18 protein-coding genes are annotated in these 40,941 nt (G+C 67.6%); 3 read left to right on the top strand and 15 right to left on the bottom strand.

The annotated features are described in order from the left end of the window. The 6 genes from ACK5F2_RS12215 to ACK5F2_RS12190 form a co-directional block, all read right to left on the bottom strand. Positions 1 to 978 (bottom strand): DEAD/DEAH box helicase (locus ACK5F2_RS12215; RefSeq protein WP_409864960.1); only part of this gene is annotated, 978 nt, incomplete at its 3' end. A gap of 1 nt (position 979) precedes the next feature. Further along, positions 980 to 3,136 (bottom strand): PqqD family peptide modification chaperone, encoded by a 2,157-nt coding sequence (locus tag ACK5F2_RS12210; RefSeq protein ID WP_409864958.1) that lies wholly within the window; start codon positions 3,134 to 3,136, stop codon positions 980 to 982. Positions 3,137 to 3,146: 10 nt separating this feature from the next. Next, a complete protein-coding gene (locus ACK5F2_RS12205) occupies positions 3,147 to 5,021 on the bottom strand; it encodes an efflux RND transporter periplasmic adaptor subunit (RefSeq protein WP_409864956.1) in 1,875 nt (624 codons plus the stop codon). 22 nt (positions 5,022 to 5,043) lie between these two features. Then, positions 5,044 to 5,343: a DUF3467 domain-containing protein gene (locus ACK5F2_RS12200; RefSeq protein ID WP_409864953.1), complete on the bottom strand. Its 300-nt coding sequence runs from the start codon at positions 5,341 to 5,343 to the stop codon at positions 5,044 to 5,046. Positions 5,344 to 5,384: 41 nt separating this feature from the next. After that, positions 5,385 to 24,923 carry a VCBS domain-containing protein gene (locus ACK5F2_RS12195; protein ID WP_409864951.1) on the bottom strand — a complete coding sequence of 6,513 codons (19,539 nt, stop codon included), beginning with the start codon at positions 24,921 to 24,923 and terminating at the stop codon, positions 5,385 to 5,387. 107 nt (positions 24,924 to 25,030) lie between these two features. After that, on the bottom strand, positions 25,031 to 27,625 hold the full coding sequence (locus ACK5F2_RS12190) for a TolC family outer membrane protein (RefSeq protein WP_409864949.1): 2,595 nt from the start codon (positions 27,623 to 27,625) through the stop codon (positions 25,031 to 25,033). A 340-nt stretch (positions 27,626 to 27,965) separates the two neighbouring features. On the opposite strand from ACK5F2_RS12190, the gene ACK5F2_RS12185 reads away from it, so the two are divergent. Continuing rightward, on the top strand, positions 27,966 to 28,328 hold the full coding sequence (locus ACK5F2_RS12185) for a helix-turn-helix domain-containing protein (protein WP_409864947.1): 363 nt from the start codon (positions 27,966 to 27,968) through the stop codon (positions 28,326 to 28,328). Between the two features lie 247 nt (positions 28,329 to 28,575). Here ACK5F2_RS12185 and ACK5F2_RS12180 read toward each other — a convergent pair whose 3' ends face one another. The 8 genes from ACK5F2_RS12180 to ACK5F2_RS12145 all read right to left on the bottom strand — a co-directional run bounded on the left by ACK5F2_RS12180 (position 28,576) and on the right by ACK5F2_RS12145 (position 36,878). Beyond that, positions 28,576 to 29,634 carry a zonular occludens toxin domain-containing protein gene (locus ACK5F2_RS12180; RefSeq protein WP_409864946.1) on the bottom strand — a complete coding sequence of 353 codons (1,059 nt, stop codon included), beginning with the start codon at positions 29,632 to 29,634 and terminating at the stop codon, positions 28,576 to 28,578. Then, positions 29,631 to 29,903 (bottom strand): DUF2523 family protein, encoded by a 273-nt coding sequence (locus ACK5F2_RS12175; protein ID WP_409864944.1) that lies wholly within the window; start codon positions 29,901 to 29,903, stop codon positions 29,631 to 29,633. The genes ACK5F2_RS12180 and ACK5F2_RS12175 overlap by 4 nt, the downstream gene beginning before the upstream one ends. After that, positions 29,900 to 31,300, bottom strand: coding sequence for a hypothetical protein (locus ACK5F2_RS12170; protein WP_409864941.1), 1,401 nt, complete (start codon positions 31,298 to 31,300; stop codon positions 29,900 to 29,902). The genes ACK5F2_RS12175 and ACK5F2_RS12170 overlap by 4 nt, the downstream gene beginning before the upstream one ends. Positions 31,301 to 31,667: 367 nt before the next feature. Next, entirely contained in the window at positions 31,668 to 31,862 is a 195-nt protein-coding gene (locus tag ACK5F2_RS12165) for a major capsid protein (RefSeq protein WP_409864940.1), read from the bottom strand. A 64-nt stretch (positions 31,863 to 31,926) separates the two neighbouring features. Continuing rightward, complete coding sequence (locus ACK5F2_RS12160; RefSeq protein WP_409864937.1) at positions 31,927 to 32,250, bottom strand: hypothetical protein; 324 nt, start codon at positions 32,248 to 32,250, stop codon at positions 31,927 to 31,929. A gap of 9 nt (positions 32,251 to 32,259) precedes the next feature. Then, the gene (locus tag ACK5F2_RS12155) at positions 32,260 to 33,237 is read right to left on the bottom strand and encodes a phage/plasmid replication protein (RefSeq protein WP_409864935.1); all 978 of its coding nucleotides are present in this window, start codon (positions 33,235 to 33,237) and stop codon (positions 32,260 to 32,262) included. A gap of 991 nt (positions 33,238 to 34,228) precedes the next feature. After that, positions 34,229 to 35,818, bottom strand: coding sequence for a SulP family inorganic anion transporter (locus tag ACK5F2_RS12150; protein WP_409864933.1), 1,590 nt, complete (start codon positions 35,816 to 35,818; stop codon positions 34,229 to 34,231). Between the two features lie 193 nt (positions 35,819 to 36,011). Continuing rightward, a complete protein-coding gene (locus tag ACK5F2_RS12145; RefSeq protein WP_409864964.1) occupies positions 36,012 to 36,878 on the bottom strand; it encodes an MBL fold metallo-hydrolase in 867 nt (288 codons plus the stop codon). A gap of 316 nt (positions 36,879 to 37,194) precedes the next feature. Here ACK5F2_RS12145 and ACK5F2_RS12140 point away from each other — a divergent pair, with 316 nt between their 5' ends. After that, a complete protein-coding gene (locus ACK5F2_RS12140; RefSeq protein WP_409864962.1) occupies positions 37,195 to 38,595 on the top strand; it encodes a sigma-54 interaction domain-containing protein in 1,401 nt (466 codons plus the stop codon). Positions 38,596 to 38,623: 28 nt separating this feature from the next. Here the strand turns inward: ACK5F2_RS12140 and ACK5F2_RS12135 are convergent, their stop codons facing one another. Continuing rightward, positions 38,624 to 39,538: a hypothetical protein gene (locus tag ACK5F2_RS12135; RefSeq protein ID WP_409864930.1), complete on the bottom strand. Its 915-nt coding sequence runs from the start codon at positions 39,536 to 39,538 to the stop codon at positions 38,624 to 38,626. A gap of 341 nt (positions 39,539 to 39,879) precedes the next feature. Here ACK5F2_RS12135 and ACK5F2_RS12130 point away from each other — a divergent pair, with 341 nt between their 5' ends. Further along, on the top strand, positions 39,880 to 40,764 hold the full coding sequence (locus tag ACK5F2_RS12130) for a TRAP transporter TatT component family protein (RefSeq protein ID WP_409864928.1): 885 nt from the start codon (positions 39,880 to 39,882) through the stop codon (positions 40,762 to 40,764). The last annotated feature ends 177 nt before the right edge of the window (positions 40,765 to 40,941 follow it).

Raw genomic sequence — 40,941 nt, 5'->3', positions numbered from 1 at the left:
CCAGATGGGCGGCAGCTCGGGCAGCCAGCGCTGCAGCTGGGCGCGCCCCGCGCCGGTGAGCAGCACGCGCGGGGGCTGCAGCGTGAGGCGGTAGTCGCGGTCGGCCTGCAGGCGGCGCGCCAGGGCGATGGCCTCGCGGTAGTAGGCGGCAGCGGCTTCGTCGCCGCGCTGGGCCGAGAGGATCAGGGGCGTGCGGGCCTCGTCGATGAAGACGCTGTCGGCCTCGTCCACGATGGCGAAATGCAGGCCGCGCAGGGTGCTGCCGCCCTGGTCGCGGCCCGCCAGCAGACGGTCCAGGCTCAGGGCCAGGGCCGGCATGCGCTCGGCCAGGGGGTGGCGGTCGCGCAGGTAGGCGAAGACCACGGTCTTGTTGCTGCAGTAGACGATGTCGGCGCGGTAGCGCTCGCGCCGGGTGCTCTCGTCATCGCCCTCCAGCACCACCGCCACCCGCAGGCCCAGGGCGCGGTACAGGGGTTCGAGCTTCTCGGCGTCGCGGGCGGCCAGGTAGTCGTTGACCGTGACCACATGCACGGCCAGTCCGGCCAGGCCCGCGGCGGCCGCGGCCAGGCCGGCGGTCAGGGTCTTGCCCTCGCCGGTGTCCATCTCCAGCACACGGGCCTGCAGCATCACATAGGCACCCTGCAGCTGGGTGTCGAAGGGCGTGAGGCCCAGGCTCAGGCGCGCCTGCTGGCGCACCAGGGCCAGGGCGCGGGCGCTGAGGGCTGGGGTGAAGCCCTCGCGACCCAGCTCGCGGCGCAGCGCGCCAGCTTCCGCCTGCAGGGCCGCGGCGGAGCTCAGCCCCGCCTCGGCTTGCTGCACCGCGCGCAGCAAGCGGGTCAGCGCCAAGCGGCCCAGGGCGCCACGGCGCAGCAGGCGGCGGCCACACCAGGCCAGGGCGCGGTCCAGCCAGGGCGCCTCGGTCCAGTCGCGGCGCTGGGCGTAGGGGTCGGCGTGGAAGCTCAGTGAGAAGCCGCTCATCTCAGCTCGCAAAGGTCTTCAGGAAGAGCTGGCGCAGCGGCCGGTACCACTGGCGGGCCAGGGGCTCGGGCTCGTGCACGAAGCGCACATAGACGCGCTGGCCCACGGCCTGGGGCAGGGCATCGCCCAGCAAGCGCAGCTCGAAGTGAAAGAGCGAGTCCAGGGCCTGAGGTTCCTGGCGCGCGTTGCTGCCGGGGTCCAGACCGATCTTGCCCCCGCCCTGAAGCGCCAGGGCCAGGCTGGGCAGCTGGGTGGTGGCGGCCGGCACCTCGCGCTCCAGGCGCGCGGCCAGCAGCTGGCCGATGCGGTCCACGCTGCGCAGCTCCACCCGGGTGGTGTGCTGGCGCACCCGGTCCACCTCGCCCTGGCCTACCACGGTGAGCAGGCTGAAATGGCGCGGCTCCAGCACATAGGCCAGGTGCTCGCCGCGCTCCAGATAGCGTCCCGGAAAGTCCTGCGGTGAGGGCATCACGAAGATGCCATCCACCGGCGCGGCGATGCTGAGCTGGGCGCGACGCTCGTCCAGATCGGCCAGGCGCTGGCTGGCGTGGCGCAGTTCGGCCTCCACCACCTGGGCTTGGACACGGTCCAGGGCCTGGGCATGGCGCAGGCGCGAGCCCAGCTCGCCGCGCTTGGCCTCGGCCTGGGCCTGCTGGGCATCGAGCTCGGGATCGGTGCAGGCCAGCAGCCGCTGGCCCGCGCGCACCGTGCTGCCCGGCGCCGACAGCACGGCCATGCCGAAGCAGGCGTGGTGGGCGCGCACGCGCGAGGCCTCGGGCATCCAGATCACGCCCTCGGCATTGGTCCAGGAGGGCAGGGGCACCAGGGCGATGAAGGCCGTGAGCGCCGTGGCAAAGCCCAGGCTCAGGCTCCAGGCCAGCGCGCGCCGTCCCTGCAGCACCGGGCTGAGGGCCAGGTACTTGAACTGGCTCAGCAGCGGCTTGCCCACGGTGCCCCAGGCCGACCAGATGGCCAGCAGCACGCCCAGGAAGAAGAAGCGCGGCGCCACCAGCAGCACGATGCCCACGGCCACCAGCATGCGGTAGCAAAAGGAGGCGATGCAGTAGCCCAGCAGCCAGGGTGCCTCGCGCGGCGTCAGCGGCGGGGGCTGCAGGCCCTCGCGCACGCGAAAGAGGTGGCGGTTGATCAGATGGCCCAGGTACTGATTGGACTTCTGGGCCAGATTGGGAATCTCCAGCCAGTCGGCCAGCACGTAGTAGCCGTCGAAACGCAGCAGGGGGTTGGCATTGAAGATCAGGGTGCTGACACCGGCGGCGATCAGCACCTGATGCAGAAAGGCCTTGCCCACACCGGGCGAGACCAGCACCCACAGCCACAGCGCGACGGCGGCCACCGCCAGCTCGGCCATCATGCCGGCCAGGCCCACCAGCATGCGCTGGTACTTGCTCTTGAGCGCGCTGGCCTGGCTGGCGTCCACATAGGGCACGGGCACCGCGACCAGGAACATCAGGCCCATCTCGTGGCAGCTCAGACCCAGCAGCTTGAGCGCCAGCCCGTGGCCCAGCTCGTGGATGGCCTTGAGCACCGGAAAGGCCAGGGCCAGCAGCAGCATGTTCTGCGCGGTGAAGACGCGCGAGGTGATGTCGGCGCTGAGTTCCTGCCAGTGCATGGCCGCACCCACGATGCCGGAGCCCACCAGGGCCAGCCAGGCCAGCAGCAGCCAGGGCAGCAGGGCGGGCGGCATCAGCCGCGCGATCAGGCCCAGCAGGCGGTCCGGGTCCACCAGGGGCAGCTTGAGCGAGAGCGGATTGCCCAGGTACTGCTTGATGCGGGCCCAGCCCAGCTTGCGGCGGCGCTGCTCCAGATCGTCCAGATCCGGGCGGCGGTCGCTGAGCAGCACATTGGCCTGGTGCAGCTGGGTCAGCAGCTGCAGGATCTCGTCCTGGGTGGGCGCCTCGTCGCCCAGGCCCAGACAGGCCTGCTCCCAGATCTGGGCCAGGCTGCGCTGGCCGTCCATCAGGCCGACGATGCGCCAGGCCTGTTCGTTCAGGCGCAGGAAGCGGCCGCTGGCCTGGTCTTGCAGCACATACCAGCGCTGCCCCCGGTAGCTGTGACGCACCAGGCGCGCATGGCCGCGCAGGGCCGGGCGCATCTGCTCGACGCGGTACCAGGAGGTGGAGAACAGGGCGGAACTCATGCAGCCGTCCTCACAGCCCCAGCCACTGCCAGGCCTGCAGGCGCAGCCAGTCGCCCATGCGGTGCGTCCAGATCCACAGCAGATGGCGCTCGCCCATCTCGACCTTGGCAATGCCCTCCATGCCCGGGCGCAGCTGGGCCGCGCGCTCGCCGACCGGGTCCAGCTCAGCCTCCACGCGGAAGAGATTGCGGCCGTCGCGGGCGCTGGCCACCGGCGTCAGCAGGCGCACGGAGAAGTTGAAGGTCTCGCCCGGCAGGGCGGTCAGCATCAGGCTGCCGCGCTGGCCCACGGCCAGGGTGTCGATATCGGTCTCCTCGACCTGCAGGATCAGCCGGTAGGCATCCAGCGGCGAGATTTCGAACAGGGTCTGGCCTTTCTTGAGGGCGGCACCCAGGCTTTGCGAGAGGTCGCCGCTGACCACCAGGCCGTCCAGCGGTGCGCGCACCGCGGTGCGGGCCAACATGGTCTCGGACAGGCGCCGCTGCGAGGCGGCCTGCCGGATCTGGGCCAGGGAGATCTGGATCTGGGCCAGGCTGTGCTGGGCCTGGGCCTCCTGGGCCTGCTTGGCGTACTGGGTCTGCTGGCTGGCCCATTTCTCGCTCTCCAGGCGCAGATCGCGGTCGTCCAGGGTGGCCAGCAGATCGCCCTGCTTGACCACCTGGCCGGCGCGCACCTGGGCGCTGGCCACAAAGCCGTCAAAGGGCGCGGCAATCACGCGCCGCACCCCGCCCTCCAGGGTGGCCTGGGCGCCGATGCGATAGGGGCCGGTGGCCGTGGCCAGATAGGCGGCCAGCAGCGCCAGGCCCAGCAGCATCAGCTTGCGCAGGGCGTGGCGCGGGCCGAAGACCTTGGCCGCCTGGGCCGCCAGGGCGTCGCGCAGGCGCAGGGGCCAGGCGCGCTGGGCGTGGCGCTTGTCCAGCAGCACACGCCCCAGCAGGGGCGGCAGACCGTGAGCCATCTGCAGGGCCAGGGCCGAGGGGGCCTGGTGCAGCGGCCATTCGAAGACCATCACCCCCTGGTTTTTCTCGTCCAGCATGAAGGGCACGGAGAGCACGCTGCCGGTGCCAAAGCCGCGCAGCAGTGCCTGCTGATCGCGCAGCACCAGGGTGGCAGGCAGCTCGGGCGCGGGCTGGCCGTCCAGCAGGCACAGGGCCTGGCCCTGGTCGCTGGCTTCCTCCATGGCGGCTTCCAGCGCATGGGCCAGGTCCAGGCGGCCCGAGAAGTCGGCCGCATTGGACAGGGACTGCAGGCGCAGACGCTTGCCGCGCAGCAGGCCCAGGCAGACGCGGTCACAGCCCAGCTTGTGGGCCGTCTCGGTCACCGCGTTGTTGCAGGCCGCGCGCCAGTCGGGCTCGGCCAGGGCCGTGGTCAGCAGCTCCAGGGTCAGCAGCATGCGCTCGCGCAGCGCGTCCTGCTCCACGCCCGCGCCCTGTGTCCCGGGCGAGCGCCGCCAGCCCAGGCCCCAGCGCAGCCAGTCCCGGCTGTGGCGCGGCGGCGCTGCCTCGGCAAAGCGCAGCCCCACCACGCCCTGCAGCGCACCGCGCTGGAGCAGGGGATAAGCCAGCAGGCTGGTCCCGGACTGGGCGCGCTGCAGGGCTGCGCCTTGGGCCAGGGCCTCCTCACAGATCAGCGCCAGCTCGGCCGAGCAAGGCTGGCCGCGCTGGGGCCAGTTGGCCACGGGGCGCAGATCCCCCGCCTGCCCCTGCTCGCCCAGCAGGCTGCCATCGAGCACCAGCACGGCCTCGCTGACCGCGCCGCCGCTCAGACCCAGGCCCTGGACCAGGGCCTGCAGCCAGCTGGCGTGCAGCAGCGCGGCGTCGCGATGCGGATCGGCGTCCAGCAAGGTCTGCCAGAGCGGCGCTGGAATGGGGGAGGCAGTGGACATCACGCAAGCTCGGGAGACGGTTTCAGAGCTTGAGTTCGCCGTAGCGGCTCTCGTACTCGCGCAAGCCCAGGTCCAGCAGGGCCTGCAGGCGCTTGGCCGCATAGGGGTTGAGCACGATGCGGTTGGACAGGCTCACCTTGACCTCGGACTGCTGGGTCTGCCAGGCCTGGTTGGCCCCGAACAGCAGCATGATTTCTTCGCGGGTGCCCAGCACATTGCAGACATTGGCGTAGCTGGTCTGCATCTGGCTGTCGTCCCAGACGATGCTAGGGGTGCTGGTGCCGGCTTGCGGCAGGGTCTTGTTGTCGTCCATGGTGCTCATGAGTTGGGTCGATGAAATGAATGAAATGAGCCGGTCTGGCCTTAGCGGCGCGGTCCGCCCAGAGGAGCGTCCCAGCGCACGCGTGGCGCCTTGCCGCTGCGCTGCAGGGGCAGGGCGGCGGCCAGCACGGCGGCGGCCATCAGGGGCTCGGTCTGAGCGGGTTCCTGGGCATCCGCCTGGGCGGTGTTGGCGGGCCTGGGCTGCGCGGGCTGAACCTCGGGCTGTTCGCTCGCGGCGCTGGTGGCGGGAACAAGCTCCGCGGCCTCGGCGCGCTGCGTCTGCAGCGGGCTGTCCGCCAGGGTGCTTTCCGAGGCCAGGACCTGATCGAGCAGGGCGGCCGCGCTGGACATCTCGCTGGCGCGCAAGGCATTCGTCTCGTAGCGGATCTCGCTCGGACGGCTCTTCTGGCTTTCCACGAAGACGCGCGCCCCCAGGGTGTAGGGCTGCGCACGCTCCAGCGGCTGCTCCACAAGTTCCACGCCCAGGGCGGCGGCGCTGGTCTCGGCACGCAGGGGGCTGTCCACCAGGCCCACGAGCAGGCTCTGCCCACCGCCCAGGGTCGGTTCGGCCTGGCCCTTGAAGGCCGGGGTCTGCAGGTCTTGCAGCGCTAGCAAGGCCTGGGCCGTGGGGCTGCTGGCCTGGCGCTGAGCCGACTCGGCGCTGCTGCCGGTGCCGCTTTGCTGGCCCAGCGCGGCGGCGTCGCCGGACAGCGCGGCGGTGGCCGCATCCACATCGACCTGGCGCGAGGTCAGGCCTTGCAGGCTCAGGCGCAGGGTGACGCGGCTGCCGTCGGCGCTGCGCAGCTGGAACTCCTCGGCCACCAGATCGCCTTCGCGCAGGGCTTGCAGGGCGGCCGAGCCGGCGTCCAGGCGATAGCTCCAGCGGCCATCGGTGTCCAGGCTCAGCACCCCGTAGGCGCTGCGCTGCTCGCCGGCCTGGAAGCGGCCCTGGCCGGCATCCGGGTCCTGGATGCGCAGCTGACCGTTCAGGGCCTCGATGCGGTCCTGACGCAGGGTGGCGGTCAGATCACCCGTGATGCGGGCAGCATCCTCGCTGCCGCTGATGGCGATGCGCAGCGTGGCGCGGGCGCTGCCGTCGGCGCTGAGCAGCTCGAAGCGGTCCTCCACCTGCTCCCCCTCCAGCAGGGCCTGCAGGGCGGCGGCACCGGTCTTGGCCTGATAGGTCCAGCGGCCATCCTCGGCCAGCTCCAGCACGCCGTAGGCGCTCTCGAAGCGGCCGGCCTGCAGGCGGGACTGGCCGGCGTCGGCGTCGCGCACCTGCACCTGACCGCGGGCGGTCTCGGCCTGGCCGGGCTTGATGCTGCCGGCCAGCTCGCCGCCGATCTCGGCCTGGTTGTTCAGGCCGCTGATGCGGATGAGCAACTGGCCCAGCGTGCCGTCCAGGGCGCGGAACTCCAGCCGTTCCTCGCCGACCTGGCCGGCCGCCAGGGCCTGCAGGGCGGCCGAGCCCAGATCCAGGCGATAGGTCCAGCGCCCGTCTTCCTCCAGGCTGAAGAAGCCGTACTGGCCACGGCGCTGCTGCTGGGCCAGCAGGCCCGCGGCGCTGGCGTCGCGGTCGCTGAGGCTGATGCGGCCAGCCAGGGTATCGCCCTGGTTTTCGCGCAGCGCGCCGCCCAGATCGCCGCCGAACTCGGTCGCGTCGTCGGCGCCGGCCACGGTGATGCTGACCACGGTATTGCTGCCGTCCACGGTGCGCAGCACAAAGGTCTCGAGGCGGCTCTCACCGCTGCGCAGACCCTGGACCGCGGCCGCGGCATTGTCCAGCTCATAACGCCAGCTGCCGTCGGCCGCCAGGCTCAGGCGGCCGTACTGGCCGGCCAGGGCCTGGGGCGCGAAGGTGGCCGCACCGCCGCTCAGAGCCGGCAGGCCCAGCTTGCCGCTGGCCACCAGGCTGCCATCCTCGGCCACGCGGCCCTCGCCGGTGGGGGTGCCAATGATCACGCCGGGGTCCACGGGATCGGGGCCGGGCTGGCGCTCGGGCTTGGTCAGCGGTGCGCCGAACAGGCCCAGTTCACCGTATTCACCCAGCAGGGTGACGCTGATCACCGGGTTCAGCGGGTCGCGCAGATCGATGCTGCCGGCGCCCGGCAGCTGCACATCGCGCTCAACGCTGCCACCGCTGCGCAGGTCCAGACCGCCGCCGCCCAGGATGATCTGGCTGCCGCGTGCCGGCAGATTGAAACGGTCCACGTTCTGACCGACCTCCGTGTCGTCCACACCGCTGCTCTGGATGAAGCTGGGCTGTCCGGCCGTGAAGTCGATCTGGGCGTTGTCGCCGATCAGGAAGCGGCGCTGCTCGTCGCTGGCATTGACCGTGATCACATCGCTGCCGCGGCCGCCCATCACATAGCTGCGTCCGCCGCCCACCGTGAGGCGGTCATTGCCGCCGATCAGGGGCTGGGTGGCCAGGATCTGGCTCAGGGCGCCGCTGCCGCGGGTGTCGAAGATCACCGAGCCGGCGTCGCCGAGGAGCACGTTCAGATCCTCATCGCCCTGGGTCAGGGTCTCGACCTGGTCTTGGCCCGCACCGCCCAGCACGATCTTGCGACCGGCACCGGTGCGGATCTCGTCGTCGCCGCCCACGCTGGCGTAAACGGCATCCGCAAACAGGTCCTGGTAGCGGCGCGCCGGGTCGGCGTTGCTGCCATCGGTGCGGTGGTACTCCAGATTGTCGCCGGCAATCACATCGCGGCTGCGCGTGGCGCCGACGATATTGATGCGGTCACTGCCCACGCCACCGGCCACCAGATTGAAGTCGGTCAGCGGATTGCCGGGCAGGGCCAGGCCGCTCATGATCAGGCTGATCTGGTCATTGCCGCCGGTGGCAGGGTCGGCATCCAGACTCAGGAAGTCGGTCATGCGGCCGGCCGCGTCGAGCTGGATGGCGGCGTTGTCGCCGGCCACCACGCGCTCGGGGTTGCTGGCCGCATCGGGACGCGCCTCGTCGAAGGGGCGTGTGCCGCGCGCCGACAGCAGCTGGATGGTGTCGGCGCCGCCGCCGCCGATGACGAGCTTGTCGCCATCGCGATCGGCACCGGCACTGCCCAGGGCGATATCGTCGTTGCCGCCCTGGGCCAGGCCCAGGCTGACGGCCTGGCGCAGCGCGCCGGAGCCACTGGCGTCGAAGACCAGGCGGCCGGAGTCGCCCAGCACGATGCTGTTGCCGCTGCCGGCGCGGATCAGGTCATTGCCCACGCCGCCGACCATCACCACATCGCCGGCCACCGTCGTCATGCTGTCGCCGCCGCCTTGGTCCAGGCCGAGGCTGGCCAGGGAGAGCAGCACGCCGCGGTTGTTGCGGCGCAGCTCGATATTGTCCCCGGCCATCACGACGCGAGCCGTCTTGCCGCTGACCGCCATCTGGTCCGCGCCCATGCCGCCCACGACCAGGGCCTCGCCCATATCGGCGTTCTCGGCGCCGACCAGGCCGAGCTGGATCTGGTCACCGTCGCCGGTGGAGATGCTGGCGTCGCTGCTGACGAAATCGGTCAGCACGCGCGCACCGGTGTCGGGATGCAGGCTGAACTGCAGGCCGGCGTTGTCGCCGCCCACCACGCGGAAGTTGCGGGTCTCGGATTCGATGGCGATGTTGTCGCGGCCGTAGCCGCCCAGCACCACCACCTCGCCGTCGCCAATGCGGATGCGGTCGTCGCCGCCGAAGCCCAGATCGCTGCTGTCCACGCGCTGCAGCTGGCCGGAGCCGGAGACCTCGTAGCTGAGGCGACCGCTGTCGCCCAGCACGATGGCGCCGTCGGCTGCGCCGCGCGTGGCCACGTCGATGCGGTCGCTGCCCATGCCGCCCAGCACGATCTTCTGACCGCGGCCGGTGCTGATGCGGTCGTCGCCGCCCTTGTCGGCATTGCTGCTGGCGATGCTCAGCAGGGCGTAGCTCAGGGCCTGACGGCGGTAGTCGCCGGCATCGCCAAAGATCACGTCCTCGCTGATCGCGCCGGGGCTGACCGTGATCTGGTCGGCGCCCATGCCGCCCAGCACCACCTGCAGGCCGAGGTCGGCCTGGGTGTTGCGCTGGCCCAGCGTGATCTGGTCGTCGCTGCCGGTGGCGGCGATCGCATCGGTGGACAGCAGATCGGTCAGGCCGCCCTTGTTGTCGAAGACCGCACGGGCGTTGTCGCCGGCCACGAAGCGACCGGTGCGACCGCGGTTTTCGGTCTGCGCCGTCTGCAGGGCGCTGCCGGACAGGCCGCTGGTGCTGACCAGGCCCATGATGCCGGTGAACAGCGCCATATCGGTAGGCAGGCCGTGGCCGCTGGCGCTGATGTCCACCGTGTCGCGGCCAAAGCCGCCGATCACGAGCTTGTAGCCCTCGGCCAGCTGGATGCGATCGTTGCCGCCAATGGCCTCGTCGCTGCTGCGCACCTGGCGCAGCACGCCGTTCTTGGCCAGCTGGTCGTAGAGCAGCTCACCGTTGTCGCCGATCGCGATGCTGGTGCCGTTGCCGCCGACGATCAGATCGGCGCCGAAGCCGCCGATCAGCACCTGGCCACCGTGGCCGGTGATGATGCGGTCGTCGCCGCCCTTGTCGATCACGGTGGAGGCGGCCTTGAGCATCTGGTTGCTCAGGGCGGTACGGCGGATCTCGCCGTTGTCGCCGATCACCAGATCCTCGGAGCTGCCGGTGCCGGCACTGATCTGGCCGGTGAGGGGGTCGACATGGCCGGCGATGAAGACATCGTCCGCGCCCATGCCGCCGATCACGATATTGCGGCCCAGGGCCGTCGTGCTGCCGCTGCGGCCGATCTTGATGATGTCGCGGCCACCGGTCTCGGAGCGGCTGTCGGTGGAAACCATATCGGTCATGCCACCGGCGCTGTCGAAGTCGATGCTGGCGTTGTCGCCGGCCACCAGGCGGGTGGCATGGGACTGGGGCGTGCCCGCGACCAGGTCCTCGCCATAGGCGGCCAGGATGATCTGGTCGGCACCGCTGCCGCCCAGCACCACCTTGTCGCCATTGCCGGCCACGATCAGGTCGTCGGCCGGGATGGCCGTGTCGTTGAAGTCGCTGCTGGCCACGCGCTTGAGCTGGTTGGGCACGCTGCCGGCCACCAGGCTGTCATGACGCTCGATGCGACCGTTGTCGCCCAGGATCACGTCCACGCTCTGCGCGCGGCCATGCGTGAGCTGGCCGCTGGTCTCGTCACGACCGGCGCTGATCAGCACCGTGTCCTGACCGACGCCGCCGATCACATAGTTGTTGCCCAGATGACGGTCGGACTGGTCACGCGGGTCACCCACCAGCACGCGGTCGTCGCCGCCGGTGCCGGCCGTGGTGTCCAGGCTGTAGAACTGGGTCATGCCGCCGCGGGCATCCGTCTCAACGCGGGCATGGTCACCGGCGATGAAGCGGAAGTTCTTGGCCGTGGAGTTGCCGGCCGCAAAGCCGATCTGGTCCGCACCGCCACCGCCGATCACCAGGGCCGAGCCGTTGGACAGGCTGATGCTGTCATTGCCCGCCTGGCTCTCGCCCACATAGGACAGGGCGTAGTCCAGCATGTGCTGGAAGCCGTCCTGCTCGGTGAAGGTCCACTTGCCCTTGGGATCCAGGGCGCGCTTGAAGCTGAACTCGCCGTGGTCGGCCAGGATCAGATTGGTGGCGTCGGCGGAGTCGGCGCCCATGATGGTGTCGCCGGCCGCGCCGGCCAGCACCACATTGCTGCCCGATCCCAGGAAGATCCGGTCGGCACCGCCGCCCAGATGGCCGAAGGTCTTGGCAAACAGCACCTGGCGGGTTTGGAAGTCCACCATCAGCTGGCCCAGGTCGGCCAGGATGGTGTCATTGCCTTCGCCGCTGCCGCCCTGATTGAAACTGTCCGAGCCCAGGGCGCCCATCAGGATGTCGTCGCCGCTGCCGCCCTTGAGCGTCTGGCTGGCGCCTTGCAGGTTCTGGTTCTCCAGGGTCTGGCCCTTCCAGATCCAGCTGCGGCCGATGGCATTGCCCTGGCCGCCAAAGCCCGCCAGTGCGCCAGCGGTCTGCAGGCTCAGGTAGTCGCTGACGCTGGCCAGGCCTGCCGGCTTGGCCACCTCGTTGCGGTAGCTGATGAAGGTGTCGGCCACCAGCAGGTCGGCGCCGGCCTGGCCTTCCAGCACATCGTTGCCGCCATTGCCCACGATCAGGTTGTTGCGGCCATCGCCGCTCAGGCGGTCCGCACCCTGACCGCCGAAGAGGTTGTGGAAGCCACGCACCTGGACCTGGCTGTTGTTGGCGCTGCCAAAGGCGCTGCTGCCTTCCAGATTGACGCTGACGCCGCGGCTGTACTCCGAGAAGTCCAGGGTGTTGCGCTGGTTCTCGCGGTCGCCCAGGGTGGACTCGCCCGTCAGGCTGCCGCTCACGCCGGCACCGTCGCGCACGCGCACCACATCGGAGCCGCGGCCGCCGATGATGTGCTCAAAGCCCTCGAACTTGTAGCCATAGCCGCGGTCGTCGCCCACCGCCTGCTGGGCCGCACCGGCGCTGAGGCCGGTCTGGGTCATGCCGCCGGCGGCATTGGTGACCCAGCCCTGGTTCATGCCGCTCAGGGTGATCAGCAGGTCGCCCTCGTCGCCCGAGAAGTCCAGCAGGTCGCCGCCGGAGCCACCGCGGATGCGGTCAATGGTGTCGTCCTTGGTCCACTGGACGGTGTTGCCGCCCTGCGAGGCCTTGAGCTGGGCATCGTTGACGGTGACGGCCTGGGTCTGGGCACCGAAGTCCAGCCAGTTGGCGCCGCTGACGTCGCTGAGGGTGGTCTGGCCCCAGTTGGCCAGGAAGCGGTAGCGGTCGTCGCCGCTGCCGCCCTGCATGGTGGTGCTGCCACCTCGCGCGATCAGGGTGTCGTTGCCGCCGCCGCCGATCAGCGTGGCCGTGCCGGAGTCGGAGCCGATCAGGGTGTCGTTGCCGGCACCGCCCTTGAGCACGTCCTTGCCGGCACCGGCGATGAAGAGCACCGAGATATTCGCCGAGAGCGCCGAGGCGTCGATCAGATCGTCCCCCGCGCCGGCAAAGGCCTTGACGCGGCTCACGCCGCTGAAGGTCTTGGTGTAGGTGTTGCCATTGGGCAGCTTGGCGCTGACCTTGAGGCCGCCTTCCTCGGTGAGGGTGAACTCCTCGTTGCCGTCGTTGGTGTCGCGGCGCTTGCGGTCGCTCGCACCCTTGTCCACCGCGGCCTGGCCGTCGATGCTGCCGATGCGCGAACCCATGTGCAGGGTCAGCTCGCTGCCGTCCATGGAGCCCAGCACGGGCTTCTTGGCCGAGGGGTCATGCTCCCACTCGAACAGGGTGACGTCGACAAAGGTGTACTCGAACACCCGCACGTAGTCGATCAGGGCGAAGAGCTCCAGATAGGCGGCGATATAGGCCGTGCCCTTGAGCTTCATGGAGACCACGTCCAGCGGGTCGTCCGAGACCGCGGCGATCAGCTCGTTGGCGCGGTACTTGTTGTCCAGGTTCTCGTCGTAGAGGTCCAGCGTGCCCAGCAGCTTGATGCCGCCCTCGACGCCGCCACGCACGATGCCTCCGTTCAATTCCGCTATCGCCACCAGCTTGGCGGACAGCGTCACCTCGGGACGGTCCACCCCGCCGATGATGTTGTCGCTGAGGTAGAAGCCGTTGAAGATGTCCGTGACACGCTTGCTGTCCAGGAACTGCGAGATGCCGTAGGTGTCAAAGCCCAGGGTCAATGCCGCCTGCAGCTTGATCTCGCCGGCCAGACCCACGAAGAGCGGACCAAAGACCGGGAACATTTGCCGGAAGCCCACCTTCACCTCCAGCTTGGGCGGGGTGAAGGTCATCAGGTCGGCCGGCTTGCCCGTGAGCAGCTTGAGCACGGTGCCCGTGGGGTCGGCAATGATGGGGAACTTCAGCGCGCTGCCGGGCTTCTTGAGCGCGGCCTTGAAGTCTTTCAGGCCCTGATCCAGACCGATGGTGGTCTGACCTGGCAGATTGAGATCGGGGATGCCGATGTCGATGCTCGGGATCCAGGAGGTGAGGTCGCCCAGGCTGAAGTCCAGCTTGGGGAAGATGTCGAACAGGCTCAGCGAGGGCAGGGTGATGTCGGGCAGGCGCACGGTCAGCGGCGCCTTGCTCATGTCGACAAAGCGGCTGTACTTGAGCTTGAAGGCCTCGACCTGCTGCGTCACCACCGTGACCGGCGGCGCCAGCTCATAGTCCTTGCCGGCCACCAGCCAGTGGATCTTGGGCGGGATGACTTCCAGCGGCGGCAGGAAGGGACGGATCTCCAGCACCTGGAAGTTCACGCCCAGGTCCAGCACGGCCGGCGCCTTGTTCGGGTCCACCAAGGCGGCCAGACCCGGGGGCCAGGCCACATTCAGATAGCCGTTGGCGTCCACGCCCGGGACGGTCCACTCGTAGTCGGTGCCCAGCACATGCGCGCTGAGCTTGGGCATCTTGATCTTGAGCTGGGGCAGCACGCGCAGATCGAAGTCCGGCGAGATGCAGCGCACATTCACATCGAAGGTCGGCAGCACATTGCCGGCCAGCACGTCGGAGATCTTCAGCTCCGGCCAGCCATAGCCGACCTCGAGGATGAAGCCCACCGGGCGGCCCTGCTTGTCCAGCACGCCGTCAATGGTGAAGTCCTTGCGCCAGGTCTCGTAGGGTGCGGGGATGGTCCCGTCCAGGGAGAGATCCAGGGTCAGCTCGGGCAACTGGCCCTTGAGCAGATCGGTGGAGGAGATCTCGCCGGCCTTCCAGCCCGCGCCCCACTTCACCTCCACATGGCCGGGCTTGCCGGCGCTTTCGTAGTCGACGCGGTAGCTTTCCTCGCGATAGGGCAGGGGCAGCTTGATCTCGGGCACCGGCAGCTTGGACAGGGCGCCCAGATTGAGGCTGCGGTCCTTCTTGCCCGCGATGATGATGACCTCGGACACCGGAATCAGCAGACCGTTGGCGGTCGGCAGATTGTTCAGGGTCTTGAGCATCTGCGCCATGGCAATGACGAAGTCCACCTTGGCATTGCCGCCAAAGAGCTTGGACATGTCCTGCGCCAGGTCCAGGGTCGAGTACTCACGGCCCATCAGCTCCGAGAGGCCGGGGATAGGCGTGGTCAGCGCATCGATCACCGGCATGATGGGGCCGGTGGCCTTGTTGACCGCATCGACGATGGGCGCCAGGAACTGGCTGAAGAAGCTGCCGGCGTCCAGGCGCAGATCCGTCATCCAGACGCTCATGCTCTCGTGGAAGAGCTTGTCGTAGCCGGTGGCCAGGAACTCGTCGAGCTTCTTGGCAATGGCGCTCTTGTTGTTGGCCTCCCAGGTCAGATGGAAGTCGCCCAGGATATTGGGCAGATAGCCTTCGCCGCCCAGCGAGGTGCCGAGCTTCATGTGCATATTGACCTGGGCCTGGGCCGACCACTCGACCTTGATCAGGTCGGCCAGCTTGGCCGCGCGCAGGTCGGCGAAGGTCAGGCGTCCGTTGGTCAGGCTGGACAGGGCCGAGACGCCGAAGAGGCCGCGGTCCTTGAGGTCCACGCTGAAGCTGCCATGGAACTGCGTGCGCGAGCCCTCGGCGCCGGTCTTGCCGCCAAAGAGCTGGTTCGTGCGGTTGTAGCCGGTGTTGACCTGGTCGCCGGTGATCCAGTCCTTGCCGGAACCCCAGACGCCGCCATCGTTGTCCTTGATCCAGCCATCCCAGTTGTCGGTCAGGGTGCCGTTGAGCACCAGGACTTCGGCGTTCAGGCTGGCCGGCTTGTTGCCAGCGCCGGGCTTGAGATAGGCGTCAACCGTGAACTGCAGCTCGGCGACCGCCGCCTCCTGGGTGGGCTTGCCCACCAGCCAGAGGTTGTTGATATGGCTGTCCTGCGGATTGCTCAGCCAGGGGCGGCTGGCATCCACCGTGCCATCGGGCCGAACATTGGTGGTCTGGCCGATGCCGGCATGGCCGGGCATATTGGTCACGACGTAGAAGCCGTCGTTGACGTCCACGCCAAAGCCCAGATAGAAGTTCCAGCCCAGGCGCAGATCCAGGCCACCGTCGAGCTTGAGGTTCAGACCCGGCACGCCGATGTCAAAGCCCAGGTCCAGTTCGGGCGAGTAGCTCTGGCCCAGCTTCATGCGGAACTGGATGGCGCTGGCCTGGCCCAGGGCCAGCTCGGTGGCCATGCTGGAGGCGCGCTTGTACAGGACTTCCTTGAACTCCTTGAGCAGGGTGGGCGGAATGTCGTACTGGCCCGCGGCGTAGTCCTTCTTGAGCTGCTCGGCGGCCTCCTGCTTGGCGGCGTCGCTGGGCTTGAAACCCTTGGCGGATTCCTTCATCGCGGCCAGGGCCACGCTGCCACCGAACACATCGCGCAGCAGGCTCTCGTAGCTGTAATTGCTCGTGCTGGCGTCCTGGTAGGCCTTCAGCACGAACTTGGCCATCTTCTCGATGGTGTCCGGGTAGCCGTTCTTCCTGACCTCGTCGTTGGCCGCCTTCATCTGCGTGAGCAGCGCCTGGATGGTCGAGGCCGAGCTGCCGATGGCGCCCACCACATCGTCCACGATCTTCTGCAGGCCCGAGTCCAGCACCACATTGCCAGCGCTCTGGGTGTACTCGGGGCTGCCGTCGGCCCGGAGCTTCTGGATGGGCTGGCCGTTCGCGTCCAGGCGCACCTGGCCATAGGCATCGAGCTCGTAAACCGGCGTGTTGACGCCCGAGGTGACCCAGGCCGTGCGCTGACCCGGCAGCACCGCCGGAATGAACAGCTTGGCGTTGCCTTGATTGACGTCCAGGTACTTGGCAATGCGCGGGTCCAACGCCCGCTGCGGGCCGGCAATGTACTCGACCACCACATCGTCGGCGGTGATCACGCCATCGTTGTTGTAGTCCTGCAGGAAGTTGCGGAAGGGATTCGCCGCCAGATCGATGGCGTTGATGAGCTTGTCGCCGTTGGTGTCCAGGGTCAGCTGCTTGAACAGGAACATGCGCAGCGCATTGTCCAGGCCGCCGTATTCCTGGACCGCCGAGCTCAGCGCTTCCTTCAAGGAATTGACCAGATTGCCGCGCAGATCGGCGATGAACTGCGTCGCGTCCTTGAGCTTGTCGCCGATGATGGGCAGGTCCAGCACCGAGCTGAAGGCGTCCAAGCCCTTTTGCACCGTGCCCAGCAGGGTGTCGACGGTGTTGACGATGATGGTGGGGTCGCGCAGCAGGAAGATCAGCGAGTAGTTGATCGGCTTCTCGGGCGTGCTCACGCCGCCGGTGGCCTTCTCGATCAGGCTGACCAGGTCCGTCTGCCACTGCTTGAGCTGCGGCAGGACCAGGCTGATGTCGAAACCGTTGCTGCTGGGGTTGCTGCCCGTGCCCCACAGCGGGGGCTGGCTGCCGCCGCTTCTGCCGCCGGGCAGGGCGCCGCCGGTGCTGGCACCGCTGCCGGCATTGCTGTTCTGGTAGGGGTTGAGGTTGGAGCCGGGCAGGGCCTTGTCGGCCGCATCGATGGGCGCGCCCTCGGGCGTGGTGGCGCCACTGCCGTTGCCCGTGCTGGGCGGGCGTGCCGGCTTGGCCGACTCGGCGATCTGAACCTGGAACTCCGGCAGGCCGGTGGCGCCGCCCAGCTTGGCGAAGCCCTGCGCCAGATTGGCGAAGCTGGCGTCCAAGGTGCCCAAAGGCATGGGGTTCACGAAACCGGCGATCTGCTGCAGGGCCAGCTGACCCAGGTCGTCGGAGAGCTTGAGCTGCAGGGGCAGGCTGGTCTTGGCAAAGCTGGCGGCGTCCACCAGCACGTCGAAGGCCTCCTTCTGCTGCTGCTTGCGCTGCTCCGCGTCCAGCGGGTTCACCGGACGCAGATAGAGATGCTCGGCACTGCTGGCCTTGTCGCCGCTATTGAGCAGCCAGGCGGCCTTTTCTTCCACCTGGGCCGAACCGCCGCGCACGCTCAGGGAGTAGATGCCCTGGGTGGAGTCGAAGGACATATTGGCGCCGCTGGCCGTCAGGCTGAAGCTGGCGAAAGTGCCCTCGTCATCGCTCAGGCCGTTGGCACCGGCACTGCGATGGTCATAGAGGAAGAGGCGCCCGCGATTGGCGCCCTTGGACAGATCCAGACCCAGGGCCAGATTCAGCTGCAGGCTGCCGAACACGCGCATCAGGGCCGTGCCATCCACATCGCTGAGCTGGCCCAGGTTGCCGGCCAGGGCTTCCAGCTGCTTGCGCTGATCGGCGCTGAGCAGATTCAGCAGATCGGGCTCGCGCAGCAGCAGCTTGAGCGGCATGCGCTTGTCAATGGCCAGGGACAGGGGCAGCTTGATGCTCAGGGCCTCGGCCCCCGGCGTCTGGTCCAGACCCAGCACCACGCTCTGCGGCGCCAGACCGAAGGCGGTGCCCAGCAGCTGCTGCAGCTCCAACAGGCTGCCGCTGCCCTGCTGGGCCAGCTTGGCCATCACGCCATCAAACAGGCTTTGCAGGCCGAAAACATCCTTGAGGTCGCTGCCCAGCAGGGGGATCAGGCGACCGAGCTCGCCGAAGCGGCCCATGCCGGCCAGGTCGCCCACCAGCTGGGGCAGGGCCTTGAGGTCGCCGGTCAGGCTGGACCAGTCCAGCTCGCCCAGGGCGCTGAGCACGCCCAGACCGTCGCTGGGCACCAGGCTCACACGCGAGGTCTGCTCGCGGCCGGCTAAGAGCTCGCCGACCTGCTCGACCTGCAGGTCCAGGCGCGTGCCCGGCGTCACCGGGCTGGCAATGCCGTTGGGCGTGCGCACTTCCAGGCCGCTGAGGGTGAGGGCGGCCTTGGGCGCGCTGCCGGGCGTGCCGGCAAAGTCAGCGAACACCGGCGTGCTCAGGGTCTCGTCCAGCTGCAGGCGACCGGCAATGCCGAAGCTGCTGAGCTGTATGGGCTTGACCGCCACCGCCAGACTGCCCGAACTGCTGATCTGCAGCTGGCCGTTCACGAGCTTGACGGGCAGGCCTTCGGTGGACTGGAGCAGGGCATCCAGCTTGGCCAGCTTGGCCACGTCGTTATTGGCCGGGTCGTTCTTGGCCGCGTTGACCGCGGTCCACAAGGCCGTCTTGAGGGCGCTCAGCAGCTGGTTCACGCTGCTGAAGCCCTGGCTCTGGGCCACGGTGAGGGTGAAGGGCACGGCCAGGCCGTCCTTGCGCACCACCATGTCCAGATCGCGCAGCAGGCGACCCTGGGCGTCGTAGATCTTGGCTGCGTCCTCGTTCAGGTCCAGGGGCTTGCCCTCGGCGTCCAGGGCCGAGCCCTGCACCTCGGTATCGCCCGACAGGCCCGCCACCAGCTTGCCATTCACCACGTCCAGTGGGAACAGCGCCGTGGCGATGATGGTGTTGAGGTCCTTGATGCGCTGGGCATCGCTGGGATCGCTGCGTCCCTTTTCGGCACTGGCGGCGTCCAGGATGGACTTGCGGATGGCGGCCGCCAGCTGCTCCAGCGAGGCAAAGCCCTCGGTGGCCTGGGCACGCAGATTGACGTCCAGCGCCGTTGCGCCCTGGCTGACGGTGAGCGGCAGGTCCACGAAGAGACGGCCGCTAGCGGCGTCATAGATCTGCGTTGGCGTCTGCGACAGGCTCAGCGTCGCGGCCTTGGCATTGAATTTCAGCACCTGGACCTTGGGCACCTTGGTCGGGTCGCTTTCCTTGGACAAGGGGTCCGGGATCAGGGCGGTGGTGACGAAGGCGTGGCCGGCATAGGGGTCGGTGCCGCCCAGCTTGGCCTGCAGGGCCGCGTGGATGGCGGCGTCCAGATCGGCGGCCAGATCGGCCACGCTCTGGTTGCTGGCGGTGTCGGCGGCGCGCAGCACCAGGTCCAGCTGCAGGGAGCCCACGTTCACGCGCAGACCCACATCGCGCAGCAGGCGGCCGTTGGCCTGCACCGGGGTGCCGGTGGCCTCCAGGCTGGCTTCGGTGCTGATGGCGCCGCCCAGACCCAGCTGGGCTTCCTGCGAAGAAACGGCGTCCCAGAGCGTGTTGAGGCTGACGCGCGCATCCGGCGCGGCATTGGGGGCGGCGCGCAGGCTGAAGCGCATGCTGCCCTCGTACTCGCTGCGCAGCTGGTTGAACTTGAGGTCCAGCAGGCCGTACTTGGCCTGGCCGGCCTGGTCCAGCGTGGCCGGCAGGCTGCCGTTCTGGCCATGGACCTCGGCCTTGTAGCGGCCGCCGATCTCCACGTTCTGCAGGAACAGCTCGGCGCCCTTGGTACGCGCCCATTGCCCGTTGCCAAAGCCCAGCTCGTTGGCGGCGCTGCTGTTGCCGCTGACGAAGAGCTGGAGGTTGGCCACCGAACGGCTGAGCGTGATGATCTCCAGCTGTCCGTTGTTCAGCACCACCTGCAGCAGCTGGCCCAGATTGCTGAAGCCCTTGCCGCCGCTGCCCAGATGGGCATGAGCGGCCACGCTGGTGGCGGCCAGGGCGGCGTTGAAGTCCGCCAGCAGGTCCTGGAGATTGGTGTTGCTGGGGTCGCGCGCCACGGTGATGGCGATGGGCGCGCTGTAGTCCAGGGACAGGGACAGGGTGGCGTCGCTGCTGATCTGGCCGTTCTCAGGCAGCTTCACCGCCTTGGCGCCGGGGTAGAGGGTCATGGGCTTGAAGCCCAGCTGTGCGGTGATCGGGTCGCTGGCACTGTCGATGCCCAGGCGGAAGCTCTCGGTGGCGGCGCGGCTGTTGAACTGCAGCCACTGGGTCTTGGCATCCAGCTGGGCCTTGACGGCCTGCCCCACATTGGCGAAACCCAGGCGGGCCAGCACGCCGCCGGCCGTCACGGCCTGGGCATCCAGCAAGGCCTGCACATCCGCACGCAAATCGGCCATGCCGGTGTTGCCGGCGGTATCGCTGGCCTTGAGCGTGAAGGCGTAGACCTCGCCATCAAAGACCAGACGGAACTTGGCTTCCGAACCCGAGGACAGGGTGAACGGGGGCGTGCCGCTGCCGCTGGCACCGATCACGGTGCTGGTCGCACCGCCGGCGCGCAGCGAGAAGGCGTTGACCTGGCGCATGTCCAGACCCAGGGTGGCGCTGAACCAGGCCTGGCTCTGCAGGTCCAGGCTGGCCTGGGAGGACAGGCCCGAGAGCGCACCCACCTTGTCCTGCAGCTGCAGGGCCACGCCCTGATGGCTGAGGGCCGGCGCGAAGCGGATGTCGAAGAGCAGGCTCTTGCTGGCCTGGTCGTAGCGTGGATTGAGCTCAAAGCTCTGGCCCGTGCCGCTGAGGCTGTCATTGACGGCCTGCTGCAGGCGCTCCATCAAATCGTCAAAGCTGACGAAGCTGGTGATGCGGTTGATCAGGCTGTCCTGGCCACCGATCTTGAAGCCCAGGCGGTCCAGGGGCCGCAGGGCCTGGTCGGCCGCGTGATCGCCCACCAGATTGCCCGCGCGCAACTCCAGCGCTGGCGCATCGGCGCCGGCCCAGGGGCCCTTGAATTCGATGTCCCAGCTGCTGGCGGCGCCGGCCACGGCGCGCACCTCGAGGCTGGCCTCGCTGAACTGGGCGTCCCACTGCTTGAACATGGCCACGAGCTGGGCCTTGATCGCAGCGGGGCTGAGCTGGCTCCATTGCAGGTCGGCCGACTCGTAATACTTGCCCCCCAGATTGACCGCAAAGCCGAGCTGACCGCTGGCCACATGGCCCAGGGCCAGGCGCTGCACCTCGTTGAGGCCGGCATGGGTGGCCGTGGGCAGGCGTGCCGCGTTCAGGGTGTAGAGGGCCGCGTCCGCCTCCAGGCGGCCACGCAGCTCCCGACCGTCCACATTGAGCGTGGCCACGGCCTTCTTGGCGAAGCTGGCACCACTGAACGTGATGTCGAAGTGCTGCACGCCCTGGGTGAAGCCGACCACATTGACGTCGGCGGTTTTCACCACCACGGCGCCCGCGCCCAGCACCCCGTTGAGCGCGCTTTCGATGGCGCTGCTCCAGGTGCCGCTGGAGGGCAGGGTGACGGTGCTGCTGAAGCTGCTGCCATCGGGGCGAGTGCCCGAGATCACGAAGCTGCTGCCCGCGGCCGCACGCACCAGGGACAGGCGCTGCACCGCGTCGGCGGTGGCCGAACCGGCCGTGATGGCGCTCACCGCCACACCTGCGCTGGCGGCGACGCGGATCTCGATGCCGCTGTCGGGGCGCGCTTGCACGATGCCGAGCTGGCCCCAGACGCGACCGTCCGCGCCACGGATCAGATTGCTGCTGGTGACGTCCAGCAGACCGCCCGCATTGGCGGCCCTGCTGTCGCTGAGCTGAGCCTGCAGCAAGGCCTGGGCCTGGCCGGCGCGCGCGCCCACAAAGCTCACCACCAGATGCTTGGCACTGCCGCTGACCAGCACATTGCCCTTGCCGATCTCGGGCAGGGACTCCAGGGCCTGCTGCACTTCGCTCAGGCTGCTCAGCAGCGAGAGCTCGGGCGTCCAGGCACCGTTGCCCAGGCGCAGGCGGAAGCCGCCCGAGGCGGCATGCAGATCGATGCGCTGCTCTTCATTGCTGCGCAGCGCGGCGCTCAATACCAGACCGCCCTGCACCAGGCGGGCCACCTCGGCCACGGCCGCGCCCTGGGGCTTCCAGCGCAGATTGCCATCCAGGGCCGCGGCCAGCTTTGTGTCGATCAGCTGGGCCAGCTGGTTGATATGCGTGAAGCCGGTGGTCTCGCTGGCCTTGACGACGATGCTGACCACGATGGGCCGCGCCTCGCCGGGGCGCTGGATCTGGACATCGAAGCTGCTGTCCTCGCTGAGCACGGGCGAGATCGGCTTGGCGGCGATGATGCCGGCACTCGTGGTCTGCTGCAGACGCTGGTCCACCACCTGGCTGACCAGCTTGCTGAAGTCCAGCACATCGCCCAGGCGCTGATTGGTGAAGGGCAGCAGGGCGTCAAACTTGCCGGCATCGCGCAGCTCGGCCAGATAGTTGCCCAGGTCCTGCAGCATGCGGGTCAGAGCCACCGCATCCATATTGGCGAAGCTGGCCAGGGCCTCGAAGCGGCTGGCACTGAAGTTCAGGGGCTTGCCGGCCACCTCGCTCCACAGCGCGCTCGCGCCGCCATTGAAGCTCAGCGACACATGGGGCTTGCCACCGGCCAGGCTCTCGAAGCTCAAGGCGCCGGCGCTGCCGGCCCCGATGCTGCCCAGCACATCGAAGTCCAGGCTGGCGCTGACCTGGGGGCTGTTCGCCGCGGCCACCCGGCTGTCCGTCAGGGCGGTATAGCCGGTGTCGAGCGGGCTCTTGATCTCCGAGGGCTTGAGCGCGGCGCCCGCCAAGACCTGGTCGGGCAGACCCGTCGGCGTGCCGACGTTCAAACTCAGGGTGCCGGTGTCAAAGCTCAGGCTGCCCAGGGCACGAGCCTCCAGCATGCCCAGGGCCATGGCCGCATCCAGCTGGCCCGTGCCGCTGTGCACGCGTGCCGTGAGGCTGCTGATGCTCAGGCTCTTGTCCACGGCCGTGTCGTAGCGCAGGCGCAGATTGACCTGGGCGGTGAGCGCGGCACCGGCGCCGCTCATGAAGTCCAAGCCCAGGGGCTTGAGCTGGTCCTTGACGCTCAGACGACGCAGGAAGTCGCGCGTGAGGCTCAGCTCCAGGTCCAGCACCGGCACGCCGCCGGCACCCGTGGTGCTGAGGATGTTCATGAACTCGCCAGCGCCCGGTGTGGCCAGCGCTTCCAGGTGAGCGTAGCGGCCCTGGCCGCCCAGGTACTCGCGCAGCCTTGCCAGCAGGCCGCTCAGGGTCTTGGCCGGCTCGCTGGTATCGGCCAGATAGTCGTCCAGCACCGTGCCGCCCTGGGGCGTGCGGAAGCTCAGCACATCGCCGAGGGTGCGGCCGTCGGCCGTCGTGAGCAGGCTGCCCAGACCCGCATCGACCAGGGGCAGTTTCTGGCCCATGACCTCGGCCAGATCGATCTGGGCGCCCAGCTTGCGGGCGCCCTCGAAGACGGACTTCAGGCCGTTGGCCGAGACGCTATCGAGCGCGGTGTCCGCGAAGGTCTGCAGCTGCAGGGCGCCGGCGACCATGCGGCCGTAGAAACCGGTGCCGGCGCTGTGGCCCTCGATGCGGGCATCTTCACCCTGCTTGAGCAGGGCGGCGATATTGCTGCCATTGCTGGTGCTGGCGGCGTAGTCGACCAGGCTGATGCGGCCCTGGCCGTCCAGATCGCTGGCATCCTGCAGGCGGCTGCTGACACCCGCGTGCAGGGTGAAGCGGTTGGCACTGGCGGCGTCGGGCGTCAGGTCCAGGCCGAGATCGAAACGGCGCAGGCTGAAGACGCTCTGGGCGTCGCTGGGGCGTGCCAGGGTCGGCAGATCCGTCGCCGCGCTGCTGGCGTTCAGGCCGGGCAGCAGCAGGCCGGCGTCCAGTTCCAGATCAAAGCGGCTGCGGGCCTGGCCGCTCCAGGCGCCGTTCTGGTTGAAGCTCTTGGCCTGGCTCTCGTCCAGGCTCAGGCTGATCTTGAAGCCCGCCTGCACCTCCTTGGCCGCCGGGTCGAACTGGGGCTTGACGCTGATGGTCCAGGCCGGCTTGTTGCCGGTGGCGGACTTCAGCGCGGTTTCCAGCGCCGTGCCCAGGCCCTGCAGGGTGGACGCCGTGCCGGCGCTGCTGAAGTAGCTGTTGGCCGCGTTCTGCAGGCCGAAGAGCTGGCCGGCACCGGTGGCAGCGCTGAGGCCCAGGGCAGCGTTGACGCTCTGGCCCAGGCCGGGCAGGGCGTTGTTGAGCAGGGGGTTCTTCAGGGCCTCGGCGCCGGCGGCGTCGATCTTGCCCAGCAGGCTCAGCATCTGGGCCTGCACATTGACATTCAGGCTCAGGCTGGCGGCATCGAGCTTGAGCAGGCCCTCATAGCGCTGCCCGGCCTGGAACAGGGCCAGGGCGTCGATGCTGCCGCTGGCGTACTCCAGCTGCCAGTCGGCACCGCGTTCGCGGGAACCGGTGAGGTTGCTGGAGGCCGCCACATCGGCCCCCGTCAGCGCCGCCAGGGCCTGCACAAAGTCCTGGCCCTGCTGGCTGGCCGCCACCTCGCAGCCGTAGAGCAGCAGATCGGCGTCCGCGCTGAGCGCAGCGCGCCAGCCTTGCAGCTGTTCGGCATGCGCCGCCAGATTGCCAGCATGGAGCTCGCCATTGCCCAGGGCCAGGCGGCCATCATCGCCATGCGAGATCAGGTGCAGGGCCTGCAGCTGCTGGCCCGGGCGCTGGCCCAGCCACTGGCTGATCTGGGCCACGCCATCACGGCTGGGGTCCAGCACCACCACCTCGACCGGGGCCGGGCGTTCGCCGCGCCGGGCCAGGGCCTCGCGCAGCAGGGATTGATGGCCCTGCACGCTGGGGTCCACGAAGACCACCTCCTGAGCGCGCGCGCTGTCGGCATCCGCTGCCGCCGAGTCAGCGAACCAGGCGCCGCCGTGCAGGGTGGGCATGCCGGCCAGCAGCTGGCGCTGCAAGGCTTCCTGGGGCTGTTGCAGGGCAGCTGCCGCCTCCAGCTCGCGGGCCGGGGGGGGAGGGATGAGCACCCCTTCCGCGGACAGCAGCTGGCGCGGCTCCAGGGCTTCGATATGCAGCCGGCGCTCGCGGCGCGGCTGTTGGGGCTCACCCAGCCCCAGGGCGCGACGCAGGCGCTGGGCGGCGTTCAGGGAACGGTGGGGCAGGGTGGGCGAGTTTTTCAAAGGGCGCTCCCGGAGGACGGGTCGGTTTCTCGTGCGCCGGCAGCCCTCGCGCGGGGCGGGGGCTGCGGGCGTTCATGCAGCAAAGGGCTTGTTGGTCGGGCGGCGGACTACAGGGGCTGCAGCAGCGCGCTCAGATCGTCGAGGTCGTGCTGGCTGAGGATGCCCACGGCCTGCTTGAGCTTGAGGCGGTTGAGCAGGTAGTCGTAGCGGGCCTGCAGGAAGTCGCGCTTGGCGGTGTAGAAGAGCCGGTAGGCATCCATCACCTGCACGGGCGTGAACAGGCCGGACTTCATGCCTTCCTCACGCGCTTCCAGGGCGCTTTGCTGCGCCATCACGGCCTTGCGCAGGGCGTCCACGGAGTCCAGGCTGGCCAGCACGCCATTGAAGGCGCCACGGGCCAGGCGTTCGCTGCGGCGCAGTTCCTGCTCCTGCTCGCTCTGGGCCTTGTCGCGACGCGCATTGGCCTCGCGCACCAGGGAGTTGGTCATGCCGCCCTCGAAGAGCGGAATGTTCACGCGCAGGCCCAGCTCGGCATTGTTGTAGCGCTGGCCACGGCCGAACAGGGAGCCGCCGGTCTCCTGGCGCGAGGTGCTGGCGACCAGATTGACATTGGGGGCATAGCCGGACTTCTGGCGCTTGATCTCCAGATCGGCGATCTGCACCGCCAGGCGCCGGGCCTGCAGGGCCAGGTTCTGGTCGATGGCGGCATTGACCCAGGGACCGACCTCGGCGGGCAGGGGCTCGGAGGGGTTGAAGTCCCCCTTGAAGCCGCCCAGGGGCGGCAGTTCCTCGCCAATGATTTCCTTGACCGCCAGGCGCGCGTCTTCCAGACGGTTGCTGGCCTCGCGCTCACGGGCGCGGGCCTGGCTGTGGCGGGCCTCGGCGTCGAAGAGCTGGGTCACATTGCCCAGGCCGCTGGACTTGCGGGCCTTGGCCAGCTCGTACTGGCGCTCGGTGGCGTCGCGCTCGGCACGGGCCAGGGCCAGGCCGTCGTGGCCGGCCATCACATTGAGCACGGCGCTGGCCACGCGCAGGATCAGGTCCTGCTCGGCCGCCAGCAGATTGAAGCGGGCCTGTTCCACGCTGATGCCGGCCTGGCTGTACTTGAAGACGGCCGAAGCGCGCAGGAGCGGCTGGGTGATGGTGAGGCCCAGATTGGCGCTGGGATAGCGGCTGGCGCCGGTCGGGAAGGTCGGGTTGGAGGCTTTGTCCACGTCCTGGCGGATGGCCGACTTCTGATAGTCCAGCGTGGCCGTGGGCAGCAGGCCCGCGCGGGCCTGGGGCAGGGCCTCGGGGGCGCTGTCGTAGTCGGCGCGAGCGGCCTGGTACTTGGGGTCGCGCGACAGGGCTTCGCGGTACACGGCCAGCAGGGCCGTGGCCTTTTCCGAGGCGGCCAGCGGCGGGGTCTCCGGGTCGCGCAGCAGCATCAGCGGGCGCACCACCAGCAGGGGCGCACGCGAGTCCAGACGCTCGCCACGCTGGCCCGGCGCGGCCGTGCTGCCGCGCGAAGCGCTCTGGGCGCCGCCGGCCAGCAAGGTGCCGGGCTCGGCGGGCAGGCGCAGGCTGAGGGCGTAAGCCGCATCGCCCGAGGGGCCACGCGACAGCAGGGGCGCACGTCCGGCCAGGTCGAAGATCAGGCGCGCCGAGCCCAGACGGGTGGACTCCAGGCGCACACCGGCCAGGCCGGGATGGGGCGCGCTGAAGCGCGAAGCCGCCTCGCGCACCTGCTCGGGACGCCAGCCCAGCACATCAACCACCAGACGCGAAGGCTCGTCCAGGGTGTAGGACTGCAGACGCGCGGCTCGCACGCCGGGCAGGGCGAGTTCAAGACGTCCCTTGTCCACGCGGGCTTCGATGGCGCTCAGACGGGGCTCGCTGGCGGCACCCACGCGGGCCTGGGCCACGGCGCGGTCTGCGGCCAGGCTCAGGCGGATGCGGCCTTGTCCGTCGCGCAGCTCGCCCGCGCTGTCGACCAGATCGACATCCTCCAGCAACTGGAACTCCAGGCGCGGCACGCCGCCCTGGGTGCTGGCAGAAACCCGCGCGAAGTAGGGCACCGGGCCGCTGCGGAAACCGGCGGCGAGCTTCTCGACCGAGGCCGGGGTGGCGCCAGGCAGCTCGACCAGCAGGCGCGCGGGCTGATCCAGCACCGAGACCTCGGCCATCAGCTCGGCGCTGCCGGCCAGATGGATGTCCAGCAGATCGTCGCGCGCCGCCAGGCGCAGCTCGCGCAGTTCCACCGCCGTGCTGCCGGCCTGATCCTTTTTGGCGTTGCCCAGCAGCAGCTCCCAGCGCGAGCGGCCCGGTGTGCCGGCCACGATGCTTTGATCCACCAGCTCGTAGGCGGCGTTCAGCTCCAGCCAGACATAGGCCTGCTCATTGGGCAGAAAGACCGCACGGGCGCTTTGCACCAACGGTCGCGCCTGCAGCAGATGCTGAACCAGGGCCTCGACATCGGCACGGCGCTGGCCGCGCAGATCGATGCGCATGGCCTGTCCCTGATTCGCCAGGCTGACCTGACTCAGGCCGCCCAGCGGCGCCTCCAGCAGCAGCCTCTGCACGCCGGCCGCGCCGGCGGCGCTCAGGCTGGCTTCCAGCGCAGCACCCTGAGGGGCGGCGCCCGCTGCGGTCTGGGCCAGACTCTGACTCCCCACGCACATCGCCAGCGCAATATGACCACCCAGCAGGGCGACGTCCCTCATTGTTCTCATTCGAAATTCCCAACCCAAAAACGCAACAGCTCTAGGCCTGCTCTTGTATGGCCCCGTGATGGGCTCGCAAAAAGGCCCAGCTTTATCCAGCGCGCGAGCTTAGTGGAGCTCCGGGCCTTGAATCTGAGCGTTTCTGAGCGTGGTGCGCAGGAGTCAGGTAGCCCAACAAAAGCTGTGACGCAACTCACAAGCTCAAGGGCCTTCGACGTCAGTCAGTTTACATAATACACATTGTGCGTATTCTGATGGGACTGCGACGACAACTCCGCCACACGCAATCGGGCCGCCTTAGCGGCCTTTTTTTTCGCCGCCGCGAGCCGATAGCTTCAACATGTTGAATCGCCTTCCGAGCGATACAGGGAGCTTCGAGGATCTGCTTGCGGACCTCGGTCTAGGACCGTCTGACACAGCGCGAATTGCTCGGGCGCTAGGAGTGTCAGAGTCCACGGTTTGGCGCTGGAAACGGTCCGGCGCACCCAAAACAGCGCGCCTGGCGCTGTGGTGGCTGTCGCGTGAAGGCCACAGCGTTTGGGATGCTGAGATGCACAACCGGACCCAATTGGCAGTAGCAACGAACGCAGCTCTATGGCGCCGGGTGGCTGGTCTTGATGGCGCGAAGCGGCAGCAGTCGCCCGCCAGGTCATCCAGCGCGGCCAACGACTGGGCGTTTTCGACGGCTGAGGCAACGCCCTAGCGGGCTCACTGGGGGCTAGCCCCCAGCCCCCAGGGCATGCTTGAGCCACCGTAGCGCCGGGAGCAAGACGGCCAGGGCAAGGACCGCCAGCACGACACGAGCCCAGAACCTCGTCCAAGGGCTGAGCATGTGGCGAATGCGCGGCGGCCTGGCTGGCGGTCTCGCGTTGCGTGCAGATCCGGGGGCGTGATGCTCCCTGTACCAGTCGCGATCTTGATAGCCCATTGGCCCTCCCCGTTTTTGTGGGTCAGAGCATACCGAACGGAGACGAGGCAGCGGCTGAAGCCATCGCAGGCTCAGGACGCTGCTGGCCGGGCTGGCGGGGTGGCTCGGCAGGCTTGCCGCAGGTCAGGACACGCTCACGCTTGCCATATCGCAAGAGCGCGGCACACGGGCCTAGCTCGGTGTATTCGTAGCCCATGCGCACCAGCTGGGCCAGCGTGACAGTGGACACGCGAGCGCCATCGATCAGGAGGCCGAAGTAGGCGTAAGGCTGGCCAGCCTGTATCCATTGGCCCTCGATCTGGAGGGCTCGCCCGTGGTACGGGTCCGGGTCTTGTGCCTGGTCGCGGCTTTCATAGACGGGCCATGCATGACGACCTGGTGCACTGTGATCGTCTTTAGCTTGCGGCCGCTGGGTTTGTTGACCTGGTGCATTAACACCGGCCTCAGCTTGGGGCTTGGCCTGGTCGACTGGCTCTGTGTTGCGGTTGATAACGCGGTAGACGAGCCACACCAATACGAGCGACAAAGCGACCAGGCCGACAGTAATGAGCGGCATCATGCTCTTGATTTTGGCGGGGTTTGTGTGCTGGCTGGCGCTTTTATAGAGGCCGAAAGCCTTAGCGGGTAGCTTGTACCGGCGCTTTACAGAGCAAGTTTTCCAAGCAAGGTTCTCGCTGCACTCGGGCCATTCATACATCCAGCGGCCAAGCCAGCCAGTATCGCGAATGTGGACATGCCGACCGACCAGGCCGCGCACGTTGGCATCTACGAGGTTTGGTTTCTGAGTGGTCAGAAATATATCGATCCCTCGATGCCTGTGCGTTTCCAGCGCCTGGACGGATGCGCTAGGTGCATGGCCAGGACCACGGGGGCGCCAGACTTGCTGGACTTCATCGATAACCAATATTGCGCCGTCTGGCAGTTCCTCATGCCATTTAGAGGCGTCAACAGGTATATGGTCAAGCGTCAAGCCATTAAGGCCGTGGACGTACAAAGGCCGGTCCTTATAAAGGGTCCGGAGCCATTCGACCAGCAACGCCGTTTTACCAGCGCCAGGCGCACCAGTAATTAGCGTAATCACAGGATACTAAAGCGCTTGAGGGCAATCATGGTGACGCGTGCCGTAATGCCGCCCGCAATGATGCCGAGGGCCGTATTGCCACCGGCCATAGCGACGAGCTGGGCGGCATCGCCCACCAGCCCGCCAGCCCATGCAGCCTTGGCCTGGCTGAGAACGCTACTCACCGCCAGGTCAACGCCTGTGAATGTGACGATGCCCAAGCCGAGAGAGGCAAGGACACGTTTAACGACAGGCCCAACAAGGGCCATGATGAAAGCTGCCCAGGTCATTCAATCCGCCCCAAGAAGATAAAGGCCGCAATCAGCCACGCCACGCCAATAACGGCAAACCGGATGCCGGCCATGTACTTGCAGAACAGGCCGAAGGGATCGACCGTTAGGCCGTTGGCGAGCTGGATCGGCGCAGGGCATGTGCCCGTGTCGGCGCCGAATCCGCTATCAGGGGTGATGGACACAGGGATGTCCTTTTTCTTGATGTCCTCGCCCTCCCCTGGCGTGCCGAGCTTGGCGCACCCTGCCCGATCTGGAGCCACAGAACAGGGGTCTTTCTCGTCGCCTTCCTTGGGCGGTGGCTTGGTTTCCGTCTTTGTTTCCGTGGCGTTGGCCGCGCTGCACGCGTTGGCACCGACGCAAGTTTGCGTGACGTTCACGGTTTCGTAAGTGATCGTGTCGCCCTCATATTTGTAGTGATATTCGGGCGTGGTCGTGGTAGTGGTCGTGCCTTGCCCGTTAGTCGTGGTCGTACTAGCAGGCGATCCAATTTGCTTGGCTGGGCCAGAAGTTTCAAAATCGGCTTCGACGGTTTGACCGCCCTTCAAGGCCTCCCTAAGCGCATCTTTTAGTGCATCACTGACAGCGGGAGGGGGCGCAGTCTTGAGCTTATCGGCTGCCTCATCAGCAGTAATAGGCTGATGAAATCCAGCAGGACATTTACCGTCAAAACCAACAACCTGCTGATAACCGTTTTGCGTCTGACCTCGACAGACCTTTTCGACAGTTTTTGAAGCCGTGCGGGACCAGTAGACGTTGCCGTAACTAGGCTCAAAATAAGTCCCATCACAAGAAACGCCTGTAGTATCAACATTTGGCACACCACAGGAAAAATTCTGAACAATGCGCTTGCCCGCTGACACGGTAGCAAAAAGAGGGCTACAAGCAGCCTCCGGCGTGATGCCTTTATTGCCAGCGGCACCGCATTGCCACACAAATGCATCGCTAGGGGAAGCGCCGGGATCAGCTTCCAGGCCACCAGCAGCGGCAGGGCGGACACGGTAGCGGCTATACAACTCACCAACAACAACAGCACCAGCCCCAGCCGCCGCAATACAGGCGGGGTTTCCGAGACATCGAGCAATGACGGAGGCGGCCTCGCTGACAGTAACCAATGACCTAGCAGTCACAGCCAATTCACCAGCCTTGCCGGCGAGGTGAACAACATCTTCAGCACCTACACGCCGAACGTCACCGTAGACACCATCAACCCAGGCACGCTGAGGCGGCGGGTCTGCCCACTTGTTGCCAGGCGTGAACTTCCAGCCGCCACCGGGCGCGACGCCGGGGTTTGGCGGGAAGTGGCTCAACTGGATGCGCTTCGCGGCATGGGCCGGGGCGGAGACAAGGACGAGAGCCGAAAAAAAAGCCGCTATCAGCGGCGAGTAATGAGCCATGCAGCCCCCACTACACATAGGAACATGACCACAAAGCCGGGCGTCATGAGTGCGCAGCCTCTCGAAGGTGAAGAACGACAGCGACGGCAACCCAGACCGCAGCAACGGCCCAGCCAAGGGCCAAGCCATCCGACCAGTCCAACAACATGCAAGGCGGCACGTGGACCGAGGCGGTTTTGACAATGGGAGCGCCGCCAGCAACAGGGGTGAGGGTGTACGTGATCGACGAGCCGTCAGGCCCAGGGAGTGCATCGACCACGTACACGCTAGAGCCAACCGGCACCACCTTGCCGACCTCAGCGGAGGCAATGGCGGCCACAGCGTGCTGCGTGCTGCTGTAGCAGGTACCGGCGACCTGTGCCATGGCTTACTTCGCCGAGCGCAGGAACTTGATGGCGGCAACAGCGATGGCAGCGACCACAAAGGCAGTGGCCACGGTCACGCCGTCAGCCTGCATGGTGCTGATCGCGGTGGTGATCTCAGCGGGCACAGCGGCGTGAGCGCCACCGACGAAGGCCAGGGGAGCGACGGCGACGAGGACGCCAGCAATCTTCTTGAACATGGAAATCTCCAGCGGTGCGGTTTGAAAGGGCCAGTAGCTGCACCAGTTCCAAAGGCCCAGGGACTTAGGCGGCCTTGGCGGTGGCCTTGGCCTGCTCGACCGGACGCAGATCAACAACGACCTGTTGCGTGGTCTTGCCATTCGACATTTCCTCTTCGGTCAGCTCGACGAGGAACGGGGGTTCCATGTGGGTGATGCGGCCCAGCAGCTGAGCGGGCACGCGCACTGCGGCGGCGGTGTGGCCCTTCAGGGCGCGGCCATTGCCGTTCTGGCGGCCGTCGAGGGCAACGCGGCGGTACAGCTCAGCCGTGACCCCCTTCTTGCCTTCCATTTCCCACTCGGCCAGCTTGAAGCCGACCACCTCGACAGTGCGTTTCGTTTGATCCATGAGTACCTCTTAGGCTGCGAGCTGATACCAAGCGGGCATTTGGGCGCGGACCAGCTCGACCACGCGCACCCGGGGTTGAAAGGGCCGCACATTGCGGACCGAGATATCAATGCCATACGCGAGCAGCTCGCGGCGGTGGCGGAAGAAGGTGGCGCGGCTGAGGCTGCGCGAGGTGTCCATGCCTGCCAGGTAATCGCGGGCCGTGGCGCGCAAGTGGCGCGGGAGTTCGTCCAGATCGTCGGTGGACTTCTCGGCACGGCTGAACACCGACGCCTTCTCTTCAAACAGTCGGACAAGTTGGGCCATAGCAAACCCTCTCTCGTAGTCGCCCAAATACGCTGCACCAAGGTCCGTCAGGGCGTTGCTTCGGACCGTGCCCTCATAGCGAACGAGGCCCACGCGCTCACAGTGCGCTATCACGCGCTCGTCCGTGCAGCCGTGCCGCCTCAGTTCCAAACTCTTGATGTAGGCCTTCCAGTACTGGCGCTTGCCACCACCGAAAGCCACGGTTTCACCCTGGCCGAGCACCCTGCCCTCTTGGCGGCCTGCGTGCTGTGTGCCGAGGTACTGCATCACCGCGTGCGCGCCGTCCATCGACCCGGCCTCAAAGTTGGCTGTCAGGTCGATACGGGACACACGGGCACCCGTCCAGGCGTAGCGCACATCACGGCCCCGGTCCTTGGCGTACTCGATACGCTGGCCAGCGGTGAACGGCGGAAGGCCGTAGTGCTTCAATACCTCGTTGGCACGGTCCAGGCACTCCCAGAAGGAGAAGCCGAACAGGTTTTCAGGCCGACCGAAGCGGGAAAGGTTGCCGGACAGGCTCACCCTGTGACCATCGCAACGCACCTGGATGCTGGTTTCGTAGCTGCCCTGATGGGTGACAGCCCGAACGGTTTTCCATTTCAGCTCCCCCACCTCATCGGTGGCGATCACGCAGCCCGCATCAACGACCGGCAAACCGCCCTCGGGGTGGTCTTGGCTCATGGACAGCCAGTCCACGAAAAACGGGGTTTGGCGGTCGCGAGGCCATGCCTCGACCTTGACCCAAACGGGGGGTTCAGTCTCACCGGTGAGACTTCCGGGACGTGTTACTAGACCGTCCCGGCCCCGGGGCCGCGCCTTGCCGTGCGCTCCTGCGTCGCGCCCGCCAATCCCCGGCCCCGGCGGAATGTGGGGCGCCAGGCGCTCCGAAGTGGTCAAACGGTGGACGCTCACGCCTGGCCCTCCGTGTTTGCATGTGACATGCAAACAGGCTCCTCACAGGTGCAGCGGCCATCGCCAGAGCACAGGCGGACGTTGCGGGACTCGACCCAGACTCTCCCGAGCTGGCAGTCAACCTTGAACCACTCGCGGCCCGACTGGTCGAACAGATCGACCATTTCCGCCACCGTGCCGCAGAGGACCACGCCGCGGCGGCGGATCTGCACATGCACAACAGGCGTGCGGCCGGTTTCCAGGGCCTGGCTGACGTAGTGGCCTGTGTAGGCCCTGTGCGTCAGCGGGCCAGGCTGGACCCTTTCCGTCGTGTTGTGTGCGCTTATCATGCGTCGCCGTACCCTTTCCGGGTGCGGACTATGTACTCAGATTGAGTACGGGGGCAACGACATGTTCTTACCGCTCTTAGAGGGATTGACGCCGGAGCAAAGAGCAGAGCTAGAAACTCTGGGCATCACTCGGGCAAAGCGCAGCGACTGGAAACACGGCCGGCGAAAGCCGACCGCAGCGCAGCTAATGGTGCTTGCGACCATCACAAAAACGGACCCTCTGCCGCTGCTGTATTGGCTGGCCGAGGAGGAGGCAAACCCCGCTCAGCGGGATCTGTTTCGACGCGTCAAAGAACGGGGATCTTGGGCCGCGTTGACTCTCGTTCTGACAGTGCTAGCTTTCGCGCCTGAAGCGACTTTCGCTAGTGTTCATCGGGGTTCTGACGCATCAGCGCAGGGGCACATACTACACATTGTGCAAATGACAATCGTCAGTCACAAACCTCAGGCGCCAGCGTCTTGATGGCTTGGTACTGGGTCAGAAACACCTGCCCGCTGAGTTCGCGCAGGAAGTCGGTGCGCTCCAGCCGGTCCATCACCGGGCCCTTGACCTCGCTCAGGTGGAGCTTGATACCCGCGTCTTGCAGGCGCTGAGTGATGGCTTCTAGGCTTTCGAGCGCGCTGGCGTCAATGGCGTTGATGGCCGAGCACTGCAGCAACACATGTTTGAGCGCCGGTCGGCTGGCCACGGCATCGTTGATCCGGTCTTCCAGGCTGCGTGCATTGGCGAAATACAGGCTCTCGTCAACCCGTAGGCTCAGCAGCTGAGGGCTGGTGCGAACTTCGTGGCGCAACACATTGCGAAAGTGCTCGGTGCCGGGCACCAGACCGACCTCGGCGATATGCGGTCGGCTGCTGCGTGCCAGGTAGAGCAGCAGTGAGAGCGCAACCCCCAGCACCAGCCCCCATTCCACGCCCAGCGCCAGGGTGCCGACCAAGGTGACGGCCACGGCCGCGAAATCGCTCCTGTCGTAGCGCCAGGTGCGCGCGAGCATGCCGAAGTCCACCAGAGACAGCACCGCCACCACAATGGTGGCGGCCAGCGTGGCCTGGGGCAGGTAGTACAGGGCCGGCGTCAGCAGCAGTGAGGCGGTCAGCAGCCCCAGCGCCGTGAACACGCCCGCTGCGGGCGTCTGGGCACCCGCATCAAAATTGACCACCGAGCGTGCAAAGCCGCCCGTGACCGGAAATCCCCCGGTAAATGCCGCCCCCAGATTGGCGCTGCCCAGGGCCACCAGTTCCTGGTCGGGCTCGATGCGCTGGCGTCGCTTGGCCGCCAGGGTCTGCCCCACCGACACCGACTCCACAAAGCCCACCACGCTGATCAAGAGTGCAGGCAGAGCCAGCTGCTGCCAGACCGCGGGATCCAGGCTGGGTAGGGTGAACGGGGGCAGTCCCTGGGGCACATGGCCCACGATCTTCAGGCCCTGCCCCGCCCAATCCAGCTGCCAGGACAGCCAGGTGCTCAGCGCGATGGCCGCCACCGGGCCGGCCTTGGCGCTGAGCTCGGCCGTGCGGGACTTGAGGCCCAGACGCATCAGCGCGGGCTTGAGCCCCTGGCGGGCCCAGAAGAGAAACACCGTGCAGGTCAGGCCCACGGCCAAGGTGGGCCCATGCACCTTGTGCAGCTGGCCGGCCAGGGAGCCCAGCAGCTGCAGCAGATTGTGGCCCTCGGCCTTCACGCCCAGCAGCACCTTGAGCTGGCTGGCCGCGATCAGCAGGCCCGAGGCGGTGATGAAACCCGAGATCACCGGATGGCTCAGAAAGTTCGCCAGAAAACCCAGGCGCAGCAGTCCCATGGCCAGCAGCATCAGGCCGCTGAGCGCGGCCAGGGTCAGGGCCAGGGTCCAGTACTGCGGGGAGCCGGCGGGCGCCAGCTGGCCTATGGCGGCTGCCGTCATCAGGGAGACCACGGCCACCGGCCCCACGGCCAGTACCCGGCTGCTACCGAACAGCGCATAGAGCAGCAAGGGCGCCACGCTGGCGTACAGCCCTACCTCGGGCGGCAGACCGGCCAGCAAGGCTTAGGCCTGGCTCTGCGGGATCAGCAAGATGGTGACGATGAGCGCGGCCACCCGTCGCTGATCAGGGTGCCGCGGTCATAGCGGCGCACCAGTCCAGCACGGGCAAGCTCGGCAGCCCCGCCACGACCCTTTCCCGCGTCTGCTTGGCGGGGCGTCCTGCTCTTCCGGCATTGCCCTCCCCTGCCCCGGTTCAGAGCGCATTGAGCGGAATCTTGATGTAGCGGGTGCCGTTGTCCTCGGGCGGCGGCAGCTCACCGGCACGCATATTCACCTGCACCGAGGGCAGGATCAGGGTGGGCATGGCCAGGGTGGCGTCGCGCGCCTGGCGCATGGTCACGAACTCGTCCTCGCTGATGCCATCGCGCACATGGATGTTCTGGGCCCGCTGCTCCGCCACCGTGGTCTTGTATTGCAGCTCGCGGCCGCCCGGCAGGTAGTCGTGGCACATATAGAGCGTGGTGTCTGCCGGCAGGCTCAGCACCTTGTTGATGGAGCGATAGAGCGTGCGCGCGTCACCGCCAGGGAAGTCGCAGCGGGCCGTGCCGTAGTCGGGCATGAAGAGCGTATCGCCCACGAAGGCGGCGCTTTCCTGGCCATCGCTCACCAAATAGCTCATGCAGGCCGGGGTGTGACCCGGCGTATGCAGGGCGCGGGCCTGCAGGCCGCCAATGTTAAACGTCTCGCCATCGTCCAGCAGGCGGTCAAACTGCCGTCCGTCGCGGGCAAATTCGAGCTCGGCATTGAAGAGCGTGCCAAACACCTTCTGCACCGTGGTGATCTGGCGCCCAATGGCCGTCTGGCCGCCCAGCTGCTGCTTCAGATACGGTGCGGCGCTAAGGTGATCGGCATGCACATGGGTCTCCAGAATCCACTGCACCGTGGCGCCCAAGGCCCGCACGCGTCCGATCAGCTTGTCGGCGCTGGCGTGGCTGGTTCGGCCCGACTTGGGGTCGTAGTCCAGCACGCTGTCCACCAAGGCACATTGGCGCGTGTCGCGGTCGAGCACGATGTAGCTCAGGGTCCAGGTATCCGGATCGAAGAAGGCCTCGACCTGCATGCGGCTGCCGCCGCCACTGCTGATGCTGCCGCTGCTGTTTGCCGTCGTCGTGTTCGTCATGCCAATCTCCTGCTCGTGGGGCCGCAGCCCAAGATGATGCGTGTCACCTATCAAGTTGCATGCCAAGTCCACGAAATGGGCTCAAGTGCATGATGCGCAACGGTTTTTTCACGTGCTGAGCCCGTGCGGTCTTCATGGTGGCAGCGCATTTGCTGCCAACTTGGCAGTCCTTGGCAGTGTTGGCAGAATGCCTGCCATGCACGATGACAGCGCCCCACCCCCGCCTGCCGCCGCCGACCCGACCACCGGCTTGGTCCTGACCTCGGGACCACAGGTGCAAGCCCTGGTGTCCTACTTGGAGCATGAGGCCCGCCCCATGATCGTGCTGGACACCGACTACCGCATCCTGGCCGCCAACACCGCCTACCGGCGCCAGTTTGGCGCGGTGCAGAAGCCCTATCTGGGCCGGCCTTGCTACCAGGTCTCTCATGGCTACAGCGTGCCCTGCGACCAGGCCGGCGAGCACTGCCCCATGGCTCGCGCCCGCGAAACCCGTGGACCGGACCGCGTGCTGCACATCCACCACACGCCACGCGGCCCCGAGCATGTGGACGTGGAGTTGCGCCCCATCCTCGACGCCTCGCGTGAGGTGGTGGCCTATGTGGAGCGGCTGTGCACCGTGCGCAGCGCCTCACCACGTCCCAGCGCCGAGGGCCTGGTGGGTCGCTCGCCGGCCTTCAACGCCGCCCTGGCCGCCGTGCAGCGCGTGGCCGCCTCCCCCCTGCCCGTGCTGCTGCTGGGCGAATCCGGCACCGGCAAGGAGCTCTTTGCCCGCGCCGTGCACGAGGCCTGCGGTGCCGAACGTGCGGGCGGGCCCTTTGTGGTAGTGGACTGCTCGGGCCTGCCCGAAACCCTGTTCGAGAGCGAACTCTTCGGCTACGAAAAAGGCGCCTTCACCGGCGCCCAGGGCCGCAAGAAGGGCCTGGTGGAAACCGCTCAGGGCGGCACCCTCTTCCTGGACGAGATCGGCGATGTGCCCCTGTCCATGCAGGTCAAGCTCTTGCGCCTGATCGAGTCGGGCACCTATCGCCGCGTGGGTGGTGTCGAAACCCTGCAGGCCGACTTCCGTCTGGTGGCCGCCACCCACAAACCCCTGGAGCAGATGGTGGCCCAGGGCCTGTTCCGGCAGGACCTGTACTACCGCATCGCCGCCTTTCCCATCGTGCTGCCGCCCCTGCGCGAGCGCCGTGAGGACATCCCCATGCTGGTGGATTCCTTTTTGCAGCGCGGTCGTGGTTTCAAGGAGCGGATTCAGGTCTCGCCCGAGGCGCTGGCGCGGCTGCAGGCCCACTCCTGGCCCGGCAATATCCGCGAGCTGCGCAATGTGCTGGAGCGGGCACGGCTGTTTGCCGACGATGGGGTGATCCGCCCCAAGGATCTGCCCGCAGGCTTGGGGGTGCCGGTGGCGGCGCGTGTCACGGGGGGCGGTGTCGCGACAGACCGGCAACTTCCAGCAGCCTACCCCGGCCCTGGGGGCTCCGGGCCTGCCGCTGATTCAGCCCGCCCGCCCTATGGCCGGCCCGCCCGGGAACTGGATGACACCGCCTTGCGGGTGTGGATCAGCCAGTTCGGCGGGACGCGGCGGGAGATGGCGTCAGCCTTGGGCTGGAGCGAGCGGACCTTGTATCGGCGCTTGAGGGAGCTGGCGAACGGCTGATCCGGCCGCTTGGCTGCGGCCCATGGACTCAGGGCGTTCCGATCAAAACGCTGTCATTGCTGCTGTCGGTGTCTGCGCTGGCTCGCACGCTGACGTTGAACAGCGTGGACTGCGTCACGCCCGGCGCAAAACTGTAGGGCAGGGTGAACACCAGCGCGCCATCCTTGGGCAGTCTCGGCAGACTCATGTCACCCACCTTCAACTCAGTGGGACATACCGCACCACCGGAAGCGCTGCAGCTGATGGTGCCCAAGGCGGGGGCCGTGGCGGCAGGGCTGCTCAGCAGGTCCATCCGCAATTGAGCATCAGAGGATGCATCAGGCCCCTTATTGCCCACCGTGACCACATAGTTGAAGCTGCCACCCGCCGGCACCTTGGCGCCAGGGCCCGTCGCTTGAACGGACAGGTCCACGCTGTAGACCTTGAAGCCCAGCGAGTTGTTGCTGCCGGACAGCTGCCCCCCATTGGTGCTGGTGGCCGAGGCGCTCAGATTGATCACCTTGCTGGTACCCAGCTTGACCACACCCGCCACATCAAAGGTCAGCGAAGAGCCGGGCTGCAGATTGCTGATGGACATGCGTGTCCCGATGGCGGGGCAGACGGATCCCGGGTTGTCCGACTTGCAGTTCAGCACCTTGATGTCTTGCAACTCAGCATCGGCCGTGATGATGAGGTCGGTCGTCCCCGCCACACCCTTGCCCACATTGCTCAGCTGGATGCTGGCCAATGTTTGGCTGCCATTGCTCGAAGGAACCGGGTTTCCGACGGGCTTGACCAACACTGACAGTTCCGCCGCATTGATGGGCGGCGGCGGGGTGACCTCGCTACCGCCACCACCGCCGCCGCCGCAGGCGCTGAGAAGCACCAGCGCAGACACATTGGCGAAAGCCAGTGCGGGACGAAGACGGGCTTGGGCTTTGATCCTGGCGGCTTGCTGGCTCATAGGGGTTCCTCGAAAGCTTGGAGAAGAAGGCGAAACAGGGCTGTCGATGAACTGATGAGGTCCAAAGTGTGTTTCGGTAGGAGGTGGATGAGAAGCCGAATTTTATGGGCCGGGCTCGCGGAATCACCCACAAGCGCCCGGCGAAACGCGGAGGTAGCGCGGCATGATCCCTCAGGTATCAAGCCCTCGGTCTTCGGGCAGCTCCGCGCTTGGATGGTGCCGTATGTGACAGCGTCACAGCTTGTTCACCAAGCCTGCCTAGACTGGCTGCGGCCGTCACTGCCGGGCTTTCGCGAGCTTTGGCGTGACCCCTGCGTCTTGCTCCTCCCTCGCTCCCCCGCATGAAGCTGCTGCCCCTTCGACTCCTCGTCCTGCTGCTGGCGGCCTCCCTGCTGAGCGCCTGCTCGCCGCGGCTGATGCTGGTGCGCAGCGTGGCGGATGAGCTGGCCAGCCAGGGCCAGGCTGAAGAGGAAGACCTGCTGCTGGCGCGCGAGGCCAGCGCCTTCTATCTGAAGCTGTCCGAGTCCCTGCTGCGCCAGACGCCGGGGCATCTGGCACTCGCGGAGTCGGTGGCGGGCGGCTTCACGCAATATGCCTATGCCTTTGTGGCCTTCGAGGCCGACCGCCTGGAGAGCCGCGATGCGCGCGCCGCGCAAGCGCTGCGCCAGCGTGCCGCGCGCCTGTATCTGCGCGCCCATCGGCACGCGATGGCGGCGTTGGAGCAGCACCACGGCGGCGCTTTCCTGCAGCGCTTGCAGCAGTCATCGGCTGCGCAGCCGCTGCCGCCCTTGCCGGCTGAACAGGTGGGCGTGGCCTATTGGGCGGCGGCTTCCTGGGCTGCCTACATCTCGCTATCGAAAGACAAGCCCGAGGCCGTGGCCGATCTGCCGCTGGTGCTGCGCCTGGCCGAGTGGGCCTGGGCCACGCAGCCCGCGCATGGCGAGGGTGCTCTGGCCGAGCTGCTGGCCACGCTGGAGGCTTCGCGCCCGGGCGGCAAAGCGCAACGTGCCGAGACCTTGTTCGATCAGGCGATTGCCGCCGCCGATGGCCGCAATGCCGGCGCACTGGTTGGCAAGGCCGAGACGCTGGCCCTGCCCGCCGGTGATCGCGCTGCGTTCGAGGCGCTGCTGCGCCAGGCGCTGGCCGTGCCGGGGCAGAGCCTGGGCACGCAGGTGATGCGCCAGCGCGCGCAATGGCTGCTCGACAGCGCGGACGATCTGTTCTGAGGCCGCGCGCTCGGCCCCTTCTCCTGTTCCATATCCTTCTCACGCCCCGCAGGCCCACGATGACCCAACTCCCCCGCCGCCACGCCGCCGCCTTGATGCTGCTGGCCTTGATGTCCGCCACCGGCAGCGCCTGGGCGCAGGCGCCGGTGCAGCTGCGCATCGGCAGCCTGGTGCCCA

It is taken from the genome of Roseateles sp., assembly GCF_046300915.1.
Taxonomy (GTDB): domain Bacteria; phylum Pseudomonadota; class Gammaproteobacteria; order Burkholderiales; family Burkholderiaceae_C; genus Kinneretia.
This window is presented reverse-complemented; position numbering and strand designations above follow the sequence as displayed.

Excerpts from the sequence above, each read along its gene's own strand:
- ACK5F2_RS12165 (WP_409864940.1), bottom strand. The coding sequence starts at position 31,862 with ATGTTCAAGAAGATTGCTGGCGTCCTCGTCGCCGTCGCTCCCCTGGCC.
- ACK5F2_RS12155 (WP_409864935.1), bottom strand. The coding sequence starts at position 33,237 with ATGAGCCAAGACCACCCCGAGGGCGGTTTGCCGGTCGTTGATGCGGGC.
- ACK5F2_RS12145 (WP_409864964.1), bottom strand. The coding sequence starts at position 36,878 with ATGCAGGTCGAGGCCTTCTTCGATCCGGATACCTGGACCCTGAGCTAC.
- ACK5F2_RS12200 (WP_409864953.1), bottom strand. The coding sequence starts at position 5,343 with ATGAGCACCATGGACGACAACAAGACCCTGCCGCAAGCCGGCACCAGC.
- ACK5F2_RS12135 (WP_409864930.1), bottom strand. The coding sequence starts at position 39,538 with ATGAGCCAGCAAGCCGCCAGGATCAAAGCCCAAGCCCGTCTTCGTCCC.
- ACK5F2_RS12130 (WP_409864928.1), top strand. The coding sequence starts at position 39,880 with ATGAAGCTGCTGCCCCTTCGACTCCTCGTCCTGCTGCTGGCGGCCTCC.
- ACK5F2_RS12170 (WP_409864941.1), bottom strand. The coding sequence starts at position 31,300 with ATGGCTCATTACTCGCCGCTGATAGCGGCTTTTTTTTCGGCTCTCGTC.
- ACK5F2_RS12210 (WP_409864958.1), bottom strand. The coding sequence starts at position 3,136 with ATGAGTTCCGCCCTGTTCTCCACCTCCTGGTACCGCGTCGAGCAGATG.
- ACK5F2_RS12205 (WP_409864956.1), bottom strand. The coding sequence starts at position 5,021 with ATGTCCACTGCCTCCCCCATTCCAGCGCCGCTCTGGCAGACCTTGCTG.
- ACK5F2_RS12185 (WP_409864947.1), top strand. The coding sequence starts at position 27,966 with ATGTTGAATCGCCTTCCGAGCGATACAGGGAGCTTCGAGGATCTGCTT.
- ACK5F2_RS12190 (WP_409864949.1), bottom strand. The coding sequence starts at position 27,625 with ATGAGGGACGTCGCCCTGCTGGGTGGTCATATTGCGCTGGCGATGTGC.
- ACK5F2_RS12175 (WP_409864944.1), bottom strand. The coding sequence starts at position 29,903 with ATGACCTGGGCAGCTTTCATCATGGCCCTTGTTGGGCCTGTCGTTAAA.
- ACK5F2_RS12160 (WP_409864937.1), bottom strand. The coding sequence starts at position 32,250 with ATGGATCAAACGAAACGCACTGTCGAGGTGGTCGGCTTCAAGCTGGCC.